Genomic DNA, 54,925 nt, shown 5'->3' with positions numbered 1-54,925 from the left:
GCCAATCGTGTCACTATATGAGGCTACGGTTTCAATAGATAGTTTGTCATGCCCCCATAAAATAGCCTTGTCACCAACAGACACATTCAGAGTGCCAATATCAACACAAATCAAATCCATTGAAACTCGACCAGCAAGTGGGCATAGCGTATCGTTAATCAGCACAGGAGTGTTGTTTTTGGCATGACGTGGATAACCATCACCATAGCCAATGCCAATAATGGCAATCTTGGTATCTACAGAAGCACACCAGGTCGCCCCATAGCCAACACTTTCCCCGGTTTTAATTGTTTTAATGCTAATAATTGGCGCAGATAACTCCATGACTGGCTGTAATCTTTTATCAGCCACCGCAAAGGGTGAGACGCCATAAAGCATAATGCCGGGACGGACATACTCAAAATGAGATTCAGGTAAGTTAAGAATTGCTGCAGAATTAGCCATTGATCGGGCAATGCCGTCAATAGCTAGCTGGTTAAAGCTGTTCAGTTGTTGAGTATTCTGAAGGTGATTTTCTTCATCGGCGCAGGCGTAGTGACTCATGACACACTCAACATGAATATTTGAATGATCTTTAAGTTCTTGCAAGCAAGTATTGAGATCTTGTTCTGAAAGACCAAGTCGGTGCATACCAGTATCAACTTTCAGCCAAATATGAATAGATTGATTGGTATTAGTAATAACACTTAACTGAGACAAGTCATGCAACACTAAGTGGCAGTTCAATTGAATCGCACTAAGGAGTTCATTATCGTTAAAAACACCAGATAATAATAAAATTGGCCTGGTACTCAGTAATCTCAGTTGGCGAGCTTCACTAAGCTCACTAACTGCAAGGATATCAGCTTGCATCAAAGGTTTGATTAAGTCCAGATGATGCCCATAAGCGTTAGCTTTGACCATGCCAACCAATTTTGAATTAGGAGCATATTCACGTACAACGGATAAATTATGAGATAAAGCTGATTGTGAAATAGACGCTACGGCGTGCATAATAATCTAGAAGGGCTCTTGATCGAAATTGGCCATATTATTGATATAGGCGGCATCCATTTGCTCATCTGGCATACCTTGAAATTGATCTTCGTTAGCCAAATCTTCAAAACGTGCATACTCACCAATAAAGGCGAGTTTAATCCTACCCGTAGAACCATTTCTATGTTTTGCAATTTGTAAATCAGCCTTGCCAATTTCTTCTGGATTTGAGTAAGAGTCATCATGATATTGCTGGTCACGATAAATAAACGCGATGATATCAGCATCTTGCTCAATCGCACCAGATTCACGCAAATCTGACATTTGAGGCATACGACCTTTTCCCGCTTTGGGACGAGATTCAACGCCACGATTTAGTTGAGATAGGGCGATAACAGGTACGTTTATTTCTTTAGCTAGCGCTTTAAGTGAGCGTGAGATTTCAGAAATTTCTTGCACTCGATTATCGCCTTTTCCATGCACAACCATCAACTGTAAATAATCTACCATAATCAGAGATAAGTCAGGGTATTGACGCTTAAGACGGCGACATTTTGCTCGAATTTCAGTTGGTGTAATAGAGGGTGTTTCATCAATCAAGACGGTTGATTTTTCAAGTGCCAATACTGCATGATTAAAACTATTCCAGTCAGTTTCAGTCATGGTGTCTTTTAGATTTTCACCCTTGATATGGCCAAATGAAGTAATCATACGCATCACCAGTGATTCTGTAGGCATCTCTAAACTAAATACAGCAACAGGCTTTGGGTTTTTGGCAGTAATGGCAACATGCTCAACAATATTCATTGAAAAGGCTGTTTTACCCATAGAAGGACGCCCAGCAACAATGATTAGTTCTCCATTTTGCAGTCCAGATGTTATTTTATCTAATTCACTAAAACCGGTTTCTAGACCGGTAATGCCATCAGCTTCTTGCATCTCATGCACTCGATTAACAACATCTTTGATAATATCTTTTACATTAACAACATCTTGCTTATTTCGGGTTACTTGCTCAGCTATTTCAAAAATCTTTTTTTCCGATAGATCGATCAATTCTTGAACTTCCATCTCTTTAGGATTGTATGCAGTATCGGCAATTTCATGGCTAGCTAGGATAAGTTGGCGATAAACGCTAAGCTCGCGTACATGTTTAGCATAAGCTTCAATATTGGAAATACTCGGCGTGTTTTCAGCAATTTGAGCTAGGTAAACAAAACCGCCAATGGTTTCTTCATTGCCAGTTTTTTTAACTTGCTCTTTAACCGTTAAAATATCAGCTGGCTGATCATGATGCAGGAGTGTTGATATTGCTTGAAAGATAATGCGATGCGAGGCATTGTAAAAGTCAATTTCGGTTAAGATGTCGGCCACTTGATCCCAGGCATCGTTATGCAATAGTAATCCGCCCAAAACTGACTGCTCTGAATCTAATGAATTAGGTGGAATTTTTACGTTTTCAATGTCCATAGGATTGCCTAAAAAATAAAAAACCCTCTTGCGAGGGTTCTTAATTTTAACTTAATTTTAAGCTAAATTATTACTCTTCTTCTTGTGCCTCAACAACAACCTGAATTGCTACCGCAATCGAAGAATGTAGCGTTACAGTCACGTCGTATTCACCAGTATAGCGAATCGCTTCAGACATGTTAACGTTACGTTTTTCAACTTCAAAACCAGCATCAGCAAGGCTTGCAGTGATATCGGCAGTTGTAATAGAGCCGAATAGTTTGCCTTCCTCACCAGCATTTGCCATAATTTTGCAAACAGTACCAGTCATTTTAGCTTCGATAGCTTTTGCATCGTTTAGTGCAGCGGCCTCTTTAGCTTCTAGACCAGCTTTTAAAGTTTCAAACTCAGCAAGGTTAGCTTTTGTTGCTGGTTTAACTTTTCCTTGTGGGATTAGGAAATTACGAGCATAACCCGCTTTAACATTCGCAAGAGTGCCTAGCGAACCTAGTTTTTGAATTGTTTCTAATAAAATTACTTGCATGATTAGTACTCCTATTTCTTGTGCTTATCAGTGTAAGGAATAAGAGCTAAGAATCTAGCTCTTTTAATGGCAGTTGTTAACTGACGCTGGAATTTAGCGCTAGTACCTGTCATTCTTGATGGTGTGATCTTTCCACTTTCATCAATGTTCTTTAATAAAGTGTCAACATCTTTATAGTCAATCTTTTCAACACCTGCTGCAGTAAAACGGCAAAAAGAGTTTATTTTAATTTGAGGTCTACGCTTTCTTTTTTGTTGCTTAGCCATTATCTTCTCTCCTTTTTCTCGTCATCCTTGGCGCTCATCATGATTGAAGGCTCAGTAATTGCTTTATCTTCAGAAATGATTAAGTTTCTAAGAATTGCATCGTTAAAACGGAAATTATAATTAAGCTTATCAAGTGTATCTTGATCACATTCAATGTTCATTGACAAGTAGTGAGCTTTATAAATCTTTTTAATTGGGTATGCTAAGTGCTTACGACCCCAATCCTCTTCACGGTGAATCTGACCACCACCAGTTGTGATGATTTCTTTGTAGTTATCCATCATTGTGCTTACCTGAGTCGACTGATCAGGGTGTACAATAAGTGTAATCTCATAATGTCTCATGAGTTGTTATCTCCTTATGGTTATTAAAATAGCTTGCCACACCATGTGATCAAGCAAGGGAACTGCGTATTTTATACTAATTGTATTTTTTTCTCAATTTTAATAGCAATTTTTTATTAATTTAATTTATGAATATTTATTAAGTTAGTTATGATTAAAATAAACTTAATGAATAATATGGCCTTATCTTTGTTGAAGAGATTGACTTTCAGTCATATACTTAAAAATATTTTGGTATTGATTATCTTGTTGACACCCCTATATGTATTTCATCTAAATTCTGTAGTTGTTGATTATTTTTCCCAGAAAAACAATCCTGAAACTCTTGATTACAAGCAACAACCTGTCACTATTGTTAATATGTTATTACTGACAGAAGACCAGTCATTTTTTAAGCATCCCGGCGTGGATTTTAAAGAAATTGCACGTGTTGTTAGAGATTATTTGCTGCATGATAAGCCACTACGTGGGGCAAGTACACTTACTCAACAAATAGTTAAAAACGCTTTGTTAACGCGCGAACGCCAGCTTAGCCGTAAAATTAAAGAAATAATTATGGCGCTATTACTAGAGGCTTCTTTTGACAAAGGATTTATTCTTAATTATTATATGAATACTGTGTATTTGGGGCAAAATGGCAAACATGCGATTCATGGGTTTATTAATGGCGCACAATTTTATTTTAATAAGAAAGTTGAAAATTTATCTCTAGAGGAGATGGCGACTTTAGTAGCCTTAGTTAAAGGGCCAAGTTATTATCATCCAATAAAACATCCGCAACGATTAGCCGAACGTAGGCAATTAGTCTTGCGTCTGTATCACAAGTACGAAAAGATTGTAAAATAAGCTGATGAAAAATATTCTTGCCATTGATACTTGCACTGAGGTTTGCTCAGTTAGCCTTTATACTCAGTCAAAAAAAATATCTCGTTTTTTGAAAGGTGTTGCTAAAAGTTCTGGATTAGTATTGCCGTTGTGTGATGAAGTATTAGAGGAGGCTGGACTACGTGTAGAAGATCTAGATCTGATTACCTATACCAAAGGGCCTGGTGCTTTTACAGGTGTTAGAATGTGTGTCAGCGTGGTGCAGGGCATGTCTCTAGCTTTTGATATTCCAACACTGGGCTTTTCAACCCTTGAAGTGGTTGGATATGGTGCGAGTAAAAAATATCAATCTGATAAGGTTGCTATTGCGCTGGATGCTCGTATGAATGAGGTGTATTGGGCGGTGTATAAAAATGGTGAGTTTAGCAAAGAAATGATTTGCAAGCCAGGCGAGGTGCCACAGTTAACTGTTGATTATTTAGGGGTTGGCACGGGTTGGGGTGCTTACACTCAAGCGTTATCCGAATCATCAAGTATCAAGCAATATCATGCTGAATTCTATCCAAAAGCAGAAAATTTGATTGATTTAGCTTTAAACCATTTGCAAAAAAATAAGTGGCCAGATGACAATTTACCACTCCCCACTTATTTACGTAACAATGTCGCTCAAAAATCCTTAAAATAATTTTAAAATTTTCTTAAATAAAATTATTATGTGGAAATGGATCCAGGCATTTGCCTCACCCAAAATTTTCTATCAAACCAGTGCAAAGATCATTCCTTGGTTGATGTACCCTTTTATCGGTTTAACCTTGCTTGGCTTGTATTGGGCTTTGATCGTCTCACCTGCAGACTATCAACAAGGCGATAGTGTACGCATTATGTATGTACATGTGCCTGCAGCGTGGATGAGTTTAATGATTTATGTGGTGATGGCGATTGCAGGCGCTATTGGTCTGATTTGGCAGATTAAGCTCGCTAATGTGGTGGCTACTGTATCAGCGCCAATTGGCGCAGTATTTACTTTTTTAGCACTAGTGACTGGTGCTGTTTGGGGTAAACCTATGTGGGGTACTTGGTGGGTGTGGGATGCACGTCTGACTTCTGAACTCATTTTGTTGTTTTTATATTTAGCTTACATTTCACTTAATAATGCTTTTGATAATCCAAAAACTGCAGCTAAAGCCAGTGCCGTTTTAGCGATTGTGGGCTTGGTTAATATTCCTATTATTTATTATTCAGTGGAGTGGTGGAATAGTCTACATCAAGGCTCTTCAGTTGGTGTAAATAAAGTTTCAATGCAAATAGATATGTTTATTTCATTGATGCTGATTAGTTTTGCTTTTAAGTTTTTGTATGGTGCTTTGGTCTTAATGCGAGCGAGAGACGAAACATTGATTAGAGAGCAAAATTCAACCTGGGTAAAAAACTTGATTATGGAGAATAATAAATAATGGATATAATCACCGTATTGACCTTTGATAAATATGCCAGCTATATTTGGTTTTCATATGGACTAACTTTTACTATGATCGCCATTCTTTTTTTAAGAACTAAAAGCATCCATCGTAATACTGTCAAACAATTACGTGCTAAATATTTAAGGAATTTATAACATGACCAAACGACAAAATAGAATGGCACTAGTAGCCTTATTAGTAGCTGGTGCAATACTAGCGATTACTTTGTTAATTCAAGCATTAGGCAGCAATACTAATTATTTTTATTCACCAACTGAAGTGGCAGAAGGCAAGGCGCCAGTTGGAAAAAGTTTTCGTTTAGGTGGCTTAGTTTCTAAAGGTAGTGTGGTGCGTAAAGATATGAAAGTTACCTTTAAAGTGACAGATAAGGCTAATGAATTTACCATTGAATATACTGGCATCTTGCCAGATTTATTTAGAGAAGGTCAGGGTATTATTACCACTGGATCTTTAGTAAATGGCACGTTTATGGCGACAGAAGTGTTAGCTAAGCATGATGAAAACTATATGCCGCCAGAGGTGGCAGATGCACTTAAAAAGGCTGAGCAGTAACCATGGGTAAATTTCTACCTTTGGCTATATTTGTCATCTTAGCTTGGTTTTTGTATGATGGTCTCGGTCGTGATACAAAAATACTACCCTCCCCTTTAATTGGAAAAACATTTCCGAATCTAGAAGTTGAGGATTTTAATACCTTGGAAAAATATTCCATGCAATCACAGCTAAAGGGTAGAACCACTTTAGTGAATGTATGGGCTTCATGGTGTGTTACATGCCGAGCAGAACATCAAACACTCATGCAGATTGCAAGAACTGATTTAGTGCAAATGCTTGGCGTTAATTACAAAGATACACGCGCAGAAGGACAGGTGTTTTTAGATCGGTTTGGGAATCCTTACGATAAGATTGTTTTTGATCAATCAGGAAACTTAGGATTAGAGCTTGGAGTGTACGCTACACCAGAGACATTTATTGTAGACAGGCATGGTGTTATACGATTTAAACGAATTGGGCAGCTCACACCTGAGATATGGAAAACACAAGTTTTACCGTTAATTCAACAACTTAAAATAGTAGAAAAGAATGATGTGTAAGGTATTCTATATATTTTCTTAAAATACGTTGACATGACAAGCTTTTAATGGATAATTCAATCACAGAAATTATATTAAAGCTTAATTCAGTTTTAATAATAAATACAAATTACGAAACAGGAGAATAAGTAATGAATAAGTCAGATTTAGTAGCAGCAATTGCTGAGACGTCAGGTTTAACTAAAGCAGATGCAGCTCGTGCATTAGATGCAACAACAGGTGCAATTACTTCAGCATTATCAGCTGGTGATAGTGTTGCAATTACAGGTTTTGGTAGCTTCCTAGTTAGAGATCGCGCAGCACGCACTGGACGTAATCCACAAACAGGCGATGCGATTCAAATCGCCGCTTCTAAAGTTCCTGCTTTTAAAGCAGGAAAATTACTTAAAGAATCTGTTAACTCTTAAGATTTTTTAAGTATAATATGCCTCGTGCTTATCATTAAGTATTAGGCATATGTTTTCTTGGGCGATTAGCTCAGTTGGTAGAGCGTCGCCCTTACAAGGCGAATGTCACAAGTTCAAGTCTTGTATCGCCCACCAAGAGAACATTTCGGTCCGGTAGCTCAGCTGGTTAGAGTGCCTGCCTGTCACGCAGGATGTCGAGGGTTCAAATCCCTTCCGGATCGCCATTACTTTCAAGTATTGGCAACCAAATTCTTTCAAATTTAAATATATCTAAAAACACCCTTTTTTCTTATAAACATTTTCGTTTATAATCTTTGTTTTTCATTATTTAAATTTTGACATCTGTTATTCAGAGTCAAACACCTAAATTACTATGCTTAGTTCAATTAAAAATAAAACCAAGGGCTGGTTAGCCTATTTAATTGTTGGTTTAATCACCATTCCGTTTGCTTTATTTGGTATTAACGAATACTTTACTGGCGCCTCTAATATTGTTGTGGCCAGTATTGATGACGATGAAATTTCAAAAGAAGAGTTTTTAGCTGAATTTAATCCACAAAAAAGACGCCTTCAGCAAAAGTTAGCAGAGCAGTACGATACAGAATTTGACACTGTTCTAAAGCAATCTATTATTAATCAGATGATTGATAGACGTCTATTGGATCAGTTAGCACAGCGTATGTCTCATGCAACGACTACCGCCGAGCTTAACGTAGTCATTCAAACAAATGATTTGTTCCATGATCAGGGACGCTTTTCAATTGATACGTATAAACAATTATTACGATTGAATGGTTATACCCCGACTAAATATGAATCAATAAAGTCCAAAGAATTGACTCAAAATCAAATCAAATACAATTTACTTGATTCTGCCTTTATGTTGCCATCGGAATTAACTAGACTACAGCAGCTTAACGATCAACAGCGCCAATTCAGTTACATTCAACTTGATGCTAATTCTTATAATGATAAGGTTAAAGTAGATGAAAAAAGCGTTCAAAATTTTTATAACAATCAGAAAGAATCGTTTGTTGCACTTGAGCAAGTTAAGATTGACTTCGTTGAGCTTTCATTAACAGAAGTTGCTAAAAATATTAGCGTTAATGATGATGAATTGTTTAATTTCTATGAAGATGAACAGGCTCGTTTTACCTCTGATGAAGAGCGTCAAGCACAACATATTTTACTAGAGGATGAGGATACTGCTAAAAAAGTATTGGACTTACTAGAAAATGGCGGTGATTTTGGTAAGCTTGCTGCCGAGTATTCTCAAGATCCTGGTTCTAAAGACTCTGCTGGTGATTTAGGCTTATTTACGCGTGGCGTTATGGTTGGTGCTTTTGAAGATAGCGTTTTTTCCATGAAAGAAGGTGAATTGAGTGGCTTGGTTAAATCTGAATTTGGTTATCATATCATTAAACTGAATGTAATCAAATCTGGTGCCGTCAAGTCATTTGATAGTGTTAAATCAGAATTAATTGAACTTTATACTCAATCTAAGGCACAAAAAGATTTGTACAAGCTAACTGAGCAGATGGCTAACTTAGCCTATGAAGCGAATTTAGAAGAGTTAGCTAATCAGATGGGGTTAAAGTTACAAACAACTGAGTTTTTCAATAGACAAGCTACACAACTTGATGCCAAACTTGTGCTGGCAGCATTTAGCGATGTTGTCCTAAATAAAAAAGAAAATTCAGAGGTATTGGAGCTCGGAGAGGATCGCTTCATGGTTATTCATTTAAAAGATCAATTGCCACAACGTCAAAAAGCATTTGAAGAGGTTAAGGGTGAGATTAATACACATTTAACCAGTTTGCTTGCTAAAACTTTTGTTGATAAAATCGCCGCTCAAATTGTTAAACATGCCAAAGCTGGCGACACTGATTCAGTGAAACAATTAATGGATAAAAATTCATTAGAATGGATCAAGATTGGTTGGGTTAAGCGTGATTCAACTAAGGCTGATGCAGGCATCATTAGTAAAGTATTTGCATTAACTAAGCCAAGTGGTAGTTCTGTATATAGTGCCCAAAGTTTAAATAAGGGAAATGCTATAGTTATTGACTTATCAGCTATAAAAATCTCTGAAAACCAAATACCAACTACAGATCTTGAGAATGCTTTGCTAGAGTTTGAATCAAACGAAGTGTTTGTTAATATTTTGCAAACGCTTCGATCACAAGCGGATATTCAAGTATTTAACAAGAGTTTATAAGATGCAAAAAATAAGGGTTTTTTAATCTATCATGCTATACTCAAATAATTATTTAGTATTAGGGTTGGCTTATGATGATTAGATTTTTTTAGTAGTTCAGATATTTATTAATATCTAAAATAAAGAGCGATTGGAAACTTTTAAATCAAAGCTGTAAAGAGTAGCTAGACACAATCCAAGATTCATAAAAAAAGCCTTGATTAATCAAGGCTTTTTTTATGACTGTTGATTGGTTATTCAGGGCCTTTATCGTAGAAGCTATATCCAGAATCAATATAAGTTACCTCGCCAGTAATACCTGAGGCTAAGTCTGAACACAAAAATGCAGCTGCATTACCAACCTCTTCGGTAGTGACAGTACGTTTAAGTGCCGATGAATCAGCTGCATAGTCAAGTAGCTTACCAAAATCTTTAATACCTGAAGCGGCCAACGTTTTAATTGGGCCAGCAGAAACAGCATTAACTCGAATACCACGCTCAGGACCCATAGCTGCCGCCATATAGCGAACATTAGCTTCAAGAGATGCCTTGGCAACACCCATAACATTGTAGTTTGGAATGGCGCGAATAGCGCCTAGATAACTAACGGTTAATAAAGCGCCATTATCATTTAACATGGGAGAGGCGTATTTGGCCAGCGCTGTAAAACTGTATGAGCTGATATCGTGAGCTGTGGCAAAATTTTCACGTGTTGTGGCTTCAACATAATTGCCATCCAAAGCTTCACGTGGAGCAAAAGCAACTGAATGCACAATAATGTCAAAATTATCCCAATGTTTTTTTAGTTCTGTAAAAGTTTTTTCAATACCTTCGTCAGTAGCTACATCACATTCAATAACAATGTCAGAGTTGCAAACTTCTGCACATTTGTCTACACGTTTTTTTAATTTTTCATTCTGATAAGTGAGTGCAATTTCACACCCTTGTTTTGCCATTGCTTCAGCAATTCCCCATGCAATTGAGCGGTTAGAGGCAACGCCAACAACCAATGCTTTCTTTCCAGTCATGAAACCCATAGAAACTCCAATATGTCATTAATAAAAAACAAATTATAACCTACACAGCACCTATAATATTCAACTGTTATTGTAATTAGTAGTTTGAAAATGTTAGACATCTTCTTAACCCCAATTCGCGCATTTAGAATGCGCTACATTCCTCTTCTGCTAATTTATTTTGCTTATGGTAGTGGTGTGTTTACAGCTATTGCTGAAAATTTTTGGGTTAAAGAGACGCTTGATTTGACGGCTGCTGATTTGGCAGAACTAGCAGTATGGCTTGGCGTACCTTGGACAGTAAAGATGATTTTCGGCCAAATGGTTGACAGTATTAATATTTTTGGCTCTAATCGAAAATCTTATGTTTATATTGGCGCAGTGCTAATTACTATTAGCTCATTGCTAATGATTGCAGTGGTAGGTGATCACGCCATTGTTGAAGATTTTTCCAAGAAAACCGTTTATATTTTTGCCAGTGTTATAGCGGTAGTTGGTTTTGTTATGCAAGATGTGGTGGCTGACACCATGACTACAGAAGTGGTTGACAAGAGTCAGCCACAAGAAGTAATTAATCAAGAGTTGGCCACCATTCAAGTGTTGGCACGCCTATCATTAGGATTCGCTATATTTATTACTGGTTGGATTGGTGGTGAGTTGGCAGATGTTTTTAAAGATAATCGCGAAGTGATTTTCCAAATTGCATTATTTGTACCGTTGTTGTCCATTCTAGGTGTGACGTTGGTAAGGCTTAATCCCGTCCCAGTTTCTCCAATTAATAAACATATTTTATATGGCGGCTTGATATTTGCAGTTTTCATTGTGTTTATGGGTTATAACGATGTGCCTTATTCTCAAGAAATTGTTTTTGTTATCTCGTTGTCTGTGGTTTTATATTTATTATCAGACTTAATTAACGAATTGGATGCAAATACCATTCGCCATATTAAGATGGCAATGATTATTATCTTTGTTTATCGAGCGATGCCATCGGTTGGCGCAGGTTTGAGCTGGTGGCAAATTGATATCTTGGGATTTGATGAATCTTTTTTTGCTAAATTATCGGCTATTGGCGGTGGCATTGCTCTAGCTGGCATGTGGTTCTCAGCCAAATTTATTATCAAGCGCGATATTGCAGAAGTGCTGATTTTCTTAACTATTATAGGTACATTATTATCTCTGCCAATTGTAGCTATGTACTATGACATTCATACCATGTTAGGTTTTGATGCGCGTACTGTTGCCTTGGTTGATACTGCAATGGCCTCACCATTTGATTACATTGCACAAGTATTAATGTTAACATTGGTCGCTATTTACGCACCTGAGGGTAAAAAAGGAACCTGGTTTGCGCTAATGGCAAGTTTGATGAATATCGCCTTGAGTGCTGGTGGATTGTTTACTAAATACCTAAATCAATTGTTTGTTGTTAGTCGTGAAGTAGTTACTGATGGCGTTATCACTACAGCGCAGGATTATAGCGAACTAGGTAGTTTACTCTGGGTTGTTGTTATTATTGGATTTGTCGTGCCTATCGTAACCATTATTAAATATAATCCTAGCAAACCATGAGACATGCGCAGTGGTTTCTTTTGGTATTACTATTGATCATTGCTGATCAAGTGACAAAATTATTAGTATATGGATACTTCAAGCCAAACGAATCTCTTGAAATAAACAATTTTTTAAGTTTAACTCACGTGCATAATTATGGTGCTGCTTTTAGTTTTTTAGCTAGTGAAGACGGTTGGCAGCAATACTTATTGGTTACTATTTCAGCTATTGCCAGCCTAGCACTTGTTATCTGGATGATAAAGACCAGTAAAGAGCAGGTGCTTAAGCTTACTGCATTAAGCTTAATACTATCTGGCGCTGTTGGTAATTTAATCGATCGAGCGTTGCTTGGTTTTGTGATTGACTTTATTGATTTGCATTATCAGAACTTCTCTTGGCCTATATTTAATGTTGCCGATATAACAATTACAATTGGCGTTATTTTATTAATTCTAGTCGATTATAGAGATGGAAAGAGGTCAAAATAATGAGTGATTGCTTAGTAGTTGGCGGAGGCGTGATAGGCATGATGACTGCTAGATCTCTTGCTTTGTCAGGTGCTAAAGTGACGTTACTTGATCAGCAGCAATGTGCACAAGAGTCCTCTTGGGCTGGTGGAGGGATTATTTCACCATTGTATCCTTGGAAGTATGACAATCTTACTAACGAATTAAGCATTGCATCACAAGTAGTGTATGAGCAATTATGTGCTCAGCTTTTTGAAGATACCGGTATCGATCCGCAATTTTTAAAATCGGGCTTATTAATGATGGATGAATACGACTTGCCTGAAGCTAAAATCTGGATGAAATCTCATGGGTTGGATTACCAAGCTCATCAGTCGGGTGCGTTATTTGCCAATATTGGCCAAGTGCGTAATCCACGACTATTAAAAGCTTTAAAAGCGGATATTATTAAGAAAGGTGTGAAAATTTTTGAGCAAGCCAAGGTCGACGAGTTGTTAATAAAAGATGGTGCAGTTATTGGTGTTAAAACCTTGCACAGGAATTATTTGTCTGATTATGTGGTTGTTTGTTCAGGTGCATGGAGCTCTCAGTGGTTAACATTAAAAGAGAAGGTGTTTCCAATAAAAGGACAAATGATTTTATTAAAATCTAAACCAGGAGTTGTTAAGCATATCGTGCTAGATAAGGGTCGTTATATAATTCCTAGAAAAGACGGACGCATTGTGGTTGGCTCTACAATGCAAAATGTTGGTTTTGATCGCGCTATTGATGATGAAACATGCCAATCTTTACATGATTTTGCATTAAATCGTTATGAGACATTATCCCAAGCTAAAATTGAACATCATTGGTCAGGATTCAGACCAGCAAGTACATCTGCGAAAGTGATACTTGGCAAACATTCTGAATTTGACAACGTGTTTATAAATACCGGTCATTTTCGTAATGGCATTAATATGGCACCTGAAAGTGCTAAACGAATAACCCAGTTAATCACCCATGAAGCATAATATTTTATTTTTCTTTTTATTTTTATTGATGAGTTCAGCTTCAGCGCAGTTATTTAAAATATCACAAGAAGGTGTTGTGGTAGGTGGTACATCTTCTGATTATCGTTGCGTCCTTGATAATAAAACTAACTTACTCTGGGAGGTTAAACTTGATAGTATAGGCCTGCAAAATACAAAAAACACATACACTTGGTTTGATGGCCGCAGTGGTGTGGCTAATGGGGATTATTCTCATAATTGTCATTGGTCTAAATCATGCAATACCCAGGCTTATGTTGATGCGATTAAAAATAGTAAACTTTGTAAGCAAAAAAAATGGAGACTACCAACTGAATCTGAGTTAAGAACACTATTGGTATACGGTGATGAGGATTTATTGATCAATCAAGATTTTTTTAAAAATACACAATTAAAGTCTTATTGGAGTTCAGATCAAGTGAACGGTGATATTGCGATTGATGTGCCATTTTTCTATGGGGGCAGTAAAGGCTCTGATAAATCATTTGATGCCTATGTGCGTTTGGTGAGTGATGCTAACTAGGCAATTTGATTCGACCTTATTTGATTCTTATTCGGATGATATTCCGAGTTTTTTAAAAAAAATATATGCCGCTCGTGGCATGAGTGAATCTCAGCTATCTTTAGGTTTGTCTGATTTACTGACACCCAATTTTGACCAGTTAGATCAGGCACTGTTGTTGCTTGAAAACGCACTGCTAGAGCAAAAACGTATTTTAATTATTGGTGATTTTGATTGTGATGGAGCTACTGCATCAGTTGTAGCGGTTAAATCATTGAGAATGATGGGTGCTAAATACGTTGATTTTTTAGTGCCTAATCGATTTGAACATGGTTATGGATTGTCACCGGAAATTGTCCAATTAGCCATACGTGAGAAGCAGCCAGATCTGATTATCACTGTTGATAACGGTATATCAAGTTTTGATGGTGCTCAATTAGCTAAAGCATCAGGCATTAAAGTGATTATTACAGACCATCACTTGCCGAGCGATGAGTTGCCCGAAGCTGACGCTATCATCAATCCAAATTTAAAAGGGTGTGCATTTTTAAGTAAAAACTTGGCCGGTGTAGGTGTATGTTTTTATTTGTTTTCAGCACTTAAAACCCACCTTAATAAAAATCAATATTTTGTAAACAACAGCATTCCATTGCCCGATTTACGCAAAGTATTAGATCTAGTGGCATTAGGCACTGTGGCTGATGTAGTGAGATTGGATCAAAATAACCGTATCTTGATCGATCAAGGAATTAAGCGCATACAGGCCAAGCAATGTTCTCCGGGAATTTTGGCACTACTTGAAATTGCCAACAGGCAAGCGCCAACTCTACAAGCAAGTGATCTCGGTTTTGCTGTAGGTCCTCGTCTTAATGCTGCAGGGCGCCTCAGTGATATTTCTAGAGGTATTAAATGTTTATTGACTGAGGATATGAACGATGCGAGGCGTTATGCTAGTGAACTTGAAGCTTTTAACCAAAAACGCAAAGAAGAGCAAACTCGCATTCAAGATGAGGCGCAAGCCATTGTCGATAGCCAAGATGTATCAGAAGGTAAATTTTCATTAAGCTTGTTTGACCCATCTTGGCATGAAGGTATTGTCGGTATCGTTGCAGGCAAGCTCAAGGAGGATTATCATTGCCCAGTAGCTGTATTTGCTAAATCTGGCTCATTTTTAAAAGGCTCAATACGTTCAATCCCAAGTGTTCATATTAAAGATCTATTGGATTTGGTGGATCGAGATAATCCAGGTTTAATATTAAAATTTGGTGGCCATGCAATGGCTGCAGGCTTAAGTATCGAAGCTGAGAATTTTTATTCATTTAAGCGAGCATTTGACGCAGCTATTAAGACACATCTAAACAATGAAATTCCAACTGTTGATCTATTAACTGACGGGAAACTTGAAGCTTGTGATATTTCTTTAGCTAATGCCGAAGTCCTTAAACAGGCAGGCCCATGGGGGCAAGGGTTTGAAGAGCCTGTTTTTTATGGTGAATTTGAAATCGTTGATCAGAAAATTGTGGGTGAAAAACATCTTAAATGTCGTTTAAAACTCAAAGGAGATGCTCAAGTTCATGATGGAATAGCTTTTTTTCAAGCGCCACTCGAATCAGAAATCGTAACAGTTGCCTATAAACTTGCTATAAATATCTGGCGTGGAAATACTTCTCTACAGCTAATGGTTGAGCAAATATCTGCCTTAGAATAAGGTAAAATGAACGCTTTTATTTATTGATATTTTTATCATGCCAATCATTACCTTGCCAGACGGCACTGAAAAATCTTTTGATCAAGCGCTAAGCGTATTTGAAGTTGCTAAGTCCATCGGTTCTGGTTTAGCTAAAGCGACTCTTGCCGGCAAGGTGAATGGTGAAATGGTTGACGCTTCTTACATGATTGAAGCAGATGCTAGTGTGTCAATTATTACAGCTAAGGATGAAGAAGGTCTTGAAGTGATTCGTCATTCTACGGCACATCTATTGGCACAAGCTACTCAAATGCTATATCCAGAAGCACAAGTTACAATCGGACCAGTAATTGATAATGGCTTTTTCTATGATTTTGCTTACAAAGATGGTTTTTCAGAAGCTGATTTAGTGCAAATTGAAAAAAACATGAAGAAGCTGGTTAAGCAAAGTTTAAAGATTGAGCGTAGTGAAATGTCACGCGATGAAGCGGTAGAATTTTTCAAAGCTAAAGGCGAGCATTATAAAGCTGAAATTATTGAATCTATTCCAGCGGATCAAACACTTTCTTTATACAAGCAAGGTGATTTTATTGATTTGTGTCGCGGACCTCATGTGCCATCAACCTCAAGACTTAAAGCTTTTAAACTGATGAAGCTAGCTGGTGCTTACTGGCGTGGTAACAGTGACAACGAAATGCTTCAGCGCGTCTATGGTACTGCTTGGGCAACCAAGGAAGATTTAGATGCACATCTGCATCGTTTGGAAGAGGCTGAAAAGCGCGATCATCGTAAGATCGGTAAAACACAAGATTTGTTTCATATGCAAGAAGAAGCACCAGGCATGGTGTTTTGGCATGAAAAAGGTTGGACGCTTTATCAAATCGTTGAACAGTATATGCGCACAGTGTTTAGAGATAATGATTACAAAGAGGTTCACACCCCTCAATTAATCGATAGAACCTTATGGGAAAAGTCAGGCCACTGGGATAAATTTGGCGATGCCATGTTCACTACCAATAGTGAAAACCGTGACTATGCAGTGAAACCAATGAACTGTCCGGCTCATATTCAAATTTTCAATCAAGGCTTAAAGTCATATCGTGACCTGCCATTGCGCTTAGCTGAATTTGGTTCATGTCATCGTAATGAGCCATCAGGCACGTTACATGGAATAATGCGTGTGCGTAATTTTGTACAAGATGATGGGCATATTTTTTGTACTGCAGATCAAATCCAGTCTGAAGTGTCTAATTTTATCGACCTAACTTTTGACGTTTATAAGCATTTTGGTTTTGATAATGTGGATATTAAACTCTCAACTCGACCAGAGAAGCGTGTAGGCTCAGATGAAGTTTGGGATCGTGCTGAAGCGGCATTGGCTGAAGCGTTGGATGCTAAAGGTATCAATTGGGAATTGCAAGAGGGTGAAGGTGCGTTCTATGGCCCTAAGATTGAATTTGTCTTGAAAGATTGTTTAGCAAGAGAGTGGCAATGTGGCACATTACAAGTCGATTTCTCTATGCCAGAGCGCTTAGATGCTCAATATATTGCAGAAGATAATTCAAAGCAAACACCTGTTATGTTGCACCGTGCTATTGTTGGATCACTAGAAAGATTTGTTGGAATTTTAATCGAGCAATATGAAGGTGCCTTCCCATCTTGGTTGGCTCCAATCCAAGCGGTTGTGCTTAACATCTCTGAAAAACAATTTGATTTTGTTAAAGACGTCAACAAAAAGTTAAAAAAACAAGGGCTTAGAGTGATATCAGACTTGCGTAATGAGAAGATAGGCTTTAAAATACGCGAGCATTCCATGCAACGTTATCCGTATATTTTAGTAGCGGGTAAACGTGAGATGGAAAATAATGAAATTTCAGTGCGCAAACGCGGCGGCGAAGACTTAGGTTCTATGTCGATCGAGGCGTTTGTAGAATTGGTAAATAAAGAAACAATAGAGGGATAATTATTAATAAATCAAATAAGAACAAAACTCGAGTTAATGACTATATTAGAGTTTCAGAAGTTCGATTAATTGATGCCCAGGGTGGGCAAGTTGGTATTGTAGATACTAATGAAGCTAAGCAAAAAGCAAAAGAAGCTAATTTAGACTTAGTCGAAGTGTCACCAAATGCTGTACCACCTGTTTGTAAAATCATGGATTTTGGTAAATATGTCTATGAATTAAAACAACAAAAGAAAGAAGCTAAAAAGAAACAGAAGAAGACTCAAGTTAAAACTATTAAGTACCGTCCAGGTACCGAAGAAGGTGATTACCAAATTAAATTTAGAAATTTGGTTAAGTTTTTAGATAATGGTGATAAGGTTAAAGTAAGTATATGGTTCCGTGGTCGTGAAATGCAACACAGAGAGCTGGGCATGGAAATGCTAGACAGAATTGAAAAAGATACAGAAGAATTTGCTAATGTTGAACAGAAGGCAAAAATGGAGGGTCGTCAGCTAGGCATGATGCTGGCACCCAAATCAAAGAAGAAGTAACGATGCGTTAAATTATACTGCGTTATTCAGTCTTTACCGTACCTAGGTGTACTGTCCAAGACCGAATGCCTTGTTTAATTTACACCTCGTTATTTCTTCAGTTTTATAATAAGTTATTCATATGAATAACAAATATGTCCAAAGGACAAGGAGAAAATTATGCCGAAGTTAAAAACCAATAGAGGTGCTGCAAAGCGCTTCAAAAAAACCGCTAAAGGTGGTTACAAGTGTAAACACTCTCACTTGCGTCATATCTTGACTAAAAAGAGTACTTCAAGAAAACGTGGTTTACGTGCACCTGATACAGTAGAGAAGGTAGATGTACCAATGGTTCGTAGAATGTTACCGTACAGTTAAGGAGAATAAAAAATGGCAAGAGTATCAAGAGGTGTGCAAGCGCACGCAAAACATAAGAAAATTTTAAAGAAAGCTAAAGGCTATTACGGTGCAAGATCAAAAGTCTATCGTGTTGCTAAGCAAGCGGTAATTAAAGCGGGTCAATATGCATACCGTGACCGTCGTCAAAAGCGACGTCAGTTCCGTAGACTTTGGATTGTACGTATTAATGCAGAGGCTCGTAATTGTGGTTTAAGCTATTCAAGATTAATTGATGGCATGAACAAAGCAGGCATCGAGATCGATCGTAAAGTTTTATCAGATATTGCAATTTTTGATAAAGCCGCATTCGCAAAGATTGCGGATCAAGCAAAAGAGGCTATAGCTAAAGCAGCTAAATAGTCCAAACTAAAGCCATGATTTATCATGGCTTTTTTCATACCAAATTATTAAACTAGATGATTAATACAATTCTTGAAAAAGCAAATCTGGCCATCTCTGATGCGCAAGACTTAAAAGCACTGGATGAAATTAGAGTTACCTTTCTGGGTAAGAAGGGTGAGTTAACCGCATTACTAAAAGGCTTAGGAAAACTCTCAAAGGAAGATCGTCCTAAAATGGGTGAAGCCATTAATCAGGCTAAGGTAGATGTTCAGTTACAGCTTACTGATAGAAAAAATCATTTAGAAACGATTGAATTAGAAAAAAGACTGTTAGAAGAGCAGGTTGATGTTTCTCTTCCAGGGCGTAATACCGAAATGGGTGGTTTGCATCCAGTGACTATTACGCTAAAACGTATTCAATCGTTATTTGCCAAAAATGGCTTTGAGGTTGCTACCGGTCCCGAAATCGAAGATGACTTCCATAATTTTACGGCATTAAATATCCCAGAACATCATCCAGCTCGTGCAATGCACGATACCTTTTATTTTGATGGCAGTACCGTACTAAGAACGCACACTTCGCCTGTGCAAATCCGTACCTTAGAAAAACAAGATCCACCGGTACGAATTATTGCGCCAGGTAGAGTATATCGTTGCGACTCAGACATTACTCATACACCGATGTTTCATCAGGTTGAAGGTTTGATTGTTGATAAGAATGCAAATTTTGCACAGTTAAAAGGGTTGTTAATTGATTTCTTACGTGCTTACTTTGAAAAAGAAGACTTGCAAGTGCGTTTCCGTCCTTCGTATTTTCCGTTTACCGAGCCCTCTGCTGAAGCGGATATTGAATGTGTAATTTGTGGCGGTGAGGGTTGTCGTGTTTGTAAAAAAACTGGCTGGCTCGAGGTGCTAGGATGTGGTGTAGTGCACCCAAATGTTTTAAATTCTGTCAATGTAGACTCTGAAGACTTCACAGGATTAGCATTCGGTATGGGTGTTGAGCGTTTGGCCATGTTACGTTACGGTGTTAATGACCTTAGACTATTCTTTGAAAACGATGTTCGTTTTCTAAAACAATTTAAATAAATATATGAATATTTCAACATCATGGTTACGTGAGTGGATCTCACCTTTAGTTACAGACGAAGTATTAGCTGAACAATTAACAATGGCCGGCTTAGAAGTAGATGGCATTGACACTGTTGCACCAAGCTTTACTAAAGTGGTGGTGGGGCATGTGCTTTCGTGTGAAAAACATCCTGATGCAGATAAGCTTAACCTCTGTCAAGTCGATGTCGGCGAAGCTGATCCAGTACAGATTATATGTGGCGCTAAAAATATACGTACAGGTCTTAAGGTAATGGCAGCTTTAGTTGGCGCTAAGTTACCAGGTGATTTTAAAATTAAAAAAGCCAAACTACGTGGTGTCGAATCTTTTGGGATGATCTGTTCTGAGTCTGAATTAGGTATGAGTGATACCTCTGATGGCATTGCAGAGCTAGATAGTGAAGCGCCAATTGGTCAAGATATTAGAGAATATCTAGATCTTGATGATAATATTATTGAATTAGATATAACCCCTAACCGTGGCGACTGTTTTTCAGTACTAGGGGTGGCTCGTGAAGTTAGTGCTAATTACAACATGGCATTTGTTATGCCAGAAGTTGAAGTAAAAACAGTTGGAGAGTCAAGTATTTCAACTAAAGTTAGCAATGTAGCCGCATGCCCTAAATACTTAACCAGAGAAATTAAGGGTATCGATAATACGGTTAACACACCAAAATGGATGACTGATAAATTACTTAGATCAGGTCAGGCAACACACTCGCCAGTCGTGGATATTACTAACTATGTATTAATGGAATTAGGTCAACCAATGCATGCTTTTGATCTTAGTAGAATCAATGGTGCAATTAATGTTAGAAATGCTGTTGCAGGTGAAACACTTGAATTATTAAACGAATCAACCGTTGAGCTAAAAGACAATACACTTGTGATTGCAGATGACAACTCTGTATTAGCAATCGCAGGTGTTATGGGTGGTGAGTTAAGCGCGACACAAGCATCAACAACTGACATATTATTAGAAAGTGCTTTCTTTGAACCGGTATCTATTGCCGGAAAGGCAAGAGATTATGGATTACATACAGAGTCATCACTACGATTTGAACGCGGCGTTGATTTTGGTATTACTGAATTAGCACTTGATCGTGCCGCACAATTAGTAACCCAAATCTGTGGCGGTGAAGTGAGTGAAATTAGTACTAATATCGACGAAACAGCATTACCTGAACTTACACCTATTACTATAACAAAATCCAAAATTCAGCAAGTATTAGGCTTTGAATTAGATAGTAATTGGATTGAGGAAAAATTTATTAACCTTGATTTTGAAATCAGCAATAAAACCGATGATTCTTGGACGATTATTCCACCAAGTTTTAGGTTTGATATTCGTATTCCTGCTGATTTAATTGAAGAGTTGGCAAGATTATATGGTTACGATAAATTGCCAGTGCAAAAGTTATCTTTAGATGCTAATATCAATGCTATCCAAGAAGCGAAAATTGATAAGTATGATGTCATGCAAGCTTTGGTTAGTCGTGGCTATCAAGAGGTAATTACGTATAGTTTTATTTCTGAGAAATACCAAGATTTAATTGACCCATCCGCTAAAAAAATTACATTATCAAATCCAATATCAGCTGATATGTCAACCATGCGATCCTCACTATGGGCAGGCTTGTTGCAAACGGTAGAATCTAATCAAAGGCGCGGACATACAGATGCAAGATTTTTTGAAATTGGCCTATGTTTTAGTGGTGTTAATGCTGACGAGCAATCCAATAAATTAGCTGGTGTTATTTCAGGTAATCGTTTTGACGCACAATGGTCTAGTGAAACTCAGCCATTAGACTTTTTTGATGCCAAGGCCGATCTTGAGTCGATACTTAGCTTAACATCAGCATCATTTGATTTTGAAGCAGCTGAACATCCTGCTTTACAAAAAGGCCAGACCGCTATGATTATGCTTGATGGTCAGCAAGTAGGTTGGATTGGTGCTTTATCACCAATTGTTCAAAAAGAATTATCCGTATCAAAATGTTATGTGTATGAGATTGATTTAGCAGTTGTCTTATCTGGAAAAATCTCAAAATATTTACCTTTCTCTTCATACCAGCAAGCCCAACGTGATATTGCTTTAGTAGTTGATCAGACAACGCCAGTCGCGCAGTTAACGGATGCAATTAAAGAGTTAGATCAAGAGCATTTCATTGGCGTTAGCTTATTTGATGTTTATGAAGGTGAGCACATTGAAGCAGGTAAAAAGAGTATAGCACTTAATTTGGCATATCAATCATTAGAAGGTACATTAGCAGATGATGAGGTTAATGCTAAAGTAGAAGAGGTATTAGGATTAATGAAAGATAAATTCTCTGCTGCACTTAGATAATGTCACTTAGTAAAAAAGATATCGCCGATAGCCTGGTTCGTGAAATGCAAATCACTCATTCTCAAGCATTACTTTTGACTAACAATTTCTTTGCTCAAATTCAATCAACACTTGGACATGGTGAAGAAGTTAAGCTATCTAGTTTTGGTAATTTCATCATTAGAGAAAAATCTGCTCGTCCAGGCAGGAATCCTAAAACGGGTGAAGAAGTTGAAATATCTGCGCGTAAAGTAGTCAGTTTTAAGGCTGGACCCAAACTAAAAAAACTAACCCAAGAAGGTTAGTTTTTATCTAATAAATAACGTTTAAGTTAATCTGAAATAGCTGTCATAAACCCTTTAAGAACTGGCATAACCTTGTCAACAATTTTCTGATTCTTTTCAGTATTGTTAACGTGTCCATCAATAATTTTTTGCGTTTCAAGTAGGGTTACTTGGTAATCATCATCAAACTCAAAGTTAATAAAATAGAAGCCTTTAGCCTTGTCTCTAACTGACCTTACTGATAAAAAATCAGTTTCCCAGGCAAGTTCAGCAGTAAAAACCGCATTTGATTCAGTTGAATTTTTTTGCAACAAAATAATGGTTGAACCAAAATGAAAAATAAAATGGCTAGCACCACAGTTAGAAGCGGGAGTTGTTGTTAAGTCGCCACGTTCAAGTGCATCAGCAATTTGTTTTAACTGCGTATTATTGAGTTGAATATATTTTGCATCTAAGTATGCATCAACATTTGTATCTGGGTGGTTGTTTTTGATGTATTCAACTAATTTATCTAACATAAGCACTCTATTGTGAATTAAAGAGCCGTATTATACCTGATTATGCTCGAACTACTAGAAAGCAGTTTTAACTTCGATCTAGAGAGTCTACGTACTTGATGGTATAGACATCAAATATGCTGATCGCCATAGCCGCAATGAGTGGCCCAACAAATAACCCCATAATGCCGAATTGCATAATGCCGGCAAGGGTAGAAAGAACGGTTAACAGTGTATGGTCAAGCGCGCTAGAATTATCCGCTTGGTTTGAGCATTTTTTGATAATAATAGGGCGGATAAAATGATCGATTATGGTTCCAATTAATAGTGCGCCAAAAATAACAATAATCATAGCATCAACGATTTGCCCTTGTGCATATAGGTATAGACTTAGAGGTAGCCAAATGATTAAGCCACCAAGGATAGGTATAAAGCTTGCAAGTGCCATGGCAATTCCGAAGTATAAAACAGGCAATCCTACAATCATTGCGCCAATACTAAACACTAGCCCTTGTAGCAGTGCAATGATAAAGACACTACCTACTAGTGCGATTGATAAATTGGCAAAAGAATCGAGCAAGATATCATCAAGGTGGTTTTCAAGTGGTGATAAATCTTTAATTTTTTTAACAAGTTTTTGACCGTCAATATAAAAATAGAATAACGAAAATATTACAATAATTAAAAACAGTAAAAACCCTGAAGATAAGCTAGCAATACTTTTTAGTATTGTAATAGAAAAATCTTTTGCAGTGATTAGCAAGCTATCCAAATGAGTGTCAAGACTTGACAATAAAGTATGTTTGATAGACTCGGACATTGGCAGAGCGCTAATTGTACTAGTAGTTATTTGATTAATCTGTTCAAGAGAAAAGTTATTATCAATATTCTGTATTAAAGAAGTTATCTCAAGTCCACTAACCAATAAAATATATCCTAGTGGCAATATTAAGATAACGGTAACCATTAGTGTTGTTAACAATGCTGCAACAGTATCAGAAAATCTTATGCGCAATTTATTGTATTGGCCATAGGTTGCAATGGCAATTAACAACGAGAAAAACAAGGCAGGTATAAATGGCAAAAAAAGCCAAATCAGCCCACCAATAGCTAGAATCAAAAGACTCAACATAAAGCCATGTTCGTAAGGAGCTGTCGAATTCATATATTATCCATTTTATAAACACTATAAGCTACTTGTTCATAAGGATGTGCAAATTTCATAGCTTCGATGACAATTTGTAAGTTATCTTCTACACACATCATTTCAACCTTATATTCTTCTATAGCTTCAAGTTCATCAAGTGCACCAATAGTTGGATTGGCATTATTGATGGGTTTGAATTGCCCCATACCAATTGTTTGCCAAGCGCAATTTTCATAATTATTAAATTTTCCTGCGCCTGCATTAAACATGGCGTTTTTAACCAATTCTAAATCTTTTTCAGGTACGTAAAAGCTAATTTGATACATTAAAAACTTCCTTTTAAGTAGTGATGACGCTCATTTTCATGCATGTGTTCAATTGCATATCTTAAAGTAGTTCTAGGTAGTTGTGCATAGTTTTCTTGAATGAAGGCTTTACAAAGGTTACTATCTTTTTTGTAAATCTCTCTTAACATCCAGCCAACTGCCTTTTGAATTAAATCTTCTTGGTCATCAAAAAGTATCTTACTAATTGTTAGCGTAGGTGTAAATAAACTTCGCTTTATAAATGTTAATGTAGCTATTATAGCGACACGTCTTTTCCATAAATTTTTTGAATAAGCCAAATCAGTTAAGAGGTGCAGTTTGTCATGATGATTGAAAATATAATGTCCAATAATGTGTGGCGCTGTGGTGTCAACCAGATCCCAATTATTAACCGAATCAAGATTGTTTAAGTAGTAGTTAAAAACTGCTTCTTTATTGTTGGCTTGATATTTGTTAACTAGGATGATTAACGCACAATGGCGTATTTCATGAATAGGGTGTTTGATTAATTTATCAATTTCTGTAAAGGTGATGGCTTTAAAGTATTGTTTTGCAAGAGTCCTAGTTTGTGAAGCACGGACGCCAATAAACTGGTCATACTCTGAATATTGACCAGTACCCATTTTGAAAAATTTTTCATTCGCTATTTTTCTTTCAATAGTTGCTAAAGATTTAAGTTGTACAATCACTTCTAGAGCGCTCATCGATTATACTAATGCTTTTAATAAAACTTTATCATACATGCAAACAGCTTATTTTGCCGGTGGATGTTTTTGGTGTGTTGAGGCTGTGTTTCAACGCATAAAAGGCGTATTAAATGCCACTTCTGGTTATTGTAATGGCACAACTCAAAAGCCAACTTATCAAGATATATGTACTGGAACAACAGGGCATGCAGAGGTGGTTAAGATAGAATTCGATGAGGTAATTGTTACTTTTGAGGAATTGTTGTCAGTATTTTTTGCTACACACGATCCAACAACACTCAATCAACAAGGTAATGACAAAGGTACGCAGTATCGGTCAGCAGTTTTTTATACAAACACTGAGCAGCAAATACAGGCTAAGCAATTTGTGCAAAAATTAGGTGATAATATTGTCACTGAGGTGAGCGCGTTAGATTTGTTTTACCCAGCTGAAAATTATCATCAGAACTATTATAACAATAATCCAAACCAACCTTATTGTGCCATGTTAATTACACCAAAAATAGACAAATACTTTAATCAATGAACGATCAAGATTTACTCAGATATTCGCGTCAGATCATGTTGCCAGAAGTTGGCATTGAGGGTCAAGAAGCATTGTTAAATTCGACAATGCTGCTTATTGGTATGGGTGGGTTGGGAGCACCAAGTTCTATGTATTTGGCTGCCGCTGGTGTTGGGCATTTAATTATTGCAGATTTTGATCGAGTGGAATTATCTAACTTGCAGCGCCAAGTTATTCATCATACGTCAGATATTAATAAATTAAAAGTTGACTCAGCGAAAGAAAAGCTTCTAAAAATTAATCCTAATATTAAGGTAACTACCATCACTGATCTGAATGAGAATAATTTAGCAGATTGGTTGAATAAAGTTGATGTGGTATTGGATGGTACAGATAATTTTGAAACTCGTTTTAAAATAAATGAACTATGTGTTCAAGAACGTGTTCCGCTTGTTTCTGCAGCAGTTATTCGTTTTGAGGGTCAAATTTCAGTGTTCAAAGGTTATGAAATTGACCAACCTTGTTATCAATGTTTGTACTCGCCGGACGGTAACAGTGATGAAAACTGTACGAGTAACGGTATACTGGCGCCCGTCTCAGGAATGCTGGGTACCATGCAAGCGCTTCAAGCATTAAAAGTGGTTATAAATATTGGTGAACAGCTTACAGGCAAGTTAATGCTGGTTGATGCATTGAGTTTTGATTTTAGAACGGTTAAAGTTAACAAAGATGCTAATTGCTCAATTTGCAAACCTAATTAATTTTAAAAAACAGAACAATTGATGATAAAAAAATTTGCTATATTGATGAGCATCGATGTATAATTACTTGGATTAATTATTTGATTAAAATATTTTTAAGTTGTAGCTTATTGCAACGGATATTTTAAATTTTCTAGGAGTAGAATATGAGCGGACAAATGCAAAGACCTAAGATTCCAACAGGTTCAGTTGAAGTTGCGGGACACAAGGTTACAACAACTCAAAATAGAGTTAATGGTGAAGTACAGCCAGGTTTTCACGTAGGTTACCAAACAGAATGGAGCGCAGTACAGAAAGAAGTACCATACGAAACTCCTAAAAAGCCATAATTTTTAATTAAATTATTGTAAAAAAAAGGCCGCAACTGCGGCCTTTTTTTTATGTCTTTTTTATTTAAATGGATTTCTCGTTGATAATCGAAAACCACTCATTCAAAAGATCAGTTGATACCGCAGCCATTGCAAATTTGTGCTCCATGGTTGGGGTAAACACACAGTCACCATTTATGGTTTTAGATGCTCCATTGGCTTCTTCAAGAATGAGCCAGCAGGCTGCATAGTCCCAAAGATTGTGCTTTCCATGAAGATAGGCCTGGATTCGTCCAGTAGAAACCCAACACCAATCAAGCGCTATAGATCCTAAACTACGTTGCGATGCATAAGGTGGATTGCTAGCGAGTTCGGCTGCAATTTTTACAGGTAGGCGCTTTAAATCTACACCAACAATTGCCTGGTTAAGAGATGTACTGTAATCAGGCGCATTCAGTTTTTTATTATTTAAAAATGCACCTTGGTCTTTCTGTGCATAAAAACACTCATCGCGCTCAGGATCATAAACAATGCCTAGCTGTACCTCTTGGTTTTGAATCAAAGCTAGCGACACACAATAATAAGGTAGGCCATGGGAGAAATTACTAGTCCCATCTATAGGGTCTAAAACCCATACTCCATTATGATTGCTTAATGCATTAAGCTGTTCTTCTGCACTCATCTCTTCACCAAGTAAAGTTATTTCTGGATATAAGTTATACAAACTTTCTTGTATTCTCTTTTGTGCGGCTATATCTGCTTCAGTTACAATACTGCCGTCTAATTTGTATTGTTTGGCCACATGCTGAAAACGAGGGAGAAGTTCTTCTTTAGCTGTTTTTTTAACGATTGATATAAGGTGTTGAATGTCTATTGTCATCTTGAAATATTAATTAGCATTTAGCCAGTATTGCTTGTTTTATTTGCTGATACTTTGCTTTTCCTTGTAAAGTTTTAATAATTTCAAGTGCGAAACAAATTGCCGTACCAACCCCTTTTGAAGTAATAATTTTGCTATCTATAACTGTGTCTGCCTCTTTATTGTAACCTTGTTTTTGAATTTTATCTTCAATGGAAGGATAACAGGTAAAGTTGTTGCCAAGTACGTCTGCAGCATTAAGTGCATATGGCGCTGCACAGATTGCACCAATATATTTATCCTCGTGCTTCATTTGTTTTAAGATAGCCTGTACAGTAGCATGATTGGCAAGTATTTCAGTACCAGCCCAGCCACCGGGCAAAACAATCATATCTAATGAATCAATCATAACTTCATCTATCATACAGTCCGTAACAACAGAAATATTATGAGTACCTACAATAATTTTCGTGTCAACGCCAGCAACAATAACGTCTATCTCTCCACGCCGACAAACATCAATAATGCTAATAGCTTCAATTTCCTCAAATCCATTGGCTAGAGGGACTAATATTTGGGGCATAATTATTCTGTGTATTGGCAAATTAAGATAAAATTAATTCTAATTTATTTATAGAAGATTTACAAGGAGAATCATGTTTGAAAGATCTAACACACTAAGTATGGTAGACGCAGATATTGCTAATGCAATTGATGCGGAAATGGCTCGTCAAGAAGCGCACATTGAGCTAATTGCTAGTGAAAATTACACTTCTCCTGCGGTCATGGAAGCTCAAGGTTCGCAATTAACAAATAAATATGCTGAAGGTTATCCAAAGAAGCGTTACTATGGTGGTTGTGAGCATGTGGATGTTGTTGAACAATTAGCAATTGATCGTGCTAAAGAGTTGTTCGGAGCGGATTATGCAAATGTTCAACCTCATTCTGGATCGCAAGCAAATGCAGCAGTATTTCAAGCTTTGTTGACTCCGGGCGATACTATTTTAGGTATGAGTCTTGCTCATGGCGGCCACTTAACTCACGGCGCGGCTCCTTCGTTTTCAGGTAAAAACTTTAATTCTATCCAGTATGGTTTAGATGAAGCCACAGGTGAAATTGATTATGCTCAAGTTGAGGCACTAGCAAAAGAACACAATCCTAAAATGATTATCGCTGGTTTTTCAGCCTATTCACGTGTGGTTGATTGGCAACGTTTTCGAGATATTGCCGATTCAATTGGCGCTTATTTATTGGTTGATATGGCTCACGTTGCTGGATTGATTGCAACAGGTCAGTATCCATCTCCAGTTGGCATTGCTGATGTTACAACTACTACTACACACAAGACATTGCGCGGCCCTCGTGGTGGTTTGATTCTAGCTAAGGCTAATGAAGAAATTGAAAAGAAATTAAATTCTGCGATCTTTCCAGGTATTCAGGGTGGCCCACTAATGCATATTATTGCTGCTAAAGCAGTGTGCTTTAAAGAAGCAATGAGTGACGAATATACAACTTATCAAAAGCAAGTAAAAGTCAACGCACAAGCAATGGCCAAAACCTTTATTGAGCGTGGTTTTGATGTAGTATCGGGTGGTACTGACGATCATTTGTTCCTGGTAAGTTTTATTGATCAAGGACTGACTGGCAAGGCAGTTGATGCAGCATTAGGTGCTGCACATATTACAGTTAATATGAATGCCGTTCCGAACGATCCACAGTCACCATTTGTAACAAGTGGTATTCGTGTCGGTACGCCAGCAGTTACTACACGTGGTTTTGACGAGACTGATTGTGCAAACTTAGCTTCATGGATGTGTGACATTTGTGATGATCTTGAAAACCAATCGATCATCGAGCAAGTGCAAGCAAAAGTTTCCGAACTTTGTGCAGCACACCCAGTTTACAAATAGCATTTATCAAGGGGGAGAATGCGCTGTCCGTTTTGCCAGTCTGACGATACCAAGGTTTTAGACACTCGTTTAATTGATGACGGCTCTCAAGTGCGTCGTCGTCGTGAGTGCACTTCTTGCTCTGAGCGTTATTCAACTCGAGAAACGGTTGATTTAAACCTGCCTCGTTTGGTTAAGAGCGATGAATCTCGTGAATCTTTTAGCGAGGATAAGCTTCGTTCGGGTTTGCTTAAAGCGTTAGAAAAACGTCCAGTTAAAACTTCACAAATTGAAACGGCTATTCAGCGCATTGAGCGTAAGCTTATGACGCAAGCAGAGCGTGAAGTCCCTTCTACCAAAATTGGTGAGTGGGTGATGGAGGAGTTAAAGGCGCTTGATGAGGTGGCCTATATCCGTTTCGCCTCAGTTTATCGACAATTTCAAGATATTGAGGCATTCAAGAATGAGATTGAAAAACTCATGAATAAATAACAATATGGCAAAAACAAAGAGTGAATTTGTTTGTCGAGATTGTGGCGCCTCACAGCCTCAGTGGGCTGGACAATGTCTTACTTGTAAAGAGTGGAATACATTAGAAGAAGTTGTTCTATCTACCAGTGCTGCCTCTAAGCCAGAAAGTCTTAAAGATCTTCCTGCTTCTGTAGTGCAAAATCTGTCCAATGTTAAATCTGAACATCGAGAGCGTCTTAGTACTGGCTTAAGTGAACTTGATAGAACCTTAGGTGGAGGCTTAGTTGATGGGTCGGTAGTGTTAATAGGCGGTGATCCAGGTATTGGTAAATCCACTCTTATTTTGCAAGCCATGGCTGCAATTAATAAAAACGATACTACGCTATATGTGAGTGGTGAAGAGTCAGCAGAACAAGTGAGTGATCGAGCAATTCGATTAGGTATCGATGAAGATATCTTGTTACTAAGTGAAACTCATCTTGAAAAAATCGTAAAACTTGCCAAAGAAGTACAGCCCAAAGTTATTGTGATTGACTCCATTCAAACCATGGTAACTGATGGCTCAAGTTCTGCGCCAGGTTCTGTTACTCAAGTGCGTGATTGTGCAGCGCAACTAACGCAGTTTGCAAAACAAACCAACACTATCTTGCTGATGATTGGCCATGTCACCAAGGGTGGCGCTTTGGCAGGTCCAAGAATTCTTGAGCATATGGTGGATGCAGTATTGTATTTTGAAGGCGATGCGGGTGGGCGTTACCGGATTATTCGTGCCGTAAAAAATCGCTTTGGCGCCGTTAATGAAATCAGTGTGTATGCAATGGGTGAAACTGGTTTGCAACAAGTTGACAACCCTTCTGCAATCTTTTTATCTAATCAGGCTAAACCATCACCAGGTTCTATGGTGATGGTAACGCGCGAGGCGACAAGACCGCTGATGATTGAAGTGCAAGCCTTGGTTGATCAGGCAGGTGGAAACCCCAAAAGAGTTAGCGTAGGGTTGGAGCAAAATCGCCTTGCCTTGCAACTGGCTGTGCTACATAAGCATGGCGGAATAGCGACACACGATCAAGATGTTTTTGTAAATGTAGTGGGTGGTATTAAGGTTAATGAAACCGCATCTGACCTTGTGGTAATGCTAGCAATTATGTCAAGTCTTAGAGATCGAGTCATCCCTAATGATTGGATTGCATTTGGCGAAGTAGGGTTGACTGGTGAAGTACGCCCAGTTTACAATGCGATTGAGAGATTACAAGAGGCTCAAAAACACGGTTTTAAGGTGGCAATCATACCAAAGGGTAATCTACCTAAAAAAGCACCTAAAGGACTAAAAATCGTCCCTGTGGAATATTTATATCAAGCTTTGCAGTATATGAGTGAGAATACCTAATAATTGATTGACGCTTTCTATCTGAATCACTCATAAGAGTGTTATAATTTTTTTTGAACTAAGTTATATAACCAAATAAGGATAATCCATGAATAAATTTATTGCAGGAATGCTATTAGTGCTTATTTCAGCCTCATCTCAAGCTGATTTTCAAACAGCATGGGAAAAAAGCGTAGGCTGGACTATTGAAAGTACGAAAATCATAGATAGTTTTAAACATGATAACGGCAGAATAGAGTCTGCTTTTCAAGGGTGTGAAGTAGGTAGGGAAATTTATTTTCGTGATGATACTTTCGTAATTTGTAATACTAAAGGATATCAGTATGCCTATGCGCCAACTGCAATATTACTTAGTAAATCCGTTTCCGATGGAGGTAAAACTTCTAAGGTATGGAGGATGATTGTTAATAACGAGATGTACGGAATAGAATAGGTTTTACAAAAACCCATTAAAACCATTAAAAACCTAAGAGTTTCACTCTTAGGTTTTTTTTGTTGATATTAAAGATCAACGCCTTTTTGCGCCTTAATGTTTGCTCTAAAAGCATGCTTGATATCTTTCACTTCGCTCACCGTATCAGCAATTTCTATTAGGCTATCTGCAGCAGCTCTACCGGTAATCACCACGTGTTGGTCTTTTGGACGATTATTAAGCACATCAAGAATCATTTGCTCATCAAGGTATTTATAGCTAATCATGTACGTCAATTCATCTAGCACCACTAAATCAATTGATTCATCTTCAAGATAGCTTTGAGCTTTTGACCAGGTTTCAACTGCCATAGCCGTGTCGTAGGCCTTATCTTGCGTATCCCAGGTAAAGCCAGTTTTCATAAAGGTGGTATGAACATTAGGTTGTTTGGCAAGAAAGGCATCTTCACCCGTATCTTGTACGCCTTTTAAGAATTTGGCAATACCGACTTGCATGTCGTAGCCAAGTGCACGGCAAACCATTCCTAGCGAGGAGGATGATTTACCTTTGCCATTACCCGTCAGTAATACAATAATGCCTTTATCAATATTAGCTTCTTCTATGCGGTTATCAATATGTTCTTTCTTGCGCTGCATGCGCGCTTTATATTGATCGTCAGCCATATATCTTTATGATTTTTTCTGCGCTGAGAAAAATGGGATAAATGCATAGCGATGGTTAAGTGTAAAAACAATTGACACTGCAATCATCCAGTAAAGAACTGGCGCTATTTCAACCACTGACCATTGAGCGGCATAAGCACCAAAGTTAGCCCAGCCTGTTTTTGCATAAGTGGCGGTAAAGAAATAATAGCTTGATGTTGCAATGAGCCACTGAGCGCTTGCCGCTGCAACAACAATTAATGCATTCTTTACAATGCTAGTATCGATATTTAAACTACCAATATATTTTCCCACCCAGAAAATTCCGTAGTAAGTAACAGGTAATACACTATAAGCAGGGGTAATACAATGGGCGCTAACGCCTTCATGTACGATTGCATAGTTATCAATGGCAATAGCACTAATAATAATTGCAAAAGCTACCCAGAATTGTCGTAAGTAAATGCCAGCAATAAACAAAGCGGGAATAGTGAAATCAGGCAAATGCACAATGCTTGATAGCCAGTTAGAGTGTCCACGCGTAGCAATCATTAAAAGCACCATGATAAATACGGCGAATATTGTTCTAGTTTTGTTGATTTGATCTGTCATTTAAAATCCTACTTATTCAAAAAAAGTTATTAGTTTTATTATAGCCCTATAACCAGTTATCAAGACTACTACTATAGCATTGCTGGTTTAGAATTTATAAGTCACACCTAAGGTTAGTGTTCTTCCTAATACCTTGTAACCTTTTGCCATTTCATATTCTTTATCTAAGGCATTATTTAGGTTAATTGAGACACTGGTTTGTTTATTGTAACCGTAACTAGTAAATAAGTTAAGCAACCCGTAACCACCTAATTTATCATCATTAGTAGGTCTATCCTTGTCCCAGGCCCAAGATTTCCCTGTTAGATTGATACGGTGTTTATATTTTCCATGTATTTTTGTAGTAGTAAAACTAGCCGCATGATTTGGTCTTCTACCTTTTTGGTCGCCATTAGGTTTTTTTGCAGTATTGTAATCATAGTTTGTATCAATGCTCCAGCCTAGTAAATCCGTACCTGCTACTAATTCGATACCTTCGATATTAACAGTTCCATCGTTGGTGTAGTACGCAGTTAAATAATTACTATCAGGGTCAAAATATTTAAAAATATCAGTAACTTTACTTTTATAAACTTTTCCAGACCAAGACCAAGTGCCATAATCCTTACTGGCGCTAAATTCAATATTTTTTGAGTGTTCTGGCTTAAGTTCAGTTTTGCCATTGGTCAAATTTTGGTTGTTTTTGTAATGGTCGGGTAGGTTGGTGGCCTTACCAAAAGAAGCTGTCACCCTTACATCGTTATCTAAATTTTTTGCCCAATTCACATTATAGGTATTGTGTATGCTAAATTTATCATGATCAACTATTCTGGCACCAAGTGATAATTCGTTATCATTAATAACACCTTGCCATTGGGAGAATAAATCAGTGTGTTTGATCTGTTTAGTCTTGCCAATATCTTTATCAACTGTATCTGAAATACCAACAGATAGCTTTCCGTTGTCTAATGTATATTCATTAATGATGGCAATTGTATTTAGTTTATATTTATCTCCACGACGCTGTGTTTTTTGATTCAAATAATCAAATCTAGTGTTTAATTTTTCACTGAATTGATGATTAACTTCAATATTAAATTGAGTTAAGTTGTTATCAGGTTTTGGGGTGCCCCACGAGTCATCGTATTCAATTGTAGCATTAGTATTTAATATATTAAGCTTAGCATTAGTTTTTTCAGATAACACACCACCAATATTAAGGCTTCCCGAAGTTCTGTCTATCGGGTCTAAGTCACCATCACTTGTTGCATCAATACCATCGGTATGATAGTCGCTTAGTGTGTAATTAATGTAGTTACCATTATTATTGGTGCTAGAGCTCAATGTTAATTTCTTAGTATTATGTGTGCCGTAAGAAAAGCCAACTTTACTGTGTGTTCCAGGTTTAGATTCTTTATTGGTGAAGACATGAACTACACCACCAATAGCACCTGGTCCGTAGAGTGATGAGAAGGGACCCTTGGTGATTTCGACACGTTCTATCTGATCTAACGGGACTACGTCAAAATTTGGTTGGGTTGCGGTAACTGAAACTACACTACCATCAACAAGTAATAATGTGTGACTTGCTTCATTACCACGAATACGCAATGCTGTTATGTTTCCCTGTCCACCTTCAAATGAAACACCAGGAATGGTTGCCAAAAGTTCGGTAAAGGTATTAGTGCCTGTTTTTAGAATATCAGATTTATCTAGTTTGATGGTAGATGCAATTGCTCCAATAACAGGATTGGACGTTCTATACTCTGTGTTTAGATAAATAGGAATGGGACCCAATACCGCATTAGTTGCTGTAGTAAAAGTTAGTATAGATACTGCAGCCGCTAAGGGCAGTTGTTTAATATTCATGATTGCTCTGTTAATTATTTAACGAGCGCGAGAATGATATACATAAAAAGTATTTCTATTACTCACCACCCATCGTAGTTGTTAATTTGCTATTCGAATATGTATCGGACTTTACCGTTGCGAGGGCAGTGTTGGAGTTACACCAACTTCCAGTGATTCAGAACAGCGGTAATTATACTTTTAATAAGCATGATATGACTACTATTATGGAATCTGAAATAGCTATTCTCATGTAAAATCTTTGATTTTTATATGATTAAGTAGGAGTGAGTGAAGATGAGCCAGGTTTACAATTTTAGTGCCGGCCCTGCAATGCTACCAGCGCAGGTTACAAAACTAATGCAACAAGAGTTATTGGAGTATGGCAATGCCAAAGCATCGGTTATGGAAATCTCTCACCGTGGTGCTGATTTTATGGCGATGGCTCAAAAATCAGAACAAGACCTTAGAGACTTGATGAATATTCCTGATAACTATAAAGTTTTGTTTTTACAAGGTGGTGCATCAGCGCAGTTTTCAATGGTGCCTATTAATCTACTACGTGGCAAAACAAAAGCGAATTATGCACACACGGGCCACTGGTCAAAGAAAGCAATTGCTGAAGGCCAACGTTACTGTGATGTGAATATTTGTACAGATAGCTCAGGTAATAAATATACCAATATTGATGATTTCTCAAACTGGAATATTGATGCGGATGGTGCGTACTTGCACTACACACCAAACGAAACTATTGCTGGTTTGGAGTTTGACTACGTACCTGAAGTTGATATGCCATTAGTGGCCGATATGTCTTCAACGATCTTATCGCGTGAGATTGATGTATCAAAATACGGTGTGATCTATGCAGGTGCACAAAAGAACATTAGTATTTCTGGTTTAACCATTGTGATTGTTAGGGATGATTTAATTGGTGATGTAGTGGCTAACCAGCCAATTTTATTTGATTATGCAACACAGGCGAATAACGATTCAATGTATAACACACCAGCTACATACCCATGGTATGTGGCCGGCCGTGTATTTGAATGGTTAAAAGAGCAGGGTGGATTGAGTGCAATGGCGAAGATTAATGAAACTAAAGCAAAAACACTTTACGCTGCCATTGATGGTTCTGATTTTTATTCAAACCCTGTAGCGGAGAAATATCGTTCATGGATGAATGTGCCGTTTTTATTAGCCAATGAAGATCTGAACGGCTTGTTTTTAGAAAAAGCAGCCGAGCGTGATTTAATCACACTTAAGGGTCATCGCTCGGTGGGCGGTATGCGCGCCAGTATTTACAATGCAATGCCACAAGAAGGCATTGATTCATTGGTTGGTTTTATGAAAGATTTTGAAAAGGAAAATGCATAATGGTTAAGATTCAAACACTCAATAATATCTCACCTGTTGGCTTAGATAAATTACCAAGAGAGGGTTATGAAGTTGCTTCTGAAGTAACAAACCCTGATGCGATTTTGGTACGTAGTGCCAAAATGCATGACATGGAAATTGGTGATAATTTAAAAGCGGTAGGCCGTGCTGGCGCAGGTGTTAACAATATTCCACTGGATAAAATGAGCGACAAAGGTGTGGTGGTATTTAATGCACCAGGGGCTAATGCAAATGCAGTAAAAGAATTGGTGATTTCATCTATGCTTTTATCTAGTCGTAATATTTGCCAGGCATGGAATTACGTTAATGGATTGCCGTTAGACAACTTAAAGACTGCCATTGAAGATGGCAAGAAAAATTATGCTGGCTCAGAATTACCAGGAAAAACACTTGGTATTGTTGGTCTTGGTGCGATTGGCGTACAAATTGCCAATGCAGCACACGCACTCGGCATGAAAGTAATTGGTTTTGATCCATCAATTACCATCAAAAGTGCTTGGAAATTATCAGCAGAAGTTGAGCAGGCGTTAAGTGTCGATGAATTATTTTCACAAAGTGATTTTGTTTCGTTTCATGTGCCATTGGTTGAAGGCACTAAGAATTTACTCAACGAAGAGCGTATTGCTTTGTTACCAGAGGGTGCGACCATTCTTAACTTTGCCCGTGACGGTATTGTTGATGAAGATGCGCTAATCACAGCACTTGAAGCTGGAAAGGTTAAATACTACGTTACAGATTTCCCGATAGATGATAAAAAAGATCACGAACGCGTGATTGCATTACCACATTTAGGCGCATCAACCGCTGAAGCGGAAGATAATTGTGCGATCATGGTGGCAAATCAGATTAAAGATTATCTTGAAAATGGTAATATTTTAAATTCGGTTAATTTCCCCGAAGCAAAAATGCCAAGAGCGGGCAAAGAACGTTTGGCGATTACGCATAAAAATATCCCGAATATGGTGGGTCAAATTTCAACAGCAGTGGCTGATGCGGGTGCAAATATTGTAGACATGTTGAACAAATCAAGAGACGAGGTTGCTTATACTTTAATCGACCTAGAGAGTGAAATTTCTGATACAGTAATCGATAATTTAAAACAGATTGAAGGCGTCTTAACGGTAAGAGGTCTTTAGACAAAAAATGGCTAAAAAAACACTGGATGAACTAAGGGTTGAAATTGATGCGCTGGATAAAGAGATTCAGTCGCTCATCGGCGCACGTGCTCAGCTTGCCTCGGCGGTAGCTGAGGTTAAAAAAGCTTCAGAAGATCAAAGTGTTTTTTACCGTCCTGAGCGTGAAGCTCAAGTGTTACGTAAGATTATTGATCGTAACGATAATTTGCTTAAAGACAAGGATATGGCACACATTTTCCGTGAGATTATGTCGGCTTGCCTTGCCCTAGAGCAGCCCCTTAATATTGCTTATTTAGGACCTGAAGGCACCTTTACCCAGGAAGCTGCATTAAAGCATTTTGGCCATGCGGTATCAACACTTGATTGTGGTAGTATTGATGAAATTTTCCATCAAGTTGAAAAGGGCAACGCGCATTATGGCGTGGTTCCGATTGAAAACTCTTCAAATGGTGTGATTGGTGGTACAGTTGATATGCTGTACTCTCAGGGTTTGAAAATTTGTGGTGAGGTTGAGATATCTATCCAACATCAGTTGATGATGGCAGACCAGTCTAGGGAAATTAAAACGATTTATGCGCATCAGCAAGCACTCGATCAGTGCCAACGCTGGTTGAGTAATCATCATCCGAATGCCGAGCTAAGGCCGGTGGCTTCTAACGCTTTGGCAGCACGTATTGTCAAAGATGAGCCGAATTCAGCAGCAATTGCATCAGAGGCAGCGCTAAGCCTATACAGTTTAGAAAGAGTGGCTAAAAATATCGAAGACAAAACAGGCAACGTTACGCGTTTCTTGATACTTGGTAACGAAGAGGTTGCACCTTCAGGTAAAGACAAAACTTCTATGTTGATTGTTACCAAACACGAATCTGGTGCGTTGCTAGATTTGCTCGCACCTTTTAAGGATCAAGGTATCAATATGCTGCAATTGGCACGCCACCCAATTCCTGGAGTGAAATGGGAGTACTTATTCCTGATCGATATTGAAGGCCATCAACAAGAAGATCATGTGAAAACTGCGTTAGATCAGGTTGCACAAAGGGTGCTAAAAGTTGATATTTTAGGATCGTACCCAGTCGCTGTTTTATGAGTGTTTGTGAGTCTATACTCTCCCTGAGTCCATATCAGGGTGGCAAGCCCATTAGCGAGCTGCAACGTGAGCTAGGTTTAGATCACGTGGTTAAGCTTGCTAGCAATGAGAACCCTTTGGGTCCAGGGCCTAAGGCACTAGATGCGATACAACAAGCCAGTAGTGAAATTAGTCGATACCCAGATGGTAATGGCTTTGAACTTAAACGAGCGATTGCTGAGCATTTGTCAGTTACAGTCGATGGCATTACCTTAGGCAATGGTTCAAATGATATTTTAGAATTAGTAGCTAGAGCGTATGTTTGTCAAGCGGAAGACGAGGTGATTTTTTCACAATACGCATTTGTGGTTTATCCTTTAGTAACTCAGGCTTTAGGTGCAAGTGCGGTGGTTACACCGGCCAATAAATTTGGCCACGATCTTGATGCGATGTTTGGCGCAATTACCGATAATACCAAGCTAATTTTTATTGCCAATCCAAATAATCCAACTGGAACACTACTAAGTAACGAGGAAATTTACGGCTTTTTATCTAAGGTACCAAGCTCGATTATTGTGGTGCTGGATCAGGCTTATATTGAGTATTTAGATGCAAGTGATATTACAATCAACTGGTTGGAAGAATTTGACAATTTAATCATTACTCGTACCTTTTCTAAAGCTTACGGTTTGGCTGGTTTGAGAGTTGGTTATTCAATATCCCACCCTCAAGTTGCAGATTATTTAAACCGTATTCGACAGCCTTTTAACGTTAATCACATTGCGCAAAATGCTGCAATAGCTGCTTTAGCAGACGGAGCGTTTTTGGTTCGATCGGTGTCTGCAAATAAAAATGGCTTATTACAACTCTCACAAGGATTTGATCATTTGCGTTTGTCTTATATTCCGTCGCATGCGAATTTTGTATCAGTTAAAGTTAAAGATGCTGGAGCGACTTACCAAAAATTATTAGAAAAGGGTTTTATTGTACGCCCCGTTGAAATGAAAGGCTATTTACGTGTTTCAGTCGGCACAAGAAATGAAAATGAAGAATTCCTCTCTGCATTAAAATCCGCCTTATGATTAATAATATCTGCATTATTGGTGTTGGACTCATAGGCGGGTCATTTGCCGCAGGATTAAAACAGTCTGGTCAAATTAAAAGCATTATTGGTTTTGGCCGTAACGAAGAAAACCTTATCAAAGCAAAATCACTGAATGTGATTGATGACTATAGTTTAGATATTGCCATTGCTTTAAAAGGCGTAGATATGGTGCTTATTGCCACACCGGTAAATAGTTTTGCCGCGGTTTTAGAGATGATTAAACCATATATTGACGATTCGGTTGTTATCTCAGATGTGGGCAGTACCAAGGGTAGTGTGGTTGCTGTTGCGAAAGAGGTTTTTGGCGAGGTGCCGTCAAGATTTATCCCCGCACACCCAATTGCTGGCAAAGAAAAAAGTGGTGTAGAAGCGAGTGATGGCGAGCTATTTAATCACAAACGTGTGATACTAACACCAGAAGAAAATGCTGATACAAAAGCACTAGAAGCAGTCTCAAAGATGTGGACAATATTAGGAGCAAAAGTAGAAACCATGACACACCAAAAACACGATGATTTATTAGCAATGACATCACATTTACCACATATGCTGGCCTTTGGGCTGATGGACTATTTGGTTAAAAGTAACCCAGATGCCTGTGATTATGCGGCAGGTGGGTTTAAAGATTTTTCACGTATTGCTTCATCCGATGCTGTTATGTGGCGTGATATCTGCCTTAATAATTCAGCAGACATTGTCAAACACATTCAAGGCTACCAGCAGGTGTTAGATAACTTATCTGGTTTAATTGAAAGCAATGAATCAGACGCATTAGAAAAATTATTCTCAGAGGCAAAAACTGCACGAGATGAATGGATTAAAGATTAAGTATGAGTAAATTTATTGCCAAACCGGCACATTCATTGTCAGGCAACCTTAAAGTACCGGGCGATAAGTCAATCTCTCACCGCTCTATCATGCTGGGGTCATTGGCCGATGGCATTACTAAAGTAACTGGTTTTTTAGAAGGTGAGGATGCCTTGTCTACCTTGAAGGCTTTTCAGGCAATGGGCGTTAAAATTGAGCGTGAAGGTGACAATGTTACTATTTATGGTGTTGGTATCAATGGTTTAAAGAAACCTTCAGAGCCACTTGATTTGGGCAACTCCGGCACTTCTATTCGACTTATGTCAGGTATCTTAGCTGCACAGAATTTTGATTGTGAGCTGATTGGTGACGAATCACTTTCAAAGCGCCCAATGGGTAGAGTTATTAACCCATTGACTGAGATGGGTGCAGTGATTGATAGTAACGATGGTAAGCCACCACTCAAGATTAAAGGTGGGCAACCACTTAAAGGTATTACATATGACCTACCAGTAGCCTCTGCACAAGTAAAGTCTTGTGTGTTATTGGCTGGGTTATACGCGCAGGGGCAAACATGTGTTACTGAGCCAGCACCAACACGTGATCATACCGAGCGCATGTTAAAAGGCTTGGGTTATGAGGTTAATGTTGATAACAACAAAATGTGTTTAACTGGTGGCGGTGAACTAACAGCAACTGAAATTCAAGTACCAAGTGATATCTCTTCATCAGCATTCTTTATGGTGGCTGCAGCGATTGCACCACAGTCTGATGTGACTTTAACAGGTGTTAATGTTAATCCGACACGTACAGGTGTGATTAATATCTTGCAACTAATGGGCGCAAACCTTACTTTGTCAAACGAGCGTGAAATTGGCGGTGAATTGTTAGCTGATATTCGTATCCAATCATCAGAATTAAAAGGCATTCAGATTCCGGAAGATTTAGTTCCATTGGCGATTGATGAGTTTCCAGCAGTATTTATTGCTGCGAGTTGCGCCCAGGGCGAAACAGTGCTAACAGGTGCAAAAGAGTTGCGTGTTAAAGAGTCGGATAGAATTCAAGTGATGGCAGACGGTTTAGATATCCTAGGCATTAAAAACGAGGTACTGGAAGACGGTATTAAAATCCAAGGCGGTGTTTTTCAAAAACCAACCGATATGATTGAATCACATCATGATCATCGTATATCAATGTCATTTGCTGTGGCATCTTTACGATGTAACCATCCAATTGAAATTAATGGTGTAGATAATGTAATGACTTCATTCCCAAATTTTGTCGAATTATCCAACTCTGCTGGTATGGATATTACAGAAGTATAAAGACTTTTAGACGATAAAAAGGCGCTCATTGAGCGCCTTTTTGCTTTTACAGAATTTTTAAAAAAATCCTAGTAGCCGCCTTTACGTTTTGTCTCTGGCAAACCTGCAATCTTTCCAGCTTGTTTAGCAGGACCTTTAGGGAATAAAGTGTATAACTCTTTAGTGGTTAATTTACCATCCCAATCGCCTTTCAAGCCTTTAACCATGTTGCGCTCATTTGGCTGGTTAGCGTTGTTATTGATGTACTCATCACGCAAGAAGTTAATTAATTTAAAACTTTCGTCAGTCAGGTTAACACCTTCCTCTTCTGCAAATTCTGCAGCGATATCTTCATTCCATGCGTTAAGGTCAACTAAGTAACCATGATCGTCTCTTTCTAAATCAGCTAATGCCATCTAACTTTCTCCAATGTGAAAAACTATAAAAAGAAACATTATATAATATCCTTTTTTATAATTTACCACTTTTTTATTATGACTATTGAAAACGCATCATCATTTTTTGCTTGGGACGTCTCTTCTTACTTGGCATTATTTTTAGTTATTGCCTTTACCATTGTTTTTGTTGACGCTTTATTTGGTGGTAATTCGAGTGCGAAAATAGACCAGCAGAAGAAGAAATCATTTATTGGAAAGTGGTTCTATTTTGTTTGTTTTTTAAGATTTAATAAGTCAGAAAAATATCTTCACCGCCCTAAGTTAGTACAGTGGTCAGCTGAATTTTATCCAGTATTGTTGTTGGTATTTTTGCTTAGAGGTTTTGTTGTAGAGCCGTTTAGAATCCCATCAAACTCAATGATGCCAACTTTATTAACAGGTGATTTTATTTTGGTAAGTAAGTTTGATTACGGCATTAGCTTGCCGGTGCTTAATAAGAAAATTGTTGAATTTAAAAAACCAGAGCGAGGCGATGTTGTTGTTTTCAGATATCCGAACTATGAAAAAAATTCAGACTATAAAGGCGCTGATTTTATTAAGCGTGTGGTTGGCTTACCCGGCGATGTTATTAGTTATTCGTCAGACCATCTTCGCGTTAATGAAGAAAAGATCGCTTATCAAGACTTGGGCACTTACCAAGGTGTTGAGTCAGGCGTACAGATGACGGGCTTTACACATAAGCGCGAACAACTAGATAACAACCCACATGATATCTTGCTAGATCCAGAGCGCCATTCTCAATCTACACCTGAGCTAAGAGTGCCAGCAGGGCATTACTTTGTGATGGGCGATAACCGCGCTCGTAGTAGCGATTCTCGTTTTTGGGGATTTGTACCAGAAGAGTATATTATTGGTAAAGCCTTCGGTATTTGGATGCATTACGACGACTCTTTAAAATTAGATAGAGTCGGTGGCTTTGATTAATTAATATGTTTTAGGATGCTATTAAGCTCATCAGAAGATGAGTAATGAATAATAATCTTACCTTTGTTGTTGTTTTGCTTTATCTCAGTTTTTGAATCTAGTGTTTTGCTAAGAGACTGCATTAATGATGTAATGTGAGGATCTACTTCAGTGGATTTTTTTGGCTTTGGATTGAGTACGCGTTTAACCAAATCTTCAGTCTGGCGAACCGACAAAGAGCGCTGAATCACCTGATTAGCTACATCGAATTGCTGATCTTCTTTAAGGGGTAATAATGCACGCGCATGGCCCATTTCTATTTTTCCACTGCCTAGCAGCTGCTTAACCGATTCATTTAGTTGCAGTAAACGAATTAAATTACTCACGGCAGAACGAGAACGACCCACCACGTGAGAAATCTCTTCGTGAGTCATTTTAAAATCTTCAATCAATTTCTGAAGTGCTTTGGCTTCTTCAAGTGGTGTGAGCGACTCACGCTGAATGTTTTCAATCAGGCCAATCGCCAAAGCAACTTGGTCATCAATCTCTCGAACAATGGCTGGAACTTCATCCAAGCCTGCGATTTTGGCTGCACGCCAACGTCTTTCACCAGCGATGATTTCGTACTTATCGTAAGTAACTTTACGAACAACCAGCGGCTGAATAACGCCTTGCGAGGTAATTGAATTAGCAAGCTCATTAAGCGTGTCAGGGTCAATATCATCCCTAGGCTGGAATTTTCCACGCTGTAGTGCGTTAACACTCAGTAATTTAAGGTTGTGTTCGGAGTTAGATTGATTATCTGCAGAAGACACTTGCCCCAGCAAAATATCTAATCCACGACCTAGTTTTGAAATTTTTGCCATTTTAGTTTATCGATGTTTTTCTAATTACTTCACTTGCTAGTGAAACGTATGAAATTGCCCCTTTGGATGATCTAGCGTAGTTAATTGCCGCTTGACCAAAACTTGGTGCTTCGGCTAATTTTACATTTCTAGGGATGATTGTTTTAAATACTTTGTGCGAAAAATACTGTAATAACTGAATTGACACCTCGTTAGACAAATTGTTACGTGTGTCAAACATAGTGCGGATAATGCCTGTAATGTCCAAATCAGGGTTGGTGGTGGCTTGGATTTTCTCAATGGTTTGTATGAGCGCAGTTAAACCCTCTAAGGCGTAGTACTCACATTGCATTGGGATGATGATACCATTAGACGCAGTAAAAGCGTTAATTGTCAGCATGTTAAGCGAAGGCGGGCAATCGATCACTACATAATCGTATTTGTCTTTAACTTTGTCCAGCGCTTCTTTTAATTTGTATTCTGAGTTGTCGCGTTTGAGTAGAGCGATTTCTGCAGCAATTAAATCGGTGTTAGAAGGTAGTACATCAATCTCAACACTAGAGGCATGTACGGTTGCCTCGCCAATGCTGCATTCGTCTAATAGCAACTCACATACAGAATTTTCTAAGGTGTATTTATCAACACCACAACCCATTGTGGCATTGCCTTGAGGGTCTATATCAATCAGTAATACTCGTTTATTTATGGCTTTCAGGGCGGCGCTCAAATTAACAGCCGTGGTGGTTTTACCCACGCCACCTTTTTGATTTGCAACTGAAAGAACAATTGCCATTCGCTACTTACCCAAAACAGTTAAGGCTTTCAATAGGTTTGTTGCCTCGTGCACAAAATAATCCTTCTTAAGTTTTTCAATGGCTTTTTCAGCTTCTTCGGATTTTTTATTTTCTTGTGCTGTTAAGATTTCTTCATCAGATAACTGGGAAGGGTCTTCCACTTCTAGGTGGCCATTCAAGTCACTTTCTTTGGTATCGCCAAGTACACTGTCTTCTTTTTCATTTTCAAGGCTGATATTTTTTAAAGCAATGTCTGGCTCAATACCTTTGGCTTGAATAGAGCGGCCCGATGGTGTGTAATAGCGCGCTGTGGTGACTTTTAAACCATAGCCTTCATCAAGCTCAACAATGGTTTGAACAGAGCCTTTACCAAAAGAAGTGCTGCCCATGATAACAGCCCGCTTATGATCTTGCAGAGCGCCAGCAACAATCTCAGAGGCTGAGGCCGAGCCTTCGTTGATTAGCACCACAATTGGAGAGTCTAGCATGATGTCACCAGGCTCAGTTTTAAACTCAAGATTTGAGCTTGGAATGCGGCCTTCGGTATAAACCACCAAACCTTTTTTATCAATAAATAAGTTGGCGATATCAACCGCACCCTCTAATACGCCACCAGGATTATTCCTCAGATCAAGAATTAACGACTTTAAATATCCATCATTTTTCTCAACCAATTTATCTAGTGTTTCTTTTAACAAGTCAGCGGTTGGATTTTGAAAGCTGGAAACACGAATATAACCAATATCTTTTTCTAGCATATAACCTTTAACTGAAGTGATGGTAATAATCTCACGTGTAATATCAACAACAAATGGCTTTTTGTTTTTACGTACAATGGTTACTTGAACATCTGTACCCGGTTCGCCACGCATCAGATTAACGCCATCTTCTAGTGTCATGTCGCGTACAGGCTTGTCACCAATTTTTACAATCAGATCACCCGCTTGAATACCTGCTCGATAAGCGGGTGTATCATCGATAGGGGAAATGACTTGGATAGCGTCATCTTTCATACCAATCACAATACCTAGACCACCAAATTTACCTGAAGCACTTTCAAGTAGATTTTTTTGTTCCTTAGGTTTTAGATAGTTAGAGTGAGGATCTAGACCAGTCACCATGCCTTTAATTGCATCTTCGAATAATTCTTTATTAGTAACTTCGTCAACATACAGTTGTTTAATGTTGCTAAAAACTTTAGTGAATGACTCTAAATCTTGGAAAAAATCATTCAGTCTTTGTTTTTCAGCTTCGGTTTGAGCGTAAGCTGGAGTGGTGGTAAAAAAGGCGCAAAAAGCCACTAAAAATACAGAGCGTTTAAAAAAGTTAAAGAAAGTCATAATATAATTGTTTGCTTATAAGAAGTTTAAATATAATACTGTGAAATGTCCACGGGTTATTTTGGATTTTACTTGGTTTTATTTTTAGGTTATGGAGAAAAAATGAAAAGATTGAATATTGTTTTATTGGCATTAAGCGTGTTGCTTTCGTCAGTAGTATATGCAAATGAAGAGGGGGTTGTGGCAGAAGCAACACAAACAACAGAAGACGGCCCTGTTCAAACTATTCAATCAACCATTGTTAAACTTAACCAGTTAACAACTGCAACAAGCTACTCACCGCAAATGGTGAAATTCTTAGTTGATTCAGAAATCGCTCCACTGTTTGATTTTGATCATATTGCCAATGAAGTGTTATTGGTTAGTAATGTAAGCTTAAGTGAAGACGAAACAAAATTTTTCTCAAACAGATTAAAGCAAAACATTATTACAACTTTATTATCAAGATTAGCTCAGAGTCGCTCAAGCTCGTTTAATTTTATTTCCGCAAGACCAGTGATGGGCGGCAACATCATTGTAAAACTTAAAGCGCGTGGTTACTCTAGATTTGGCTTTAATCTTGATTTATCGTTTCATAAGAGTCAATCTACTAGCAAGTGGCAAATTTTTGATATTGCACTTAACCATGACAGCTTAATTAATTATTACCAAAGAATGGTGGTAATTAAGGCAAGAAGATATGGCGTTTATGGCATGCTGGGCAGAATTTAATTAAATAAGAATGAATGGGGATTAGTAATGAGTGAAATGACTTTGTTGGAAAAAGAAGAAGATATTGAGAAGGCGACCAAAGCTTTAAAAGCGATGGCACACCCATTGCGCTTAAAGATTTTATGCGCACTTAAAAATGATGAACTGCCAGTGTTAGAGATTGTTAAGCAAGTTGGATCTTCACAGTCAAATATTTCACAACACATTGATATTCTTAGAACTAAAGATATTGTTGAATCTCGGCGTGATGGTAATAAAATTTTATGCAAAGTTAAAGATACTAAAATTTTGAAACTAGTTGCTAACATGCAAGCAGTATTCTGCTCTGAAGACGACTAATTAGAATTACACACTTTAACTACTTTCGCACAAAACATGCGCTCGTAGCTCAGCTGGATAGAGTATTGGCCTCCGAAGCCAAATGTCGGGTGTTCAAATCACCTCGAGCGCACCAATTCCCATAAGGGTTTACAACCTTTTAAGTTATTACAAATTACTTATTTAGTACAAATTCTGTACACAATCAAAATTACTAAATTTCACATCTAACCCAGTTTCCTTGCCGACCTCACTTGTAAAGAGGGTAGACGGCAATTCTCTCTAAGTAGTTAGTCATTCAAAACTATTCATTCTTTTTATAGTTGTTTAAGGCGTAGAATGGAAAACAAGATGATTATTTGGAGAAGATGATGTTTGAGAAGCCAATTAATACGAACCTAACAGAGAATGAATACGGCTGTAGGGTTCACATAGATAATAGACCCCCAATAAAGGGAGTGCCTGTTGGTAGTAGTGCGGAAACTAGAGAGGGACAAGGTGTTCTGAACATTAGGACAGGTAAAGAGACAGTACATACCACTCAAAACTATAAGAACTACAAAGCTAAGTTGATAGAGGATGGGAAAAATAGGTGGAAAAAGGAAACGTAAGAATATCACCTAAAAGGAATAAGTTGAGTTGGTGTAAATAAAGAGAAGATTATGAAATTAGGAATAGTGATTTATTCTAACGACCCTGAGACAGTCTTTAATGCATTTAGACTAGGTGTCTTCTCTTTAGGAAAAGGAGACAGTGTTAGAGTGTTCTTATTAGCAAAAGGTGTTGAAAGTGAAACACTAGATAACAAGCAATTTAAAGTCTCTGAACAGATGCAATCTTTTGTTGATGCCAATGGAGAGATATTTGCTTGTGGTACTTGTCTAAAGATTAGGAAATCTGAATCTTCAGATATGTGTCCAATGTCAACCTTAGAAGATTTACATCTTATTATCGAAGAATCAGACAGAGTACTTACTTTCTAGGTGGTAAGAAATTAAGTTGGTGTAAATAAGGAGGTTTTTATGACAATAGAAATGTGGCAAAGCTTCTTAGGTTGGAATCTAATTATTAACTTGACTATACTTATCGTGTGGGCTTTTTTAGTTAAAAAATACCCAGATTTTGTATATGAAAAGGGCAATTACTTTATTCCTATTAAAAGAGAATCATTCAACTCAATTCACTATGGTGGAATGGGTCTTTATAAATTATTTATATATTTCTTTCTTTTAGTGCCTTATTTGGTTTTATTGATAATTACTTAAAGAGTTTCTATTAGCTAATCAAAATAACTAAATCTCATATCTAACCCAGTTTTCTCTGCCGACCTAACTTCTAAAAGGGGTGGGGTAGGGTCTTAAATCTGAGGTTTTTATTGTCACATTTGAAGTACAAATTTAGTACACTTGAAGTATTTTTCTTATAGACCAAGAAAAACCTTCTTGACTAATAAGATTGCAGTGTTTATCATGGTTTCCATTGTTATACCAAGGTGCTAGGACACTATATAGGTAATGAATTCACCTCGAGCGCACCATCTTAATCAATCATGATTTACCCTGATATTAATCCTATTGCCCTAGATTTAGGTTTTGTACAAATCTACTGGTACGGGCTAATGTATCTAATGGCTTTTTTAGCCGCTTATTTATTGGCCAATTCTCGCGCCAAACAACTGCCTGATTGGAACACACAGCAAACAGAAGATATGATTTTCTATGGTGCACTCGGCGTTGTGCTTGGTGGCCGAATCGGATACATGTTGTTTTATAACTTACCTAATTTTTTATCTGATCCATTGTCAATTTTTGCTATTCAGGGCGGTGGCATGTCATTCCATGGTGGCTTTTTAGGTGTACTGTTGGCGATGGTTTTATTTAATCGTAAATACGATAAAACTTTTTTTGCTACGATGGATTTTGTTGCGCCACTAGTTCCATTGGGGCTAGGTTTTGGCAGAATGGGTAATTTTATCAATGGTGAGCTTTGGGGTAAGGTTACTACCAGCCCATTAGGTATGTATATTCAAGAGCAAGGCGTGAGTCGTTATCCCTCACAATTGTATGAGGCTTTTTTAGAAGGCCTGGTACTGTTTATTATTCTTTGGGTGTTTAGTAGTAAGCCACGCCCTTTAATGTCAGTTTCGGCTTTATTTTTGATTTTTTACGGCTTGTTTAGATTTATAATTGAATTCGTCCGAGTGCCAGATGTACAGCTAGGTTATTTAGCTTTTGATTGGTTAACCATGGGGCAGTTATTAAGTTTGCCAATGATTATTTTTGGCATTTATTTATTTTACAAATCAAATAAACAACAAGCATGAAAGCATACATAGATATTGGTAAGCGAATTTTAGACGAAGGTGTGTGGTTATCTAATGCACGTACTGGGCAAAAAACATTGGCCATTATTGGCGCGACTTTTGAACATGATCTAAGTGATGGCACTGTACCCGTTATTACCACCAAAAAGCTGTTCTGGAAATCAGCTATTGCTGAAATGTTGGGCTATATTCGTGGCTACGATAATGCCGCACAGTTTAGAGCAATAGGCTGTAATACTTGGAATGCCAATGCCAATGATAACCAAGCATGGCTTGATAACCCACACCGCAAAGGTGAGGATGATATGGGCATGTGTTATGGTGTCATAGGGCGTGCCTTTCCAGGGATTGAAGATGATGAGCCACTGGATCAATACAAAAAAATTGTAACGGATTTATCCAATGGTGTGGATGATCGTCGTGAGATCATGACCTTTAATCACCCCAATCTGATTCATCGTGCTTGCTTGCCGGCGTGCATGCATACCCATCACTTTAATTTGTTGGGTGATGATCTATATTTAGAGAGTTATCAACGTAGTAGTGACTATGCATTGGGTCAGCCGTTTAATCACTTTCAAGTAGCATTTTTATTATTAATTACCGCACAGATTACGGGCAAAAAAGCCAAAAAAATGCGCCATCATTTATCCAATGTGCACTTGTATGAAAACCAAGTGGAAATCTTTAAAAACGAACAAGTTGACCGCGAGCCATTACCTCTACCATCATTAAAAATTAATCCCAAAATTAAAACCCTTGAAGATCTAGAAACTTGGGTAACCATGGATGATTTTGAGCTGGTTGGTTATGAGCATCATGATCCTGTTAAGTATCCATTTACGGTTTAACTAATGAGTTTACCTAATTGCCCAAAATGTAATTCTGAATATGTGTATGAAGATGGCAACCTTCTGATGTGTCCAGAATGTGCTTATGAATTCTCAGCGGATGATCTTATTGATCAAGAAGAAGTGGTTAAAGATGCTAACGGCAATGTGCTTGTAGATGGTGACACGGTAAGTGTGATTAAAGATCTTAAAATCAAAGGCACTTCGAATGCCGTTAAAGTTGGTACTAAAGTTAAAAACATTCGCCTATGTGAAGGCGATCACAACATTGACTGCAAAATCCCTGGGCACGGTGCCATGAAGCTTAAATCTGAGTTTGTGAAGAAGGTATAGTTTTTTATTAAGTACGACTATTTCCAAATGTCAACCGTAACACCTTTAGCGCGAAGCTTATCTGAACGCTCTTCAAGGTAACGTTGGAAGTTTGATTGGTGCTTATAGCCTTCGGTGGCGACATATTCAATAATGCCAGTGAAGTGGTATTCTTTAAAGAAAGCGTCTTTGCGAATAATTTCTTTTCCTTGTTTGTCAAAGAAAACAACGGCTGGTTTATAGGTAAGTTTTAAGTCGTCATACCACTGTGATGCGGTTGTACGTTTACCTGATGGGGTGATGAGTTTTTCGTCTGACAAGGCATTGAGCTGCACTACCTGCATTGATTTAAATAGATCTTTGGTTTGATCAAGCTGCATCAGTGTTTGGTGAAAAACATCACACTCAGGACAATTAGGCTCTTCAAAGAAAACTGCTAAATAGTTATGCGCTGGAAAGCGTTCACTACGTGACAACATATGCGGGCCAGATTCGAAAATAGGGTGAGCGTTAAGCGTGCCAGATTTGTCTTTTTTTAGGCTGTTAATATAGCTTGCATAAGATTGATTAAAGTAAGTTTTTTTAGAAATGTAATCAAGCGTGGCGTGCATTTTATCGATGGATTGATAACCGTTTAGTCGAAGTACGATTTTACCTTTAGAGTTTAAGAATAGGATGGTAGGGGTAAATTGTACTTTCATAAAGGCTGAAAATTCTTTTTCGCTAAACTCTTTACCGGTCCAATCAACCAAATCTCTGTCACCCCACATGTTGGTTTCAATGACATCAAAATCTTTTTGTAATTTGGCAATAATGGCCTCATCGCTAAAGTTATCTTCCACCAGTTTTGCACAATAAGGGCAGCCGTTCTGGTGGAAGTAAATCATCACATGCTTATTTTCATCGGTAGCCTCTTCTAAGTCTTCAGAAAAATCCATGAATGTGGTTTTAAACCAGTCAGGCAATACGTCAACAACTTTGGCGCCAAAGTAGTCGCCTTCTTTAACCTCAGGCGCTGCAAGTGAAGGCTGAAAGAACAATAAAGAAACAATTAGAAATAAAATTCGCATACCCCTCCCTAGTGAATATGTTGACCAGTGAATATGTTGATAGATGATTTGATTGTAATACTAAAGTGAGCTTAATGCAAGATTGTGTTTCTTGTTAAACTGCATCGACACTTTCAATGCCTTTTTGCGGCACAAACAAACCACAACCCAGTAAACGATGTTCACCAATACCTTGCTCTTGTAGTTTGACAGATTCTGATTTTCGTAAGTCAGCCACCATCAAAGAGCGTGTGTGAATAATGCCGTCAGGGGTGGTGATTTTTCTTTCCAGGCCGGCCATCATTTTTTTGGGATGAATGCCGAGTGCTTGTAGTTGATCAAAAGAAGTTTGCAAAAAATCCTCTTCGCTGGCGTTTTCATCACAAGCCACGTACTTAGCAAATACGATTTGCATGTCGCTCATTAGTTTGGGTTCTAGTATTTTTACAATCTTAACTTGATATTCGCCTAAATCGAGCGTTTTTCCCAACAGTGACTGAATATCGCCCAGTTTTTCTTTAGGGATGCGTATGCTTAATTTTGATCGTTTAGAGGGGTAATAAAAGCCAGACTCGTGGTCTTGTTCCCAGCCATTGCCATCAGCCACACTAATATCGTGAATACCAGCATTAACTTCACTCAGCCAGGGTAGTTCAGATAGTAGTGCTTGTGAGAGTATATAAGCATGATCAATCGGTAAAACTTTAGAATGAATATTGAACACAGCATCTTGCACATCGTCAGGAAGCGTAAAATGTTCTTCTTTAATATCTTCTTGCCAAAACATGAGGATTATGAACTCAAATTTATAATAGCGCTAATTATAAACGTATTAAACACATTAAAACCCAATACAAGTAATGGATAAATTACAGCAAAAAATTAATTATCAATTTAAAGATATTGCTTTACTTAAGTTGGCACTTACTCATCGCTCTATGGGTAAGAATAATAACGAGCGTTTAGAATTTTTAGGTGATAGTATTTTAGGGGTGGTGATTTCTCGTGAGCTTTATAAGCGCTTTGACCATGTCGATGAAGGTAAATTATCTCGACTGCGATCTCACTTAGTTAGAGGACAAACATTGGCACAGATTGCTGGAGAGCTTGAATTATCTGACATACTTATTTTAGGTCCAGGCGAATTAAAGAGTGGTGGTTATCGACGTGAATCTATCCAAGCAGACGCAGTGGAAGCGGTATTTGGTGCGGTATTCTTAGATTCGGATTTTGAAACAGTTAATAGGGTTATTTTAGATTTATATCGTGACTTGTTAGATGATATTAATCCGAACGATTCCCTTAAGGATCCTAAAACCCAATTACAAGAGTACTTACAAAAGCGTGGCAATACCTTGCCAAGCTATGAGCTGGTTAAAACAGTTGGTAAGGACCATAACGCCGTGTTTAGTGTGAAATGTGTTTTGCAAGATCAAGCCATGCAGATTGAGCAATCAGCCAAAAGTATTAAAAGAGCAGAGCAGTCTTGTGCTCAAATTTTATTAGATAAATTAATCGCCTTATGAGTTTTCAATCAGGATTTATTGCCGTTATTGGACGCCCTAATGTGGGCAAATCTACCCTTATTAACGAGTTGATTGGGCAAAAGCTGTCAATCACTTCACACCGTCCACAAACCACACGCCATCGTATTCATGCGATTGATACTCGTGATAATTATCAAATGGTATTTGTGGATACGCCCGGTATCCATATGGGCAATAAAAAAGCCATTAATTCTTATATGAATCGAGCAGCAAGCTCCAGCATGAAAGATGTTGATATGATTCTTTGGTTGGTTGAATCGGGCAAATGGACTAAGGAAGATTCGCGAGTATTGGAGCATGTGTCACAAGTTGATGTGCCGGTAATTTTGTGTATTAATAAAGTTGACAAGTTAAAAACACCGCAAGAAGTATTGCCATTTTTAGAAAAAGTCGGACAAAAGTATCAGGCTACTGACATGTTTCCATTGTCAGCTTTTAGCAAGAAAGATACGGCTGCTTTAAGAGCATTAATCTTAAAACATTTGCCAGAGCAAGAAATGATTTTTGATCCAGATTTTATTACTGATCGATCTGAAAAATTTGTGGTGGCTGAATTTATTCGTGAGAAGTTGATGCGCCATTTGGCCGATGAATTACCTTATGACTTAACAGTTGAGATTGAACAGTACGAGTTAGACGGCAATATGCAAAGAATTTCCGCTAGGATTTTTGTTGATAAAGCTTCACAAAAAAATATCGTAATTGGTAATAAAGGCGAAATGTTAAAACTCATTGGCACCGAAGCTCGTCAAAGCATTGAAGGTTTTTTAGATAGAAAAGTATTCCTTAAATTATGGGTTAAAGTTTCTACCGGCTGGTCAGATGACAAGCGCGCCTTAGCTTCATTAGGGTATGACTAAAGTCGATCTAACCCCCGCTTTTCTGATTCATCGTAGGTCATTCAAAGATAGCTCATTATTACTTGATTTTTTTACTCAAGATCACGGCAAGATCCGCTTAGTGGGTAGGGGGCTTCGTAGTTCAAAAACCAATATCCAAATGTTTCAACATCTTAATATTTCCTTTTCTGGCAAAGGAGATCTTAAAACTCTAAGCAACTGGGAGGTGGACGACACCCCTAGAAATATAACAGGCGAAGCGTTGATTTTGAGCATGTATGTTAATGAGCTGGTTTCTCGCCTGTTACATGAGCATGACCCATATCCTGAATTGTTTGAATTTTACAAACAGTTTGTTAACCAGGTTTCTAATTTAGAGCAAGATACTCGATATTGGTCATTAAGATTGTTTGAAAATAATTTGTTATCAGAGCTCGGCTATGCACTTGATTTTTCACAAGACGTTGGCGGGTTATCAATCGACAAAAATGCATTTTATGAATATCAACCGCAATCTGGTTTTAGCCAGAGTAGCATAGGTAAAATATCAGGAAATTTGTTAAATCAGTTGTTATCAGAATCACTTGAAGATTTGCCAAATAAGGATCAATTAAAGGTATGTCGTGATCTGAATCGACAACGTTTAAGCGTATTGTTAGGCGATAAGCCATTAAAAAG

At 37.9% G+C, this 54,925-nt stretch carries 65 protein-coding genes, 3 tRNA genes and 1 riboswitch (1 of these 69 cut by a window edge); of the genes, 47 read left to right on the top strand and 21 right to left on the bottom strand.

What is annotated here, in order from left to right; translation table 11 throughout:
- The 5 genes from alr to rpsF form a co-directional block, all read right to left on the bottom strand.
- Window positions 1-993: the 5' portion of an alanine racemase gene (alr, locus tag P8M52_RS00850; protein WP_300305945.1), read on the bottom strand. 54 nt of this gene lie to the left of the window's left edge; only the first 993 of its 1,047 coding nucleotides appear in the window; it begins with the start codon at window positions 991-993; the stop codon falls past the left edge of the window.
- Window positions 994-999: 6 nt separating this feature from the next.
- A complete protein-coding gene (dnaB, locus tag P8M52_RS00845; RefSeq protein WP_300305942.1) occupies window positions 1,000-2,445 on the bottom strand; it encodes a replicative DNA helicase in 1,446 nt (481 codons plus the stop codon).
- Between the two features lie 70 nt (window positions 2,446-2,515).
- The gene (gene rplI / locus P8M52_RS00840) at window positions 2,516-2,968 is read right to left on the bottom strand and encodes a 50S ribosomal protein L9 (RefSeq protein ID WP_300305939.1); all 453 of its coding nucleotides are present in this window, start codon (window positions 2,966-2,968) and stop codon (window positions 2,516-2,518) included.
- Between the two features lie 11 nt (window positions 2,969-2,979).
- Window positions 2,980-3,234: a 30S ribosomal protein S18 gene (gene rpsR, locus P8M52_RS00835; protein WP_300305936.1), complete on the bottom strand. Its 255-nt coding sequence runs from the start codon at window positions 3,232-3,234 to the stop codon at window positions 2,980-2,982.
- On the bottom strand, window positions 3,234-3,578 hold the full coding sequence (rpsF, locus tag P8M52_RS00830) for a 30S ribosomal protein S6 (RefSeq protein ID WP_300305933.1): 345 nt from the start codon (window positions 3,576-3,578) through the stop codon (window positions 3,234-3,236). Before rpsF ends, rpsR begins: the two co-directional genes overlap by 1 nt.
- Window positions 3,579-3,770: 192 nt before the next feature.
- Here rpsF and P8M52_RS00825 point away from each other — a divergent pair, with 192 nt between their 5' ends.
- The 10 genes from P8M52_RS00825 to P8M52_RS00780 all read left to right on the top strand — a co-directional run bounded on the left by P8M52_RS00825 (window position 3,771) and on the right by P8M52_RS00780 (window position 9,603).
- Window positions 3,771-4,424 (top strand): biosynthetic peptidoglycan transglycosylase, encoded by a 654-nt coding sequence (locus P8M52_RS00825; protein ID WP_300305931.1) that lies wholly within the window; start codon window positions 3,771-3,773, stop codon window positions 4,422-4,424.
- 4 nt (window positions 4,425-4,428) lie between these two features.
- Window positions 4,429-5,088: a tRNA (adenosine(37)-N6)-threonylcarbamoyltransferase complex dimerization subunit type 1 TsaB gene (gene tsaB, locus P8M52_RS00820; RefSeq protein WP_300305929.1), complete on the top strand. Its 660-nt coding sequence runs from the start codon at window positions 4,429-4,431 to the stop codon at window positions 5,086-5,088.
- A 28-nt stretch (window positions 5,089-5,116) separates the two neighbouring features.
- A complete protein-coding gene (locus P8M52_RS00815) occupies window positions 5,117-5,857 on the top strand; it encodes a heme ABC transporter permease (protein ID WP_300305926.1) in 741 nt (246 codons plus the stop codon).
- Entirely contained in the window at window positions 5,857-6,018 is a 162-nt protein-coding gene (ccmD, locus tag P8M52_RS00810) for a heme exporter protein CcmD (protein WP_300305923.1), read from the top strand. The genes P8M52_RS00815 and ccmD overlap by 1 nt, the downstream gene beginning before the upstream one ends.
- Window position 6,019: 1 nt before the next feature.
- Window positions 6,020-6,436 carry a cytochrome c maturation protein CcmE gene (gene ccmE / locus P8M52_RS00805; RefSeq protein WP_300305920.1) on the top strand — a complete coding sequence of 139 codons (417 nt, stop codon included), beginning with the start codon at window positions 6,020-6,022 and terminating at the stop codon, window positions 6,434-6,436.
- A 2-nt stretch (window positions 6,437-6,438) separates the two neighbouring features.
- A complete protein-coding gene (locus P8M52_RS00800; RefSeq protein ID WP_300305917.1) occupies window positions 6,439-6,978 on the top strand; it encodes a DsbE family thiol:disulfide interchange protein in 540 nt (179 codons plus the stop codon).
- Between the two features lie 131 nt (window positions 6,979-7,109).
- Window positions 7,110-7,385, top strand: coding sequence for an HU family DNA-binding protein (locus P8M52_RS00795; protein WP_300305914.1), 276 nt, complete (start codon window positions 7,110-7,112; stop codon window positions 7,383-7,385).
- A 59-nt stretch (window positions 7,386-7,444) separates the two neighbouring features.
- Window positions 7,445-7,520: transfer RNA gene (locus tag P8M52_RS00790), tRNA-Val, on the top strand.
- Window positions 7,521-7,532: 12 nt separating this feature from the next.
- Window positions 7,533-7,609, top strand: a tRNA-Asp gene (locus P8M52_RS00785).
- Window positions 7,610-7,758: 149 nt separating this feature from the next.
- A complete protein-coding gene (locus tag P8M52_RS00780) occupies window positions 7,759-9,603 on the top strand; it encodes a SurA N-terminal domain-containing protein (protein WP_300305911.1) in 1,845 nt (614 codons plus the stop codon).
- Window positions 9,604-9,836: 233 nt separating this feature from the next.
- Here the strand turns inward: P8M52_RS00780 and P8M52_RS00775 are convergent, their stop codons facing one another.
- Window positions 9,837-10,619 carry an enoyl-ACP reductase gene (locus P8M52_RS00775; RefSeq protein WP_300305908.1) on the bottom strand — a complete coding sequence of 261 codons (783 nt, stop codon included), beginning with the start codon at window positions 10,617-10,619 and terminating at the stop codon, window positions 9,837-9,839.
- 90 nt (window positions 10,620-10,709) lie between these two features.
- Here P8M52_RS00775 and P8M52_RS00770 point away from each other — a divergent pair, with 90 nt between their 5' ends.
- The 12 genes from P8M52_RS00770 (at window position 10,710) to P8M52_RS00715 (ending at window position 22,792) form a co-directional block, all read left to right on the top strand.
- Window positions 10,710-12,170: a hypothetical protein gene (locus P8M52_RS00770; RefSeq protein ID WP_300305906.1), complete on the top strand. Its 1,461-nt coding sequence runs from the start codon at window positions 10,710-10,712 to the stop codon at window positions 12,168-12,170.
- Window positions 12,167-12,640: a signal peptidase II gene (gene lspA / locus P8M52_RS00765; RefSeq protein WP_300305903.1), complete on the top strand. Its 474-nt coding sequence runs from the start codon at window positions 12,167-12,169 to the stop codon at window positions 12,638-12,640. The genes P8M52_RS00770 and lspA overlap by 4 nt, the downstream gene beginning before the upstream one ends.
- Complete coding sequence (locus P8M52_RS00760; protein WP_300305900.1) at window positions 12,640-13,629, top strand: FAD-dependent oxidoreductase; 990 nt, start codon at window positions 12,640-12,642, stop codon at window positions 13,627-13,629. The genes lspA and P8M52_RS00760 overlap by 1 nt, the downstream gene beginning before the upstream one ends.
- Window positions 13,630-13,657: 28 nt before the next feature.
- Entirely contained in the window at window positions 13,658-14,170 is a 513-nt protein-coding gene (locus P8M52_RS00755; protein WP_300305897.1) for a DUF1566 domain-containing protein, read from the top strand.
- On the top strand, window positions 14,160-15,857 hold the full coding sequence (recJ, locus tag P8M52_RS00750; protein WP_300305894.1) for a single-stranded-DNA-specific exonuclease RecJ: 1,698 nt from the start codon (window positions 14,160-14,162) through the stop codon (window positions 15,855-15,857). Before P8M52_RS00755 ends, recJ begins: the two co-directional genes overlap by 11 nt.
- Window positions 15,858-15,894: 37 nt before the next feature.
- Window positions 15,895-17,799, top strand: a complete 1,905-nt coding sequence (thrS, locus tag P8M52_RS00745) for a threonine--tRNA ligase (protein WP_300305891.1) — start codon at window positions 15,895-15,897, stop codon at window positions 17,797-17,799.
- On the top strand, window positions 17,796-18,332 hold the full coding sequence (infC, locus tag P8M52_RS00740) for a translation initiation factor IF-3 (RefSeq protein ID WP_300305965.1): 537 nt from the start codon (window positions 17,796-17,798) through the stop codon (window positions 18,330-18,332). Before thrS ends, infC begins: the two co-directional genes overlap by 4 nt.
- Before the next feature lie 159 nt (window positions 18,333-18,491).
- Window positions 18,492-18,689: a 50S ribosomal protein L35 gene (gene rpmI / locus P8M52_RS00735; protein ID WP_291926302.1), complete on the top strand. Its 198-nt coding sequence runs from the start codon at window positions 18,492-18,494 to the stop codon at window positions 18,687-18,689.
- Between the two features lie 12 nt (window positions 18,690-18,701).
- Entirely contained in the window at window positions 18,702-19,070 is a 369-nt protein-coding gene (gene rplT / locus P8M52_RS00730) for a 50S ribosomal protein L20 (RefSeq protein WP_300305888.1), read from the top strand.
- A 56-nt stretch (window positions 19,071-19,126) separates the two neighbouring features.
- Complete coding sequence (gene pheS / locus P8M52_RS00725) at window positions 19,127-20,140, top strand: phenylalanine--tRNA ligase subunit alpha (RefSeq protein WP_300305884.1); 1,014 nt, start codon at window positions 19,127-19,129, stop codon at window positions 20,138-20,140.
- A gap of 4 nt (window positions 20,141-20,144) precedes the next feature.
- Window positions 20,145-22,508, top strand: coding sequence for a phenylalanine--tRNA ligase subunit beta (pheT, locus tag P8M52_RS00720; protein WP_300305881.1), 2,364 nt, complete (start codon window positions 20,145-20,147; stop codon window positions 22,506-22,508).
- Window positions 22,508-22,792: an integration host factor subunit alpha gene (locus P8M52_RS00715; RefSeq protein ID WP_300305878.1), complete on the top strand. Its 285-nt coding sequence runs from the start codon at window positions 22,508-22,510 to the stop codon at window positions 22,790-22,792. The genes pheT and P8M52_RS00715 overlap by 1 nt, the downstream gene beginning before the upstream one ends.
- A 26-nt stretch (window positions 22,793-22,818) precedes the next feature.
- Here P8M52_RS00715 and P8M52_RS00710 read toward each other — a convergent pair whose 3' ends face one another.
- From P8M52_RS00710 to P8M52_RS00695, 4 genes are all read right to left on the bottom strand, one after another.
- Window positions 22,819-23,289, bottom strand: coding sequence for a hypothetical protein (locus tag P8M52_RS00710; RefSeq protein WP_300305875.1), 471 nt, complete (start codon window positions 23,287-23,289; stop codon window positions 22,819-22,821).
- Window positions 23,290-23,356: 67 nt separating this feature from the next.
- Window positions 23,357-24,433, bottom strand: coding sequence for an AI-2E family transporter (locus tag P8M52_RS00705; protein WP_300305873.1), 1,077 nt, complete (start codon window positions 24,431-24,433; stop codon window positions 23,357-23,359).
- Window positions 24,430-24,741: an NGG1p interacting factor NIF3 gene (locus P8M52_RS00700; RefSeq protein ID WP_300305871.1), complete on the bottom strand. Its 312-nt coding sequence runs from the start codon at window positions 24,739-24,741 to the stop codon at window positions 24,430-24,432. Before P8M52_RS00700 ends, P8M52_RS00705 begins: the two co-directional genes overlap by 4 nt.
- Window positions 24,741-25,445 (bottom strand): DNA alkylation repair protein, encoded by a 705-nt coding sequence (locus tag P8M52_RS00695; RefSeq protein ID WP_300305869.1) that lies wholly within the window; start codon window positions 25,443-25,445, stop codon window positions 24,741-24,743. The genes P8M52_RS00700 and P8M52_RS00695 overlap by 1 nt, the downstream gene beginning before the upstream one ends.
- A gap of 37 nt (window positions 25,446-25,482) precedes the next feature.
- On the opposite strand from P8M52_RS00695, the gene msrA reads away from it, so the two are divergent.
- The 3 genes from msrA to P8M52_RS00680 all read left to right on the top strand — a co-directional run bounded on the left by msrA (window position 25,483) and on the right by P8M52_RS00680 (window position 27,043).
- On the top strand, window positions 25,483-25,974 hold the full coding sequence (gene msrA / locus P8M52_RS00690) for a peptide-methionine (S)-S-oxide reductase MsrA (RefSeq protein WP_300305867.1): 492 nt from the start codon (window positions 25,483-25,485) through the stop codon (window positions 25,972-25,974).
- Window positions 25,971-26,714: a molybdopterin-synthase adenylyltransferase MoeB gene (gene moeB / locus P8M52_RS00685; RefSeq protein ID WP_300305865.1), complete on the top strand. Its 744-nt coding sequence runs from the start codon at window positions 25,971-25,973 to the stop codon at window positions 26,712-26,714. The genes msrA and moeB overlap by 4 nt, the downstream gene beginning before the upstream one ends.
- Window positions 26,715-26,860: 146 nt before the next feature.
- The gene (locus tag P8M52_RS00680) at window positions 26,861-27,043 is read left to right on the top strand and encodes a hypothetical protein (protein ID WP_300305863.1); all 183 of its coding nucleotides are present in this window, start codon (window positions 26,861-26,863) and stop codon (window positions 27,041-27,043) included.
- Window positions 27,044-27,107: 64 nt separating this feature from the next.
- Here the strand turns inward: P8M52_RS00680 and P8M52_RS00675 are convergent, their stop codons facing one another.
- Both P8M52_RS00675 and P8M52_RS00670 read right to left on the bottom strand, forming a co-directional pair.
- Window positions 27,108-27,902, bottom strand: a complete 795-nt coding sequence (locus P8M52_RS00675; protein ID WP_300305861.1) for an inositol monophosphatase — start codon at window positions 27,900-27,902, stop codon at window positions 27,108-27,110.
- A 13-nt stretch (window positions 27,903-27,915) separates the two neighbouring features.
- Window positions 27,916-28,464 carry a DJ-1 family glyoxalase III gene (locus tag P8M52_RS00670; protein WP_300305859.1) on the bottom strand — a complete coding sequence of 183 codons (549 nt, stop codon included), beginning with the start codon at window positions 28,462-28,464 and terminating at the stop codon, window positions 27,916-27,918.
- Window positions 28,465-28,537: 73 nt separating this feature from the next.
- Between P8M52_RS00670 and glyA the strand changes: the two genes are divergently transcribed.
- From glyA to P8M52_RS00650, 4 genes are all read left to right on the top strand, one after another.
- Window positions 28,538-29,791, top strand: a complete 1,254-nt coding sequence (glyA, locus tag P8M52_RS00665) for a serine hydroxymethyltransferase (RefSeq protein WP_300305857.1) — start codon at window positions 28,538-28,540, stop codon at window positions 29,789-29,791.
- An 18-nt stretch (window positions 29,792-29,809) separates the two neighbouring features.
- A complete protein-coding gene (nrdR, locus tag P8M52_RS00660) occupies window positions 29,810-30,262 on the top strand; it encodes a transcriptional regulator NrdR (RefSeq protein ID WP_300305855.1) in 453 nt (150 codons plus the stop codon).
- Window positions 30,263-30,266: 4 nt separating this feature from the next.
- Window positions 30,267-31,628 (top strand): DNA repair protein RadA, encoded by a 1,362-nt coding sequence (gene radA, locus P8M52_RS00655; RefSeq protein WP_300305853.1) that lies wholly within the window; start codon window positions 30,267-30,269, stop codon window positions 31,626-31,628.
- A gap of 88 nt (window positions 31,629-31,716) precedes the next feature.
- Window positions 31,717-32,061 carry a hypothetical protein gene (locus P8M52_RS00650; protein WP_300305851.1) on the top strand — a complete coding sequence of 115 codons (345 nt, stop codon included), beginning with the start codon at window positions 31,717-31,719 and terminating at the stop codon, window positions 32,059-32,061.
- Between the two features lie 68 nt (window positions 32,062-32,129).
- On the opposite strand, the gene cobO is transcribed toward P8M52_RS00650, so the two are convergent.
- From cobO to P8M52_RS00635, 3 genes are all read right to left on the bottom strand, one after another.
- Window positions 32,130-32,723: a cob(I)yrinic acid a,c-diamide adenosyltransferase gene (gene cobO / locus P8M52_RS00645; RefSeq protein ID WP_300305849.1), complete on the bottom strand. Its 594-nt coding sequence runs from the start codon at window positions 32,721-32,723 to the stop codon at window positions 32,130-32,132.
- Between the two features lie 6 nt (window positions 32,724-32,729).
- Entirely contained in the window at window positions 32,730-33,314 is a 585-nt protein-coding gene (locus P8M52_RS00640; protein ID WP_300305847.1) for a hypothetical protein, read from the bottom strand.
- An 87-nt stretch (window positions 33,315-33,401) separates the two neighbouring features.
- Window positions 33,402-35,162 carry a TonB-dependent receptor gene (locus P8M52_RS00635; RefSeq protein WP_300305845.1) on the bottom strand — a complete coding sequence of 587 codons (1,761 nt, stop codon included), beginning with the start codon at window positions 35,160-35,162 and terminating at the stop codon, window positions 33,402-33,404.
- A gap of 101 nt (window positions 35,163-35,263) precedes the next feature.
- Window positions 35,264-35,313, bottom strand: a riboswitch (cobalamin riboswitch).
- Window positions 35,314-35,438: 125 nt separating this feature from the next.
- Here P8M52_RS00635 and serC point away from each other — a divergent pair.
- Genes serC through aroA form a run of 6 tightly spaced genes read left to right on the top strand, consistent with a single transcriptional unit; the run spans window position 35,439 to window position 41,978 of the window.
- Window positions 35,439-36,518 (top strand): 3-phosphoserine/phosphohydroxythreonine transaminase, encoded by a 1,080-nt coding sequence (gene serC, locus P8M52_RS00630; protein ID WP_300305844.1) that lies wholly within the window; start codon window positions 35,439-35,441, stop codon window positions 36,516-36,518.
- Entirely contained in the window at window positions 36,518-37,675 is a 1,158-nt protein-coding gene (locus tag P8M52_RS00625) for a phosphoglycerate dehydrogenase (protein WP_300305842.1), read from the top strand. The genes serC and P8M52_RS00625 overlap by 1 nt, the downstream gene beginning before the upstream one ends.
- A gap of 7 nt (window positions 37,676-37,682) precedes the next feature.
- Window positions 37,683-38,762 (top strand): prephenate dehydratase, encoded by a 1,080-nt coding sequence (gene pheA, locus P8M52_RS00620; protein ID WP_300305840.1) that lies wholly within the window; start codon window positions 37,683-37,685, stop codon window positions 38,760-38,762.
- A complete protein-coding gene (gene hisC, locus P8M52_RS00615; protein ID WP_300305838.1) occupies window positions 38,759-39,823 on the top strand; it encodes a histidinol-phosphate transaminase in 1,065 nt (354 codons plus the stop codon). The genes pheA and hisC overlap by 4 nt, the downstream gene beginning before the upstream one ends.
- On the top strand, window positions 39,820-40,674 hold the full coding sequence (locus P8M52_RS00610) for a prephenate dehydrogenase/arogenate dehydrogenase family protein (protein ID WP_300305836.1): 855 nt from the start codon (window positions 39,820-39,822) through the stop codon (window positions 40,672-40,674). The genes hisC and P8M52_RS00610 overlap by 4 nt, the downstream gene beginning before the upstream one ends.
- Before the next feature lie 2 nt (window positions 40,675-40,676).
- Window positions 40,677-41,978 carry a 3-phosphoshikimate 1-carboxyvinyltransferase gene (gene aroA, locus P8M52_RS00605; RefSeq protein WP_300305834.1) on the top strand — a complete coding sequence of 434 codons (1,302 nt, stop codon included), beginning with the start codon at window positions 40,677-40,679 and terminating at the stop codon, window positions 41,976-41,978.
- A gap of 68 nt (window positions 41,979-42,046) precedes the next feature.
- Here the strand turns inward: aroA and P8M52_RS00600 are convergent, their stop codons facing one another.
- Window positions 42,047-42,373 (bottom strand): TusE/DsrC/DsvC family sulfur relay protein, encoded by a 327-nt coding sequence (locus P8M52_RS00600; RefSeq protein ID WP_300305832.1) that lies wholly within the window; start codon window positions 42,371-42,373, stop codon window positions 42,047-42,049.
- 78 nt (window positions 42,374-42,451) lie between these two features.
- Here P8M52_RS00600 and lepB point away from each other — a divergent pair, with 78 nt between their 5' ends.
- Window positions 42,452-43,339, top strand: coding sequence for a signal peptidase I (gene lepB, locus P8M52_RS00595; protein WP_300305830.1), 888 nt, complete (start codon window positions 42,452-42,454; stop codon window positions 43,337-43,339).
- Here lepB and P8M52_RS00590 read toward each other — a convergent pair.
- The 3 genes from P8M52_RS00590 to P8M52_RS00580 are packed head-to-tail and all read right to left on the bottom strand — an operon-like array spanning window position 43,336 to window position 46,297.
- Window positions 43,336-44,184: a ParB/RepB/Spo0J family partition protein gene (locus P8M52_RS00590; protein ID WP_300305828.1), complete on the bottom strand. Its 849-nt coding sequence runs from the start codon at window positions 44,182-44,184 to the stop codon at window positions 43,336-43,338. The genes lepB and P8M52_RS00590 overlap by 4 nt on opposite strands.
- A gap of 1 nt (window position 44,185) precedes the next feature.
- Window positions 44,186-44,956 carry an AAA family ATPase gene (locus tag P8M52_RS00585; RefSeq protein ID WP_300305826.1) on the bottom strand — a complete coding sequence of 257 codons (771 nt, stop codon included), beginning with the start codon at window positions 44,954-44,956 and terminating at the stop codon, window positions 44,186-44,188.
- A gap of 3 nt (window positions 44,957-44,959) precedes the next feature.
- Entirely contained in the window at window positions 44,960-46,297 is a 1,338-nt protein-coding gene (locus tag P8M52_RS00580; RefSeq protein WP_300305823.1) for a S41 family peptidase, read from the bottom strand.
- Between the two features lie 102 nt (window positions 46,298-46,399).
- Between P8M52_RS00580 and P8M52_RS00575 the strand changes: the two genes are divergently transcribed.
- The 8 genes from P8M52_RS00575 to P8M52_RS00545 all read left to right on the top strand — a co-directional run bounded on the left by P8M52_RS00575 (window position 46,400) and on the right by P8M52_RS00545 (window position 50,833).
- Complete coding sequence (locus P8M52_RS00575; protein WP_300305821.1) at window positions 46,400-47,008, top strand: ABC transporter substrate-binding protein; 609 nt, start codon at window positions 46,400-46,402, stop codon at window positions 47,006-47,008.
- A gap of 27 nt (window positions 47,009-47,035) precedes the next feature.
- On the top strand, window positions 47,036-47,347 hold the full coding sequence (locus P8M52_RS00570; protein WP_300305819.1) for a metalloregulator ArsR/SmtB family transcription factor: 312 nt from the start codon (window positions 47,036-47,038) through the stop codon (window positions 47,345-47,347).
- Window positions 47,348-47,385: 38 nt separating this feature from the next.
- Window positions 47,386-47,462: transfer RNA gene (locus P8M52_RS00565), tRNA-Arg, on the top strand.
- A 526-nt stretch (window positions 47,463-47,988) separates the two neighbouring features.
- On the top strand, window positions 47,989-48,309 hold the full coding sequence (locus P8M52_RS00560) for a DsrE family protein (RefSeq protein ID WP_300305817.1): 321 nt from the start codon (window positions 47,989-47,991) through the stop codon (window positions 48,307-48,309).
- Window positions 48,310-48,348: 39 nt separating this feature from the next.
- On the top strand, window positions 48,349-48,591 hold the full coding sequence (locus tag P8M52_RS06765) for a DUF6868 family protein (RefSeq protein WP_363320135.1): 243 nt from the start codon (window positions 48,349-48,351) through the stop codon (window positions 48,589-48,591).
- A 284-nt stretch (window positions 48,592-48,875) separates the two neighbouring features.
- Window positions 48,876-49,649, top strand: a complete 774-nt coding sequence (gene lgt / locus P8M52_RS00555) for a prolipoprotein diacylglyceryl transferase (protein ID WP_300305815.1) — start codon at window positions 48,876-48,878, stop codon at window positions 49,647-49,649.
- Window positions 49,646-50,500, top strand: a complete 855-nt coding sequence (gene thyA, locus P8M52_RS00550; protein ID WP_300305813.1) for a thymidylate synthase — start codon at window positions 49,646-49,648, stop codon at window positions 50,498-50,500. Before lgt ends, thyA begins: the two co-directional genes overlap by 4 nt.
- A gap of 3 nt (window positions 50,501-50,503) precedes the next feature.
- Window positions 50,504-50,833 carry a zinc ribbon domain-containing protein YjdM gene (locus tag P8M52_RS00545; protein WP_300305811.1) on the top strand — a complete coding sequence of 110 codons (330 nt, stop codon included), beginning with the start codon at window positions 50,504-50,506 and terminating at the stop codon, window positions 50,831-50,833.
- A gap of 17 nt (window positions 50,834-50,850) precedes the next feature.
- Here P8M52_RS00545 and P8M52_RS00540 read toward each other — a convergent pair whose 3' ends face one another.
- On the bottom strand, window positions 50,851-51,882 hold the full coding sequence (locus P8M52_RS00540) for a thioredoxin fold domain-containing protein (RefSeq protein ID WP_300305783.1): 1,032 nt from the start codon (window positions 51,880-51,882) through the stop codon (window positions 50,851-50,853).
- A gap of 94 nt (window positions 51,883-51,976) precedes the next feature.
- A complete protein-coding gene (gene cas6, locus P8M52_RS00535) occupies window positions 51,977-52,648 on the bottom strand; it encodes a type I-MYXAN CRISPR-associated protein Cas6/Cmx6 (RefSeq protein WP_300305781.1) in 672 nt (223 codons plus the stop codon).
- Window positions 52,649-52,721: 73 nt separating this feature from the next.
- On the opposite strand from cas6, the gene rnc reads away from it, so the two are divergent.
- The 3 genes from rnc to recO form a co-directional block, all read left to right on the top strand.
- Entirely contained in the window at window positions 52,722-53,387 is a 666-nt protein-coding gene (gene rnc, locus P8M52_RS00530) for a ribonuclease III (RefSeq protein WP_300305778.1), read from the top strand.
- Window positions 53,384-54,268 (top strand): GTPase Era, encoded by an 885-nt coding sequence (gene era, locus P8M52_RS00525; RefSeq protein WP_300305776.1) that lies wholly within the window; start codon window positions 53,384-53,386, stop codon window positions 54,266-54,268. The genes rnc and era overlap by 4 nt, the downstream gene beginning before the upstream one ends.
- Window positions 54,261-54,925 (top strand): DNA repair protein RecO (recO, locus tag P8M52_RS00520; RefSeq protein WP_300305774.1); only part of this gene is annotated, 665 nt, incomplete at its 3' end. The genes era and recO, both read left to right, overlap by 8 nt.

This window comes from Candidatus Thioglobus sp., from assembly GCF_029243085.1.
Classification (GTDB): Bacteria; Pseudomonadota; Gammaproteobacteria; order PS1; family Pseudothioglobaceae; genus Thioglobus_A.
The sequence above is the reverse complement of the archived record's forward strand: the minus strand, read 5'-3'. Positions and strand labels throughout refer to the sequence as shown.

What these genes read in the sequence shown, in the direction of transcription:
- rpsF (WP_300305933.1), bottom strand. Translation starts at nt 3,578, where the DNA reads ATGAGACATTATGAGATTACACTTATTGTACACCCTGATCAGTCGACT.
- moeB (WP_300305865.1), top strand. Translation starts at nt 25,971, where the DNA reads ATGAACGATCAAGATTTACTCAGATATTCGCGTCAGATCATGTTGCCA.
- dnaB (WP_300305942.1), bottom strand. Translation starts at nt 2,445, where the DNA reads ATGGACATTGAAAACGTAAAAATTCCACCTAATTCATTAGATTCAGAG.
- pheA (WP_300305840.1), top strand. Translation starts at nt 37,683, where the DNA reads ATGGCTAAAAAAACACTGGATGAACTAAGGGTTGAAATTGATGCGCTG.
- hisC (WP_300305838.1), top strand. Translation starts at nt 38,759, where the DNA reads ATGAGTGTTTGTGAGTCTATACTCTCCCTGAGTCCATATCAGGGTGGC.
- rplI (WP_300305939.1), bottom strand. Translation starts at nt 2,968, where the DNA reads ATGCAAGTAATTTTATTAGAAACAATTCAAAAACTAGGTTCGCTAGGC.
- lepB (WP_300305830.1), top strand. Translation starts at nt 42,452, where the DNA reads ATGACTATTGAAAACGCATCATCATTTTTTGCTTGGGACGTCTCTTCT.
- radA (WP_300305853.1), top strand. Translation starts at nt 30,267, where the DNA reads ATGGCAAAAACAAAGAGTGAATTTGTTTGTCGAGATTGTGGCGCCTCA.
- P8M52_RS00640 (WP_300305847.1), bottom strand. Translation starts at nt 33,314, where the DNA reads ATGACAGATCAAATCAACAAAACTAGAACAATATTCGCCGTATTTATC.
- ccmE (WP_300305920.1), top strand. Translation starts at nt 6,020, where the DNA reads ATGACCAAACGACAAAATAGAATGGCACTAGTAGCCTTATTAGTAGCT.
- ccmD (WP_300305923.1), top strand. Translation starts at nt 5,857, where the DNA reads ATGGATATAATCACCGTATTGACCTTTGATAAATATGCCAGCTATATT.
- P8M52_RS00545 (WP_300305811.1), top strand. Translation starts at nt 50,504, where the DNA reads ATGAGTTTACCTAATTGCCCAAAATGTAATTCTGAATATGTGTATGAA.
- cas6 (WP_300305781.1), bottom strand. Translation starts at nt 52,648, where the DNA reads ATGTTTTGGCAAGAAGATATTAAAGAAGAACATTTTACGCTTCCTGAC.
- P8M52_RS00795 (WP_300305914.1), top strand. Translation starts at nt 7,110, where the DNA reads ATGAATAAGTCAGATTTAGTAGCAGCAATTGCTGAGACGTCAGGTTTA.
- P8M52_RS00585 (WP_300305826.1), bottom strand. Translation starts at nt 44,956, where the DNA reads ATGGCAATTGTTCTTTCAGTTGCAAATCAAAAAGGTGGCGTGGGTAAA.
- P8M52_RS00600 (WP_300305832.1), bottom strand. Translation starts at nt 42,373, where the DNA reads ATGGCATTAGCTGATTTAGAAAGAGACGATCATGGTTACTTAGTTGAC.
- P8M52_RS00755 (WP_300305897.1), top strand. Translation starts at nt 13,658, where the DNA reads ATGAGTTCAGCTTCAGCGCAGTTATTTAAAATATCACAAGAAGGTGTT.
- P8M52_RS00705 (WP_300305873.1), bottom strand. Translation starts at nt 24,433, where the DNA reads ATGAATTCGACAGCTCCTTACGAACATGGCTTTATGTTGAGTCTTTTG.
- msrA (WP_300305867.1), top strand. Translation starts at nt 25,483, where the DNA reads ATGCAAACAGCTTATTTTGCCGGTGGATGTTTTTGGTGTGTTGAGGCT.
- P8M52_RS00715 (WP_300305878.1), top strand. Translation starts at nt 22,508, where the DNA reads ATGTCACTTAGTAAAAAAGATATCGCCGATAGCCTGGTTCGTGAAATG.
- thyA (WP_300305813.1), top strand. Translation starts at nt 49,646, where the DNA reads ATGAAAGCATACATAGATATTGGTAAGCGAATTTTAGACGAAGGTGTG.
- lspA (WP_300305903.1), top strand. Translation starts at nt 12,167, where the DNA reads ATGAGACATGCGCAGTGGTTTCTTTTGGTATTACTATTGATCATTGCT.
- P8M52_RS00800 (WP_300305917.1), top strand. Translation starts at nt 6,439, where the DNA reads ATGGGTAAATTTCTACCTTTGGCTATATTTGTCATCTTAGCTTGGTTT.
- P8M52_RS00680 (WP_300305863.1), top strand. Translation starts at nt 26,861, where the DNA reads ATGAGCGGACAAATGCAAAGACCTAAGATTCCAACAGGTTCAGTTGAA.
- thrS (WP_300305891.1), top strand. Translation starts at nt 15,895, where the DNA reads ATGCCAATCATTACCTTGCCAGACGGCACTGAAAAATCTTTTGATCAA.
- pheS (WP_300305884.1), top strand. Translation starts at nt 19,127, where the DNA reads ATGATTAATACAATTCTTGAAAAAGCAAATCTGGCCATCTCTGATGCG.
- nrdR (WP_300305855.1), top strand. Translation starts at nt 29,810, where the DNA reads ATGCGCTGTCCGTTTTGCCAGTCTGACGATACCAAGGTTTTAGACACT.
- P8M52_RS06765 (WP_363320135.1), top strand. Translation starts at nt 48,349, where the DNA reads ATGACAATAGAAATGTGGCAAAGCTTCTTAGGTTGGAATCTAATTATT.
- recJ (WP_300305894.1), top strand. Translation starts at nt 14,160, where the DNA reads ATGCTAACTAGGCAATTTGATTCGACCTTATTTGATTCTTATTCGGAT.
- P8M52_RS00695 (WP_300305869.1), bottom strand. Translation starts at nt 25,445, where the DNA reads ATGAGCGCTCTAGAAGTGATTGTACAACTTAAATCTTTAGCAACTATT.
- P8M52_RS00770 (WP_300305906.1), top strand. Translation starts at nt 10,710, where the DNA reads ATGTTAGACATCTTCTTAACCCCAATTCGCGCATTTAGAATGCGCTAC.
- P8M52_RS00580 (WP_300305823.1), bottom strand. Translation starts at nt 46,297, where the DNA reads ATGACTTTCTTTAACTTTTTTAAACGCTCTGTATTTTTAGTGGCTTTT.
- lgt (WP_300305815.1), top strand. Translation starts at nt 48,876, where the DNA reads ATGATTTACCCTGATATTAATCCTATTGCCCTAGATTTAGGTTTTGTA.
- pheT (WP_300305881.1), top strand. Translation starts at nt 20,145, where the DNA reads ATGAATATTTCAACATCATGGTTACGTGAGTGGATCTCACCTTTAGTT.
- P8M52_RS00610 (WP_300305836.1), top strand. Translation starts at nt 39,820, where the DNA reads ATGATTAATAATATCTGCATTATTGGTGTTGGACTCATAGGCGGGTCA.
- rnc (WP_300305778.1), top strand. Translation starts at nt 52,722, where the DNA reads ATGGATAAATTACAGCAAAAAATTAATTATCAATTTAAAGATATTGCT.
- glyA (WP_300305857.1), top strand. Translation starts at nt 28,538, where the DNA reads ATGTTTGAAAGATCTAACACACTAAGTATGGTAGACGCAGATATTGCT.
- P8M52_RS00775 (WP_300305908.1), bottom strand. Translation starts at nt 10,619, where the DNA reads ATGGGTTTCATGACTGGAAAGAAAGCATTGGTTGTTGGCGTTGCCTCT.
- aroA (WP_300305834.1), top strand. Translation starts at nt 40,677, where the DNA reads ATGAGTAAATTTATTGCCAAACCGGCACATTCATTGTCAGGCAACCTT.
- P8M52_RS00560 (WP_300305817.1), top strand. Translation starts at nt 47,989, where the DNA reads ATGAAATTAGGAATAGTGATTTATTCTAACGACCCTGAGACAGTCTTT.
- P8M52_RS00675 (WP_300305861.1), bottom strand. Translation starts at nt 27,902, where the DNA reads ATGACAATAGACATTCAACACCTTATATCAATCGTTAAAAAAACAGCT.
- P8M52_RS00670 (WP_300305859.1), bottom strand. Translation starts at nt 28,464, where the DNA reads ATGCCCCAAATATTAGTCCCTCTAGCCAATGGATTTGAGGAAATTGAA.
- P8M52_RS00700 (WP_300305871.1), bottom strand. Translation starts at nt 24,741, where the DNA reads ATGTATCAAATTAGCTTTTACGTACCTGAAAAAGATTTAGAATTGGTT.
- P8M52_RS00780 (WP_300305911.1), top strand. Translation starts at nt 7,759, where the DNA reads ATGCTTAGTTCAATTAAAAATAAAACCAAGGGCTGGTTAGCCTATTTA.
- rpmI (WP_291926302.1), top strand. Translation starts at nt 18,492, where the DNA reads ATGCCGAAGTTAAAAACCAATAGAGGTGCTGCAAAGCGCTTCAAAAAA.
- P8M52_RS00710 (WP_300305875.1), bottom strand. Translation starts at nt 23,289, where the DNA reads ATGTTAGATAAATTAGTTGAATACATCAAAAACAACCACCCAGATACA.
- rpsR (WP_300305936.1), bottom strand. Translation starts at nt 3,234, where the DNA reads ATGGCTAAGCAACAAAAAAGAAAGCGTAGACCTCAAATTAAAATAAAC.
- P8M52_RS00650 (WP_300305851.1), top strand. Translation starts at nt 31,717, where the DNA reads ATGAATAAATTTATTGCAGGAATGCTATTAGTGCTTATTTCAGCCTCA.
- rplT (WP_300305888.1), top strand. Translation starts at nt 18,702, where the DNA reads ATGGCAAGAGTATCAAGAGGTGTGCAAGCGCACGCAAAACATAAGAAA.
- P8M52_RS00635 (WP_300305845.1), bottom strand. Translation starts at nt 35,162, where the DNA reads ATGAATATTAAACAACTGCCCTTAGCGGCTGCAGTATCTATACTAACT.
- cobO (WP_300305849.1), bottom strand. Translation starts at nt 32,723, where the DNA reads ATGGCTGACGATCAATATAAAGCGCGCATGCAGCGCAAGAAAGAACAT.
- P8M52_RS00625 (WP_300305842.1), top strand. Translation starts at nt 36,518, where the DNA reads ATGGTTAAGATTCAAACACTCAATAATATCTCACCTGTTGGCTTAGAT.
- serC (WP_300305844.1), top strand. Translation starts at nt 35,439, where the DNA reads ATGAGCCAGGTTTACAATTTTAGTGCCGGCCCTGCAATGCTACCAGCG.
- P8M52_RS00570 (WP_300305819.1), top strand. Translation starts at nt 47,036, where the DNA reads ATGAGTGAAATGACTTTGTTGGAAAAAGAAGAAGATATTGAGAAGGCG.
- era (WP_300305776.1), top strand. Translation starts at nt 53,384, where the DNA reads ATGAGTTTTCAATCAGGATTTATTGCCGTTATTGGACGCCCTAATGTG.
- P8M52_RS00760 (WP_300305900.1), top strand. Translation starts at nt 12,640, where the DNA reads ATGAGTGATTGCTTAGTAGTTGGCGGAGGCGTGATAGGCATGATGACT.
- tsaB (WP_300305929.1), top strand. Translation starts at nt 4,429, where the DNA reads ATGAAAAATATTCTTGCCATTGATACTTGCACTGAGGTTTGCTCAGTT.
- P8M52_RS00815 (WP_300305926.1), top strand. Translation starts at nt 5,117, where the DNA reads ATGTGGAAATGGATCCAGGCATTTGCCTCACCCAAAATTTTCTATCAA.
- P8M52_RS00590 (WP_300305828.1), bottom strand. Translation starts at nt 44,184, where the DNA reads ATGGCAAAAATTTCAAAACTAGGTCGTGGATTAGATATTTTGCTGGGG.
- P8M52_RS00575 (WP_300305821.1), top strand. Translation starts at nt 46,400, where the DNA reads ATGAAAAGATTGAATATTGTTTTATTGGCATTAAGCGTGTTGCTTTCG.
- P8M52_RS00540 (WP_300305783.1), bottom strand. Translation starts at nt 51,882, where the DNA reads ATGCGAATTTTATTTCTAATTGTTTCTTTATTGTTCTTTCAGCCTTCA.